This window comes from Moorena sp., assembly GCF_982860115.1.
The window spans coordinates 1-41,087 of the sequence record NZ_CEYLVT010000043.1; the positions used below are offsets into that span (position 1 = coordinate 1).

Here is a 41,087-nt window from a genome sequence, read left to right on the forward strand (position 1 = left end):
AAGCGATGCAGAGGTGCGACCCGTGGCGAATTTAATTCTTAATGCGGAAAACGCACCATTACGGTCTTGGGAAGGCAGCGCCTTCATGCGGGGGTTCCCCCCACTCGCGCTTTGCATGGCTGACAGGGAATTTGGAGTGAGCCATTGGATAACAATCGCTCCGAAACCTGATTTAACCGTCCCGTCGTCACTCCGCCAGCTCAAAATCTTCCCCTCCTGGGAGGGGTTAGGGGTGGGTTACCCGTTCGCCCTCACCCCACACCCCACACCCCGTAAAGCTTTTAAGGCTGTTTGTCACCCCGTCAGCAAGCAGCCTTGTTAGCCTTAGTTACTGGGTGTGGGCGAACCTGTAAGGAAAACGTTTTGGGAACTAAGGCAATCATTACACCCCGCGCCCCCGCCCCACCACACAACCCACACCCTCAAGTGTAGATCTGAGTCTGTATTGTGTTTTTGCGTGTAATTGACGACTTGAGAGTATTATTGGCATAGTTACAAGCATCCGCAAATCCTCTGATTGCTGTCTCTATTTTGACAACTTGTATAGGGTTTGCTTAAATCAAGCAAACTATCGTTAATGCTGTGTTCATCAATGTAAAACTTGAAACTATCATCAACTAGATTAAGACTTGTGGTTATTCCGAAAAACCCTACTGCCCAATTCCTCTAACACTACCTAATTTGTTTCTCACTAATTCTTATAATTACTAGCTGTTATGACTCTCCAACTACGTGTCTATGTCCCACCCCATCCTCTAGTTAAGCACTGGCTAGGGGTTGCCCGTGATGCTTCTACACCACCTCCATTGTTCAAAAGCGCTATGACCGAGTTGGGACGCTGGTTGACCTATGAAGCAATGCGGGATTGGTTGCCGAATGAAGAACTAACAGTGCAAACTCCCCTAGCTCCGTGCAAGGTAACTATGGTGAATCCAGAAGTACCCATCGTAGTTGTGCCAATTTTGCGGGCTGGACTAGCTCTATTAGATGGAGCCCAAACCTTGCTGCCCTTGGCATCGGTTTATCACCTTGGTCTGGTCAGAAATGAGGAAACCTTACAAGCCAGTTTTTACCTGAATACCTTACCCAATCAGTTTGACCCAAATACACGAATCCTAGTTCTCGACCCAATGCTGGCTACTGGTGGCACAATGATGTTAGCAATGTCAGAACTTAAAAAACGAGGAGCAACACCAGACTTAACACGGATTATTAGCGTGGTAGCAGCACCACCAGCCTTACAAAAGTTGGGGGCAGATTATCCTAGTTTGACCATCTACACTGGCATGATTGATGAGGAAGTCAATGCTAAGGGATATATAGTACCAGGCTTGGGTGATGCAGGCGATCGCGCTTTTGGAACTTGACCTGAGCAGCAACTAACCCCTATTACCCTGACAGACTTAGACTGCAAATCCAACTGATAGTATCCAACTGATAGTAGAGGTGTTGCCTGGAACACCTCTAACTAGACTTCCTGATCACGGTTCCAAGGTTCACACTCCCCGCTCGCTCACCAGACGGGGCTTTCAAAGTCTTGTTCAAAAGGCTTCCGATACGATACTATATAATATGATTGAGGGCTGGTACCAAACCCCTTGTCTAATCAGCAAGATCCTCTCAAACTTGATGGGTTAATCTGGATAAAAGCTGCATTTTTAAAATCAAGGGCAACATAGCAACATGAGTCAGCAAGATGGTTTTGCAAGTGGATTCCTGACTGGAGCAGTAGTCGGGGGATTGGTAGGTGGATTAATCGGCGCTTTGGTTACTGCTGGCAAAAGTAATCAAAACGATGAGGAAGATCAGTCTTTGTTAAATTCGGAGCGATCAGACCCTAAGGCAATTAGGGCGAGAAGACGCGAACTAAAGGCAGAAGCAAGCATTGAAGCGGCACGTCAGAGTTTGGAAGACAAAATTGCCCAGCTGAATTCAGCAATTGACGATGTACGTCAACAAGTCAGCACAGTGAAAGGTCAAGCTGAGGCAAATACACAGGAACGGGTGCTTGAGCCGTGAAAAAATTCTGTTGTAGGTATGTTAAAGCTTTACTGACTTGCTATTCAGGCACAGGGTGATCAAATTCGTTAAACTTAACATTAAGATACAAACTTAGTAAGAAAGCTTATTAAATACTATGGCTACAGAACTATTGGCTAGCACTCTCCAGAGCTTTATCCAAATCTATCTAGTTCTATTAATTGTCCGAATTCTGTTAACTTGGTTTCAAACAATGGATTGGGCGAATCAGGTCGCTTCTGTCTTAAGTCCAATTACTGACCCTTACCTGAATATTTTCCGTTCCTTCATTCCACCCCTTGGAGGTATAGATTTTTCTCCCATACTGGCGATATTCCTTCTACAAATTTTAGCTGGGGCGTTTTAGCTTAAACGGGGAGAAGCCCCACGTCTGAAAGGGAAGCGTCAGCGTGGGCTTAATCCCCCTTTAAGCTAATCACCGACCGATTTTGTGCCTAAAACCGGATGCCTTAAACTTCTTAAGGATCAGAGGCGTTTTTACATTAGCAGGAACCGTAACCCGAAACTCAAAATCAATGGTTTTATTTTTTGGCACTTCATCAATTGACCCTACGCGACCCCGGTTTTGGAAGGTATTATTGCCATTGGCATCGTAGATACGACCAAAAACATCAGCATCAAATACGTCTATTTTCTTGGTATTCTTAGCTTTACCCTTGATCAGATAGCAACTAGCCTTCCTAGCCGAACCCCCACCAACGGTCACCATGCCTTGCCCGATTTCTGAGGGACACTCCTGGGAATACAAGTCGAACAGTTTAAGGGGTATCTTAGCAAAAGCAGGGGGCGCAAATGCCCAGCTGATCACCCAAATCAGACAAGCTACAGCAGTAGCAGTTAACCAATTTCGCAATCCCATAAAGCCCACTAAAAATTTACCGATTATAGCTACTTTACATCTAAATTGCATAGGGTTTAGCTTGAAGCAGAGAAAATATCGCTAACGATAGGTAATACTGAATAGATAATACTGAAGTGAATGGCTCCAAAGCTCAGTGTAGAATCAGTAACCATTACTAAGATTTGGGGGGAAGGTAGAACTTTTCTAGGGATAACCCTGACCAAACAATACGCGATCGCACTAGCAAAACTCCTAAGGTAATTATTCCTAAACTCACAGCTCTGAGTTGGTGGTTTCCAGTCCAAGCTAACTGGCCAAGGTAGCTCGAACCAATCATCACGCTATGAATTGCAGCTAGGACTAAAGCAGGGATACTCAATAAATGAATCCGTCGCCAAAGCTTGCCCAAACCCTTCTGTAAGCGGTCAAAACTCGTGAGGGCGGCTGGGGTAATCAACACGAGGGCTAAAATTCCTGCTAACAGTCCCCACTTATGCTGCGGTAGCATATACCCCATAGCATCTAACTTCCAGTTCAAGGCATGGTCTAACCTAAAAAATGTATGAGCGATCGCCAACACAAATGCCCCCACTCCTAAAGCCCGACGATAGCGTAAGAACCCAGCCCACAAACGACTAATCGGACGAGCAATCAAAGCTAACATCAGTAACAGTAGCGCCCCATGACCAGTGTAATCCACCATAGCATCGGTACGCAGAAGGGTTAAAATACCAATCGTGAGGGTAACCCAGCCTCCTAAGCGGAACAGCTGGCTGCGCTTGCTAACACTGAGTCTAGATGCAGATACACCCACTCCTAGCATCATGGGCATCGTTCCCAGTCCAAAGGCCAGCATTGTTGCTGCTCCCCACCAGAGATTCCCCATTTCCGCTGCTTTAATCTGAGCAGCATACAGGAAGCCACAGGGCATCAAACCCCAGACTCCTCCTAAAAGGGCTGGTGTCCACCACTGAGATTCCCCAGACAGTTTACTCATGGCGACCGTCAGCCGTTGATGCCCAATCCCTTTAGATAGGGGATGTAATAGGGGCAGACGGGGAATCCAATCGGGTTTAAGCTGCACACAGCCAAACCAAATCAGCATTAAACCAGTCAGAATTGCCATGGCTTGGCGCAATCCACTGCCAATCCCAGCCAACTGACCACTGGCAATCAAGACTGAACCCATACCCCCAAGTGCAGCTCCGACGAGAGCATAACTAATTGTTCGTCCTAGGTTAAGGAGACTATGAAAACCCAGCTGATGGAGCCACTTTGGAGACTTGTCCTGCTGCTGAGATAGGGAAAACGCCACTGTCAGAGGTCCACACATCGCCACACAGTGACCAAAACTGCCCAGAAACCCTAGGCTCATGACCAGCAGCAAATCTAAAACCATTCCGTGCTTATGTTCATTAACTGTAAACTATGTTGACACTCCCCGCTTGAAAAAGACGGGGATTCCTAGATCTACGACCGGCCTTAAACCTCCGTGTCCAAATGGCAATATCTAAACCGAAATCCCGTCAAGACTAAGATCTTAGTTCAGTTCACGAAAGACCCAGCGGGCTAGTCTCCTTAGGCGTTTAGCTACTTTTTTGAGAAGTGCCTTATAGAGTCGGTTGCTCCTCTGTTTCACTTGGTTTCGGCGTGCCCCGCCGTACCATTATTTTCTGAAGTTGTGATCTTGCTGGGTTCACACACCAATTGGTAGTTGATGATTGGGTTTTTAAGGAGGATTTTCCCTGCCCTCCGGGCATTACTACTTTAAGGTCAAACAATTGCGGGTCTCTCTCCCGGTTGTGCCTCGGTTTTTCAGCCTGTACCCGATATCTCAATTATACTATGGCGCTATAAAAGTTTCAAGTTCTTAATTAGAATTCTATTAGGCGACTTTAGTCGCTAGTCACTTTCATCTCCGCTCTAAAGAGACGGAGCTTTCAGTGTTGGGTTTCGCAGTAAATATTATAATCAGTCATTAATCATTATTGTGAATTTTTAGCAATTTCTAATCAAAAGATTCATTTGTGATCGACGATCGCCTCTCTATTTCGGCCATGTTCTGATTAAGACCTCTAGAAGGATCTTTGAACAAAACTTAGTACTAGGAGTTAACCCCCATGAGCATTCAACTGCGATCCAACATTCCCTCTACTGAAAACTCAGCACCCAGAACTCAGCAGTATTTTCCAATAATTTCTCACAACATTAAAACGTCTGCCGATGTCGGTGCTACCTTCCACATTGAACCCAATCACAATCCTCGCGCTAGAGAACCGGCTTTAGCGTGGTTTGCCCTTACTCGCCAAGGGGGCCAACGAATTCCCCTAGACCAATGTGACTGTCAACTCGTGGTTTACTCTAAATCCTCATCAGACTTAGGGAGTTCCCCCATCCTTGAGCCACAGCTGAAAGCTATATCAGCCGAACAATATCAAGGTATTCCTGGAGCTGATCTAGTCTTTCCTAAAGCGGGAGTCTATGAGTTAGTTTTAAGCGGTACTCCTAAATCAGGAGCTAGTTTTAAGCCATTTGAGATCAAGTACGACGTTACAGTCACTCCTGGGAAAAAAACTGCGACTGTGCCAAGTCCTGACACTGAAACTCAATTTAACCAGCAGTCAGAATCCTTATCAGAATCCTTCGAGGATGCTACACCATCAGAGCCTCAATTATTACAGTGGTGGTTGCCCGTAGGGATTTTTGCCTTAGTCATCCTAGGTATAAGCAGTATGTTGTTATGGAAAAAAGCAACAGGAAAAAGGTAAAGATAACCCCACCCTCTACTAGGCAGTGGCCGGAAAACTCCCACCGATAAAGTGAATATCACTAAAAGTTTCGATCCACAGACGAGCCCCACAATCAAGAGGGTTATCCGGTTGATACACAATCCGACAAGGACCAAGAATTTCCACCTGGTTGCCGTATAGATTGTTGCCGCTTCGTTTTACCGAAATCACTGGCTGACGCTCTTGGGGACGTTTAGTTAGGAATTTTTACTCAATAGAGCTACGAACCGAAAATAGAAAGAAAATCGAAAGATATAATAATTCTTTAATAATTCTTTATTAACTAATAATTATCAAATGAACATTCTAAGTAACCTGTTTGCCGGTGCCACTAATCCGTCCCGTCCCAAGAAAAAACGCCGACGGATTGAAATCAAATCTGACCGTGAAATTGAGATCATGCGGCAGGCGGCAACTATTGTGGCCACAGTACTCAAAGAAATTTCTGAGATGGTTGAGCCAGGAATGAGCACAGCGGATTTAGATGCCTATGCCGAAAAGCGGATCCGTCAGATGGGGGCAACCCCAAGTTTCAAAGGCTACTACGGCTTTCCTGGGTCGATCTGCAGCTGCCTTAATCACGAAGTAGTTCATGGTATTCCTAGTCCTAAGAAAGTAATTTGCAGTGGTGATGTGTTGAAAGTTGATACAGGTGCCTACTATCAGGGATTTCACGGAGACTCATGTATTACTATTCCGATTGAAGAGGTCAAACCAGAAGCGAGTCAATTAATTCGGGTGGCAAATGAAACCCTCTACAAGGGCATCGAACAGGTGAAAGCAGGGAACTACTTGCTAGACATTGCTGGTGCGATTGAAGACCACGCCCAAACTTATGGCTATAGTATCGTGGAGGATTATACGGGTCATGGTGTGGGGCGAAATCTACACGAAGACCCCTCAGTATTCAACTTCCGCACCCGCGAATTGCCCAATGTCAAGCTGCGTGCTGGGATGACTTTGGCGATTGAGCCAATTTTGAATGCTGGTACTAAGTTCACACGCACCCTATCTGACCGTTGGACAGTCGTTACGGTGGATAATTCTCTATCCGCTCAGTTTGAACATACGGTTTTGGTAACAACTGATGGCTACGAAATCTTGACTGACCGTGCCAAGGTCTAACTATAGCCTTACTTATGAACTAGTGAAAGACTTGCTGGCACATGGAACTTATCAGTGGGTAGTCGGTCTATTAAATAGAGGAGCGTCTCCTACTCCAGGGTAAATAGTCTCGCAATCAAACCCCAATAAATAGGGATAAAACGGGCGTTAACCGTACAAATCCGACATTGACATTTCGCTAGCGCTAGAGTATAATCAAGACATAAGACACAGAGTTTTGTCACCATGCCAAGAAAAGTAGGCGCAACTTTGAAGATATCGACTCAAATCGTCCCCGTAGTGGGGATGGCAGAGTCGGTTGAGCTTGAGTTGCTGTCTACCATGAAAAAACTTGCTGTGGTTCGCTCTGAGTCTTATAACAAACTGGGGAGCATTAGCCATTGGGGCCTTGATTGGAAAAAGGCTATTCCGGAAGTAAAAAGCTTCAGGAATCCCGACACCCTGGGGCTGCCTGCCAAAATAATGGACTGGACTATTAATGATGTAGCCAAGGCCATTACAGCTCAGCAGGCAGCCTGTATAGATGCGGTAGCAAAAAAGGTCTACAAAAGGTTCCCTGGAAAGGAAAACCAGAATAAACGGAAGGAGCTTTGCAAACAACTTAAAACTTTAGCCTTCCTGGACAACTCTCTCCTACACAGACTTGTTAGAAAGGATTTTCAGAGAGGACATTCCTGGGTGAAAAACCAGATAGTCTATCAACAAGTGGGTTATAAATGCAAAAGACTTTCCCGTAACACTTACCAGTTAGAACTAGCTGGATTAAGGACAAGGAAGAGGAACAGGATAGTTGTCAGGTCTAATCGAAAAATAAAAGGACAAATCAGATTAATCCATAACCAACTCCTGCAAAGATTTGAAATTCACTTTCTGGTAGACCATGGAACCGTAGGAATTCCATCTGAACGTCGGAGTGTCGGAGTAGATAAGGGGTACACGGAGGCTTTCTATGACTCAGAGGGTCAGGCTCACGGGAAAGGACTAGGAAAAGTAACCACCAAGAAGTCTGATCGTATATGTGAGAAGAATCGCAATAGAGGGAAACTTTGGGCACTTCATAGAAAACTAGAAAAGATAGACCCAGCTAAGTCTGCTCGGATACTCCGCAATAATTTAACCAGAAAGACAGAAAACAAGCGCTACAGACAAGATCAGTCAGTATTAAAGGCTATCATAGGAGCCGCATCTAAATCCCTTTTTAATGGGGAATCGTTGAAAGTTTTTGCTGTTCGCGAAGCGTGGCCTACGGCCTCAGATTTAACACAACCAATAAAGACCAAACGTCAGTCCAAAGCCATGTCCCGCAAGCTTAATAGTTGGATGAAAGGAGTAATGCGGAACTCCCTACAGAAATGGGCTGATTGGACTGGGTCGGTTGTAACAGAAGTCCAGCCTAGTTACACGTCGCAAGTTGACTCCGTGACTGGAACCCTGTTGGGGAAAAGGAGCGGGGACAACTTTACCAGATTTAATGGGGTCGTGTTACAGGCTGACCACAATGCTGCCAAAAATGTCCTTAGCAGAGGTACGGACAAGGATATCACCCGGTATATGAGTAAAACTGAGGTGCAGGCAGTATTGTTGCGCCGTACCGCGCGTTTCTTGGAAGGTATGGGACTGAGTCTGCTAGATGCAGTTGAGCTTGGATGGCTTGACTCAAAACATGAGCTTTGCTCGGGCTTTCAAGCAACTCCTGATCGAGATGTCAGGAACGTCTAAATAGACGAGTGGGAGGCTTGACTCCAATTGCTGTATGACCACTCCTCACTTAGACCACAATAAATTGCACCTTGACCGTTTTGTACGGGTTTATCCCGATTAATGACGGCTTAAGAGTATCTCTAGGTGTGCCATTTTCTCCCAAGCCATAGCTATTGGTTAGCAGATTAGGTATGATATATTGGGTTGGGACTAATTCTAAAAACTACCAAATTTCTGGCTGTTAACAGCTGGGATACTTGATCACAAGTAAGCGCGAAGTTTTAAAACCCAGTCTCGTCAGAGCTGGAATTAAAAACGATTAACGCGCGGATTTACTTGCCAATCACTCTTTTCTGAGTAATCATCAATCCCATCAATGTAGCCTTATAATAAGGATGTTTACTCTAGGCGGTGAGAGCATCCACATTGGAACCCCACTCAGAAAAGTAAATGGGTGAAAAATATTGTTGGACGGTGCTTCTAGTAACTAGTTACATAGATCGCAATTTATCTACTGCTAAAAAACTCCCGATCAGATCTCAGGGGTGTTGATCAGGTTGCATCTAATTTCTTTCTTCTTAGTTACTTCACTAATCTCCGGAACTATGACCAATAAAATAGTCGAAAAAATTGCCGGAATGTCTCTGGTAACTATTAGCTTTGATTGCAATTGGACAGCTGTTCCAAAAGAAAACCCCCAAACCGTTGAGCCTAGGGGTAATTATCAGGGTGCATCTACCATTTATTTCTTCTGATTGATCGGATTGATATCCGGAAGGATTACTATTCGATGGATGACTTTACCTAGGGAGAAATTTGCTCTTAGCCAACAGCCAGCTGAGAAGCTGATGGCAACATCTACAGGTGCGACCCGTGGCGAATTTAATTCTTAACGCGGAAAGCGCACCTAAAAAAAAAACTCCCCTGAACCGTGAGCTTCAGGGGTAATTATTAGGGTGCATCTACCATTTCTTTCTTCTGATTGATGGGAGTTATATCCGGAAGGATTACTAGTCAATTTACTAGTCAATCAGTAACAAAACCCACGGAATAAATTTACTCTTAGCTAACAGCCAGCTGAGAAGCTGATGGCAACATCTACAGGTGCGACCCGTGGCGAATTTAATTCTTAACGCGGAAAGCGCACCTAAAAAAAACTCCCCTGAACCGTGAGCTTCGGGGGAAGTTATTAGGGTGCATCTACCATTTATTTCTTCTGATTGATGGGATTGATATCCGGAAGCTAAGGTATGGCTTACAATTCTATATGATTGCTAAAGCTATAGATGACTTTACTTTTAGCTGACAGCCAAGTTATGGTCTATGGCTCCATCTACCAAAGAAAACCCCCGAACCGTGAGCTTCGGGGGTAATTATTAGGGTGCATCTACCATTTCTTTCTTCTGAGTTACTTCTCCACTATCCGGAAGGTCGTCGATAATCATAGCAAATTTGCTAACTTACGGTGGAATGCAGTGATTGGTTAGACTTTTTCGGTGGTAGCGTTACTGCTTTTCTACCACTTGCAGTCTGTCTGTTGCGCCAATCAACGAACATCGCAGCAACGTCATAGTTAAAAGCCTTGGCATGGTCTTCACGAAATTTGTGAATTTCTTCTAAGATCTCATTGGTCAACATTATTTTACTCTCCCATGAGTTCATAGGGTGTGCAAATTATTGGTAGTTTGTATCCAAAGTCAGAGCATATTTGAGTCAGCTTTTTCTGGATCTGAACATTTGCAATATGTTTACAGTTCCACGTTAGCAGATAGTCCATTCCGTGGACAGTAGCTAGCGCAATATGAGCAGCATCATTTGCAGCTTTGTCTGGCAGGTTACTTTTTGTTAAAAGTTGAATTGTCAATTCTTGAGCGGCTTTGGTTGGTTCTAATAACTCAATGCTATGCAAGATGGTAAGCCGTTTTTTTGCTATTTCACCGATCTCCTAGAGATGCTTCATCCACAACAACGATTGAGGCATATATTTGAAAAATTTTGCGACGCTTTTCCCACCAATCTTTGGTTACTTCAATGTTGGCTGCTAGAATCAGATTTTTGGTCGATCTAGCAGTCAAGTACCCTAAAACGCTGGTTTCAATATAGACGGTTTCCCTCACAGCAGTTTATAACATATAACATCTATTAGTCCTCCATGCTACTGGATTTCATCCTGATTTTGATGGGTTGGGAGGAGTGGTGAATTAATGGGTACCTCACTGGCCAATCCCGAGTATTTATACTTAAAATAACAAATCTAGAATATCGGTACAAAAAAAAACCCCCGAACCGTGAGCTTCGGGGAGTAACTATCAGGGTGCATCTACCATTTCTCTTTTCTGTGTGATTTCACGTATATCCGGAAAAGTGACTCATTAATTGAGTTAGAGGAATCTACAAAACTCTTAGATCCCTCGTAAGGACTGCTCTGTAAACTATAAGCCCATTAGAAAACCCCGGAAACTGGAGCTCCGGGGGTAATTATCAGGGTTCATCTACCATGCTTTTATTCTAAGTGATTTTACTGAGATTTTAACAAATCTCTTTATTGACATATATAACCAGATGTGCTAATGAATAATCAAGTTATAGAACAGTAAGTCAGTTGACGCTCTAGGTAATATAGCCATGACTTGAGCTATAGCACTACGCGCTATATCAGCTTATTGAGGGGTGTTCACGGTAAGTCATGTACTTGCAGCAGTCAGCCCAATGCTTAAGTTTTCCTGGATTGTCGAGCTAACTGCTGAGAGGTTCATAGCTAAATGCTCACATCACGAGATAGGATTATCTACAAGGTGAAGACTATAGACCCACGCAACTATGCCACGCACTCAACGCAACGATAACTTTATCGATAAAACCTTTACGGTGATGGCAGACATCCTCTTAAAGATTCTGCCTACCAATAAGCAAGCCAAGGAAGCTTTTGTCTATTACCGAGATGGTATGTCAGCTCAAGCGGATGGGGAATATGCTGAAGCTATGGATAATTACAAAAAAGCCTTGGAACTGGAGGAAGACCCCAGCGATCGCAGCTTTATTATCTACAACATGGGGCTAATTCAAGCCAGTAATGGTGAGCATGAGCGTGCTTTAGAACTCTATCATCAAGCTCTTGATATCAACCCCCGTATGCCTCAGGCTCTTAATAATGTAGCCGTAATTTACCATTATCAAGGTGAACAGTTGAAGGAAGCTGGAGACAATGAGGCGGCAGAAGCTTTGTATGACAAAGCGGCTGATTATTGGAAACGAGCTATTCGCCTTGCTCCTAATAACTACATTGAAGCCCAAAACTGGCTGAAAACTACAGGTCGTTCTACGATTGATGTTTACTTTTAGCTCCTAGCTTCTAGTTAATAAACTTGATAGTCTTTATAGTCTTTGATTTGGGCTAAGCCTTTACTGTTGACTGTTCAGGAATTCATTAGTAACCAAGAATTATAATATAACCAAATGATGATAGACCGCGAACAAGTCCAAAAAGTTGCCAATCTTGCTCGTTTAGAACTAAAAGCAGAGGAGGAGGAGAAATTTGCAGCTCAGATGAACAGTATTTTTGAATATTTTCAACAGCTGAGTGAATTAGATACTGAGGATGTGCCCCCAACTACACGGGCGATTGATATTAGCAATGTGACTCGACTGGATACTCTCAAACCCTATACTGACAGGGATTGTATGTTCAGGGAAGCTCCTGAGCAGGATGGTGATTTCTTCAGAGTTCCAAAAATTATTACTGAAGGGTAAGCTATCAGCTATCAGCTATCAGTTATCAGCTATCAGTTATCAGCTTATGTGCTATGGGCACGATTATTGAGGAGGAAACCGTTAAGAATAAAATAGGTAAGCATTTGTTTAATCTGAGTTAGGTCACAGCGTCGTTCGCACAGCGTGGCCATTCGCGTAGCGTGGCCAAGGCCAAAGCCTGTGCCACAAAGCTTTTCGCTACGCTGGGTTGATTTTAAGCTGACCGCTGACCGCTGACCGCTGACCGCTGACCACTAAATGCTAACTGGGCGTCAAAGAGTTTGTTGTTGACGGTTGAGGGTTAACTATCAAACCAAACCCTTAATTTTTAAATTAAACTATAAAAAATGAACCATTTTATGGTATAGAATTCCTCACCTTTGATTTCTGATCCTTCCTTAGACCCATGCATTCCCAAGTAGATTTCCAAGATGCCTTTGATGTGATTGTAGTTGGCGCGGGACACGCTGGTTGTGAAGCCGCCCTAGCTTCAGCACGGTTGGGCTGTCGTACTATCCTACTTACCCTCAACCTAGACAAAATTGCTTGGCAACCCTGTAACCCAGCTGTGGGAGCACCGGCCAAGTCTCAACTCACCCATGAGGTAGATGCTTTGGGTGGAGAAATTGGCAAAATGGCTGACCGTACCTACCTGCAAAAGCGGGTACTTAACTGTTCACGGGGACCAGCGGTTTGGGCTTTGCGAGCCCAGACGGATAAGCGAGAATATGCGGCTGTGATGAAGGAGATTGTAGAAAATCAAGAAAACTTGACTCTCCGGGAAGCCATGGTCACGGATTTGGTGCTGGGGGCTAATGATGAGGTGATAGGTGTCCAGACTTACTTCGGTGTGGCTTTGAGAGCATCGGCAGTAATCTTGACAACAGGCACTTTCCTGGGTGGACGGATCTGGGTGGGAAACAAGTCGATGTCAGCAGGACGGGCTGGGGAATTTGCGGCAATTGGCTTAACGGAAACCCTTAACCGCTTAGGCTTTGAAACGGGACGACTCAAGACGGGAACCCCCGCACGGGTAGATAAGCGCTCTGTGGATTACAGCAACTTGGAACCTCAACCAGGGGATGAGAAGGTGCGCTGGTTTAGCTTTGACCCAGATGTGTGGGTGGAACGAGAGCAGATGTATTGTTATCTGACCCGGACGACTTCTGAGACTCACCGCTTGATTAGGGACAATCTCCATCTATCCCCAGTGTATGGAGGCTGGGTGGATGCCAAAGGACCCCGGTACTGTCCTAGTATTGAAGATAAAATTGTGCGCTTTGCTGATAAGGAAAGCCATCAGATTTTTATTGAACCAGAAGGACGAGATATTCCAGAACTCTATATCCAGGGATTTTCTACTGGATTACCAGAGAATTTGCAGTTGCAGCTATTGCAAACGCTTCCGGGATTAGAAAATTGCGCTATGCTGCGTCCTGCTTATGCGGTTGAGTATGATTATTTACCGGCGACTCAGTGTTATCCGACACTGATGACTAAAAAAATTGAGGGATTGTTCTGCGCTGGACAAATTAATGGTACCACTGGCTACGAGGAAGCAGCAGCTCAGGGGATTGTAGCGGGAATTAATGCAGTGCGCTATGTCCGCCATCAGGAAATGGTGGTGTTTCCTAGGGAAGAAAGCTATATAGGCACGTTAATTGACGATTTGTGTACCAAAGACCTGCGGGAACCTTACCGAATGCTGACTAGCCGTTCGGAGTATCGGTTACTATTGCGCTCCGATAACGCTGACCGCCGTATGACTCCTTTAGGACGCAAACTCGGTTTGATTGATGACCGTAGGTGGCAGCTGTATCAACAAAAACAGGCCAACATTACTACAGAAAAAACCCGACTCCAGTCAGTGCGGATTAAGGAACATGATCCAATCGGAATTGCGATCGCATCCGATACCCAGCAAAAGATCAAAAACTCGATTACCTTAGCTGAGTTACTACGTCGTCCTGGTTTCCACTATGTCAATCTAGACCAATATGGACTGGGTGACCCTAAGCTGAATCAGTCGGAACGGGAAGGAGCAGAAATTGATCTAAAATATGATGGTTATCTTAAGCGTCAGCAAAAGCAAATTGACCAAGTTTCTCGGCAAGCTAATCGGCAGTTACCACCAGATCTAGATTATGCTGCTATTGAAACTCTATCCAAGGAGTCTCGTGAAAAGCTTAGCCAGGTCAAACCTATGACTATTGGTCAGGCATCGAGAGTTGGCGGGGTTAATCCAGCAGATATCAATGCCTTGCTGGTATATCTAGAGGTGCGGGAACGAAAGTTCACTGCTGTTGTGACTCCATAATCTCAGGGGCATCTGTTATAAAACCCTAGATAATCTTCTCTTAGATATATTCATAGTCATAGTTACGAGAGCATACCATCGATGTCTCAGCATGTGATTACCAAAGAAAAATCAACAGAGCGGTTGAACCCTCCCCTTCCCATTCAGCCATGGTCGGTAGATGCTGAAGCCGATAGGTTAATGGATGATTTATTTGGGGATCTGTACCAAATGATCGAGAACGGCAGCGAGTTGCCGACAGAACCCGCTGAGCCAGACTATGTCTCCTTGGAACCAATAGCAATCCCGAAAATTCCCATATCAGCGGCAATCATTCCCTTTCTGGAATCGCCACTCCCCTCAACACAGGAGTTAGCCGAAACCACATCAAGTGAGTTGCAAACGACAACGGCAGATACTAACTCTAGTATTGTCGCGGATAACTCTGGTCAGTTTTTAGACAAGCTCCTATGGACTTTAGCCTTACTGTCCCTATCAGCAATCACAATGATGTGGCTGACTAGCCAGGGAAAGCTAACTTGGTCATGGTTGAACAACTTGGTAGCTTTGGTATCAGTACAACAAGGCAAAGTCTCAGAACCTGATGCCCAGTTTATTAACTATATGTTGCGATCGCTAGAAGTGATTGACCGCAAAGCACAAGCGATCAAAAAGCCTGTGATCGCATCATTACCAGACCCCACGCCTGCCAATCCTCCGGTAGCTCCTAACTCAGCAGCAACTGCACCACCAACTGCTATCAAAGAACGTGTCTTAGAACGAGTTTATTATATTCCAATTGAAAAGGTTCCAACCCCTGATCCTGCCATAGCATCCTCAGCGCCAGTTAAACCATCCCCTCCTGCTACCACCCCTGAACCTACACCATCTCCATCACCAATCCCGAAACCTCCGCCAAATGCTGTTCTAGAACCACCGCCACCAACTATTGTAGAATTACCGCCACCACCAATCCCAGACCCCCTGCCCACCGCTACTCTTGACCGACTCCCTACCCCCCCACCTCCCCCACGCACATCACCTGCTATCAAACATACCTTGGTAGGATTACTGGAGCTAGGAGAACAATCTGCTGCTTTGTTTAAAATTGATGGTGTTACCCAACGGGTTAAGCTGGGGGAAGCAATTGCTAATAGCGGTTGGACTCTAGTCTCTGTAGATAATCAGGAAGCAGTGATTCGACGCAATGGTGAAGTTCGTTCAATTTACGTTGGACAACATTTTTAGTTATGTAAGATCATGACTATAATAAATCACCATATCGAATGTAAAAAACAAATTCTAACGCTCTAGGGAAATTAAGAACAGGATGGCTCGGTTGCCAATTGCCAATGGTGTTTTGTCGTGCATTATATTATGTTTGCGATCGCATACCAGATTTGTGCGATCGCACAAAGCCCAATGGCCGGTTTTAAATTAACTATTATCAACTAACTATAGTTAGCCTTCCTGTAGCTATTTCAGATAACCTGAGATATGTTGATAGAACAGAGTGAAAACTATATGATCTAATAGGATATAGGATAGTGGTGCAGTGGGACTATTTGAAGACCTGAATCGATTTCTAGAAAGTCGTCTAGAAGAATTTCTCCGTAACAATCCTCATCTAGAGTTACAGGCACTAGAGGAGCAGTTGCGGGAGCAAGAAAAAGACACACTGCGGCTAATTATTGACTTACAGCAACAGGAAAAGCGGTTGCAAGACCAAATTCTCGCCGTTGCCAAAGACATTCAACGTTGGCATGAGCGTATTGAAAAGGCTAAGTCCCACAACAGATTTGATTGGGCTAAAGCAGCTCAAGAGCGGGAAGCAGCTCTGTTACGTCAAGGCAATCAGCTTTGGGGCCAGATGGAAGGGGTTAAACAGCGCATTACTAAAGCCAAGGAACTCCAAGAACAGATTAAAAACCGTCGCGCTGAAGTGCAGGCTAAAGCTAGAGATACAGCAGCAGCTCGCGCAAGTGCTCAGCAGAAGCAGAACTCCCAGACATTTGCCTGGAATCAGACTACCAACAGTAACCAATACAATATCCCTTCTGGTGTAGACCCTTTAGAGGAACAGTTTAAAAGCTGGGAAATGGATGAAGAGTTGGAGCAAATGAAGCGGAATATGAACAGTTAATGTAAGCTATCAGCTTGTCGCGTATCAGCTATCAGCTTTTGAATGAAAGAGGTAAGCATTCCTTTAATCTGAGTGAAGTCACAGCGCTTGTGGCCTGTGCCACAAAGCTGACGGCTGACAGCTGACTGCTGAATGCTTAGATGAATTCTTCATTCATCCTTTTTTTGAAAAGGACGATTAATAATAAAAGAAATTGATTTCTGTGGGAGAGGCAAGGTAGGAAATAAGGACTGCTTTGTAGCGTTTAATTTAGCAGTATTGGCAATGTCTTGGTCTTGGCTGCTTTGGCTTAGATTAGGAGCAGATGAATCAGATGGAAAGGAAGGCTGGCGAAAAATCCAGCCTGGATGCTTGCCATAGTTAGAAGCGATCGCTAATAAGGCTCCTGCTAAGATAAACACCGGTAGTGGTAGAGTTACGTGTCTAACCCACTGATAGATTTCCACCATCACAAAAAACACCAAAACGCTAGCTATCCAAATTTTTATAACTCTATCCGATACCATGCCAATCTTATGCTCTGATTCGGTTTGTTCCGTCTGAGGAAGCTGATGGAATGTGAGTCAAGCAAACAGTTTTCCCATCAGCTCCTTTAGACCATACTACACCTTGGCTGCTACTTTGGCTGGAGCGGATACCAAGCTTTCATAAGTTGACCGCATCTTCAGACCAACTAGAACCTGGAACAACCCAGAACCGTTGTTAGAGCCAGGATAATCCTTGTGCTTGAGCAATAACTCGGTCATCTCTCCATCGTACTTGGTTGAGGTATTGCTGAGGTGACTTTCGATGTAAATCATCTCGTTGAGGTTATCGAACTGACCATCTACCTCTAGTACAGAGACTTCGTTACCCATGTAGCTGTCTGGCCCATAGTACATTTTCAGACCAGGATAAGCACAGGTTAGCTTGCGACCACAAGGTCTCCAATCGATAGTTGACCCTTCATCAAACAGATAAACTGGGTTAAAGTCTTTCACTCCTTCCTTTTGAACTAGGCGCACCCGCAGTAGATTGCTTTCCTTAGCTGCCTCTCCCTGAAGCAGCTGGGTGGGAAAGATTTGAATGACCACATCAGCGTATTGCTTCTGGACTTCAATGTAAGCTTCAAAGTCTGGACGTCTAGCTTCAATCGACGCTAGAATGTCCTCATAACGATGGCCCCGTTCTGCCATGTCCCGCTGGATTTTCCATTGGATTTTGACTTCATCGCTAATGTCTAGGTAAACCCCGAAGTCAACCAGATCGCGCACCCGCTCATCATAAAGAGGGTGCAGGCCTTCAATCACTACAACTTTATTTGGCTCAATCCGCTCTGGTGGATCAAGTTCACCGGTCTCATGGTTGTAGATAGGTTTGTCTATGCCCCGACCTTCTTTAAGCGCTTTGATTTGCTCGTACATCAAGTCAAAGTTATTTGCCTTAGGATTAAGGGCAGTAACTTTTTTCTCTTTGCGCTGTTTACGATCCAGACTGTGATAGTCATCGAGACAAATCACCGTCATGAACTCCTGGCCAAATAGGTCGGTCAAACGCTTCAGAAACGTTGATTTACCGCATCCTGAGTCTCCAGCAACTCCTATAACTACCACCCTCTCCAGATCTGTGGTCATATCTTCCCTCTAACGTAAAACATATTCTCAAATCAGTTTTCAGTAAGCCAAAGCCCAAGCCTGGGAGCAATCTGACACACGCTTATAGTGGTGCTTGATAACATGCCACCATAAATCCACTCGCTTAAGTACTAACCACTAGGGAAGACCAAAGCCAAGCTCTGCTTAAGTATTTACTACTAGCTGCTCATAGTGGATTCTACCAAAACCAGATTGCTTATACAAGGCTGATTGTCAGTAGCATTACTTCGCTTAGTACTTATGCTAAGGTTTGTTGGGCATTTTTTAAAGAAAAAATTAAACTGACTCAGGATTTACAGTTTTTGAGTTACTCATCATGTAACTTGAGAGTAGTGCCTAGCAGTGCCTCTACACTAATTCTCTCCCTGATAAACCAAAACATTACTGGGCATAGCTTTACAATGTTACGCTAATAAGGCATTATTCGGGGTTATTACTAGCTAGCCACTCACCCATCGGATCGTGAGTCCGTTTGTGGTGCCAAGGCAAGTCTTAGCAATACATAGTTAGCAATACATAGTCAGTTTGGTTTGGAGCAATAGAAGCAATGTCTAGTCCTAGCGAGTCTACTAATTCCAGCACTGCTACAGAATTTGGTAGTCGCACTTATCTTTATGAGGTAGTCGGTCTTCGTCAAAATGGACCGATTCGTCAGAGTGGCACGGTTTTGTTGACGGTGCCCTATAACCGCATGAAGCAGGAAATGCAGCGGATTGCTCGCATGGGAGGGAAAATTGTCAGCATTAAACCTCTATCCAGTAGTGCTGCGAATGGGTCAGTGGCTCAAACACAACCTACCCAGTCAGAAAAAACAACTAAGCCTACCCAGTCAGAAAAGACAACTAAGCCTATGACTCAAGCGAAACCCAAAAAGGCCAAAGATAATATCCCTGTCAATACCTATCGACCCAAAAACCCCTTCATTGGTAAGTGTATATCAAACGAACAACTAGTCCGGGAAGGGGGTATTGGTAATTGCCGTCACCTCAAATTTGACCTTTCTGGAAGTGAGCTGCGCTATCTCGAAGGTCAAAGTATTGGGATTATTCCCGATGGTACTGATGACAAAGGGAAACCCCACAAGCTTCGTCTGTACTCCATTGCTTCTACTCGTCACGGCGATGACCTGGATGATAAGACAGTATCCCTCTGTGTCAGACAGCTGCAGTACAAACATCCCGAAACTGGGGAGACCGTAAACGGTGTCTGCTCTACCTTCCTGTGCACTATGAATCCAGGGGATGATGTCAAAATCACTGGACCGGTGGGTAAGGAGATGTTGCTGCCATCAGACCCCAATGCCAATATCATCATGATGGCAACGGGCACTGGTATTGCACCATTCCGCGCTTTCCTATGGCGGATGTTTAAGGAGCAGCACGAAGATTACAAGTTCAAGGGTTTGGCTTGGCTGATCTTTGGTATTTCTACTACCCCTAACATCCTCTACAAAGATGATTTAGAAGCCATGCAGCAGAAGAACCCAGATAACTTCCGCCTCACCTATGCCATTAGCCGTGAGCAGAAGAATTCTGAAGGGGGCAAGATGTATATCCAGCACAGGGTGGCGGAACATGCTGACGAGTTGTGGAAGCTGATGCAGCAACCAAACACCCATACCTACATCTGCGGATTAAAAGGTATGGAAGGTGGTATTGATGAGGCTTTGACCGCTGCAGCTGGTAAGGAGGATGTAGATTGGACTACATACCGACAGCAAATGAAGAAAGCACATCGCTGGCACGTAGAAACTTACTAGTAAAAACCTAATAGGTTACGGCTGGTATAAAGTAAATCCTCCTTTTGGAGGAGTTAAATCAAACTAGCGCGTCTGTTTCTTTTGGCCATAGGGCTGAGGTAAACAGGCGCGCTACTGGTTTTTTGAGGTTATTCTGGTGGTCTTAGGCATACCCCAAGCCCGTTGGCAGCATTTGGTTGAACAGGCCGAGGGGAAGTTGTCCTACCAAGCTCAAGAGTTGACAAGAAGGCTACAAAGCTTTCTGGATAATGGATAGAGCGTTTAGTCCTCGCTGAAAATCGAGCCGTTTGTGAGGTTTGAGACTCATCAGAGATTTGGCTAAATCCGACAAAATTGTCAGAGATTGAACCCAATCGGGAGCGTGCAATCCCATCCAAAAAAAACTATGTCGCTGGGTTGAACGTTCGGGTTCAGTCGGACGACAAATATACTCACTCCCATATTTTGTAAATATCTCCGAAGTAAAGTAGTGAGAGTATAAGCAATGGAAATGAGTAAAATAATGGCAACCAACCGTCGCTCATTCACTTTGGTATTTTCTGGAGGTGCGCTTGACCCATTAAGAATTAAATTCGCCACGGGTCGCACCTCATTATAGCCTCCTGGTCTTGATGCAAAGCGCGAGTGGGGGAAACCACGGCAGTCGCTCATGGGGGGAACCCCCGCATGAAGGCGCTGCCTCCCCAAGACCGCTGAGGTGCGCTTGACCGATTAAGAATTAAATTCGCCACGGGTCGCACCTCTGCATCGCTTTTTAAATCTCTAAACATAGTTTTGATACCCCATCGAGCCTTATAGCAGGATAAAGTCCGGGGGAGGCTATTAAGAGTTGTTAGAATATACCAAGGTTCTTTACTGCCTACCAAAGCGCTTTGCAAGCTTCATTATCTGTCTGATGCACTGCCCACCCTACATGAACCAAGCTAAATACTTTTGCCACAAATTATATAAATTGTTTGCTAACTATTTGATTATCAATATAGTTAGCAATATAGTTATCAATGTATTTTAGTTGACGGTAAGAGACTGTTTATAAAGTAAATCTATGGTTACCTGTTTTCTTGATGCAAAGCACGATTGAGGGAAACTAATATTATTTCAATGGTGAAACTTTTGATATCATCCAACGTCTATACTAGCCAGTTAGAAGTCAGGGTCTTTGATAATCTTGGCTGTTCAGACTATTGATGTGTTCAGGAAGATTCATCTCCATGAAATATCCGATTCGAGTGTTATTATCACTCTTAACCTTATGTACTATTGGCTTAGGAACTAATAACGTATCTGCTGAATCTAATCAATGTAGCGAGATTCGTGCTGTCCGTCGCTTGGCGATTCGGGAAAACTTAGATAGCGATAATCTAGCTACCCTAGAATATAAATACTGTGGAAATAGTAACTTACCTTCATCAAGTATTGAGTCACTACAAACTTCTTCTCAAGATTGCTTCGACCTGACCGTCATGGCAAAACTAGCCAGTATGACAGAAGAGGCAAAAAGCTTTGTGGGTATGATTGAAGGTTTAAAACAAGTTACCTGCAAACGTCCTAGGCAAGATCAGAGGTCTTCGTTATACTGGCCAAATGGTAAAACAGCCAAATGGGGATCAAATTGGTATTATCCAAACGGTAATAGGCTTAATTATGGATCTATTTTTTACTATCCAAATGTTAAAAGATTTAATTATGAGTCTATTTTTTACTATCCAAATGTCACAAGATTTAATTATGGGTCTATTTTTTACTATCCAAATGGTCAAAGGTTTAATTATGGGTCAATTCTGTATAATCATAAGGGTAGACGTACTTCAGTGGATAGTTTACTGACCCAGGCTTGTAGTATAGTTGGCACCACAGAATGCGATCGCATTCTCACATACATCAACCGCGATGACCGGAACCGCGATGACTCGAACCGCTCTGAAACCGAGAGTAAAGAGGATTTCTTGCGGGATTTGTCAATCATGCAAATTCTTGACAGGCTTACTAGAGTAGCTGATTAAGCCTCAGGGGGTAACAAGCAGCCTTTTTAGCTCCTAAGGGTGTCGGTCCCCAGCTTAGCACTGGGTTTGGGGTGTACAGAATAATTACAGCCGTCATTCAAACCCTAGACTAGATTTATTAACTTGAACTTAGCCTAGGCATTCGTTTATTATTACCTGTCATCATTTACTGATAATTTTTTAGCCAAGTTGGGAGCTCAATAGAACTGGACACCCGTTCGGCCAGTAAGCATTCAGTGGTCAGCGGTCAGCGGTCAGCAGTCAGTGGTCAGCTATCATGGTTATTTTATTCAAAAGCACCTCAACTAGCGTGGCACAGGCTTCTAGCGTGGCACAGGCTTTGGCCTTGGCCAAAAGGCCACGCGGGGCGCGTTTGGCCACGCTGTGCGAACGACGCTGTGACCTAACCCATAAGCTGATAGCTGATAGCTGATAGCTGATGACTGATAGCTGATAGCTGATGACTGATAGCTGATAGCTGATAGCTGATAACTGATAGCTGATGACTGATAGCTGATAGCTAATGACTGATAGCTGATAACTGATAGCTGATCGCAATCTTAATTAGGATGTAATATTGCTATAGGCCCTGTGGCCACCTGTGTGAGGATTTCTCTAAATGCGAGTTTTATTACTGTATCCGCTATTTCCGAAAACGTTTTGGTCTTATGACAAAATCCTTGAATTAGTTAATCGCAAAGTTTTATTGCCACCCTTAGGTCTAATTACTGTTGCTGCCTTATTACCTCAAGACTGGGAATTTAAACTGGTTGACCGCAATATCCGAGACGTAACCGAAGCAGAATTTGAATGGGCAGATCTGGTGATAATCTCAGCCATGATTGTCCAAAAAACCGATGCCCTAAACCAAATTAAGGAAGCCAAACAACGTGGTAAATTAGTAGCATTTGGGGGACCTTATCCTACCTCTTTACCGGAAGAAGGAAAGAAGGCAGGGGTGGATTTTCTAATCCTAGATGAAGGAGAAATCACCCTACCGATGTTTGTAGAAGCTTTACAGCGGGGGGAAACTAGTGGAACGTTTCGCACTACAGAGAAACCCGATGTCACTCAAACCCCGATTCCCCGCTATGATTTGTTAGAGCTTGATGCCTATGATTCAATGTCAGTCCAGTTTTCGCGCGGATGTCCTTTTCAGTGCGAGTTCTGTGACATAATTGTTCTCTATGGCCGCAAATCGAGAACAAAGGAACCAGCCCAGCTTCTCAAGGAATTGGATTATCTCTATGACTTAGGCTGGCGGCGTGGTATCTTTATGGTGGATGATAATTTTATTGGGAATAAGCGTAACGTTAAGCTACTGCTGAAAGAGCTAAAAGTATGGCAAAAAGACCATCACTATCCCTTCCGATTTAATACTGAAGCATCGGTAGACCTAGCTGCGGATTCAGAATTGATGGACTTGATGGTAGAGTCTAACTTTGATGCTGTATTTTTAGGGATTGAAACACCGGACGAAGAAAGCCTTAAACTAACCAAAAAATACCAAAATACTCGCAGCTCTCTAACGGATGGTGTAGATAAAATAATTCGTGCGGGATTGCGACCAATGGCAGGGTTTATTATTGGTTTTGATGGAGAGAAACAAGGAGCAGGTTCCCGGATTATTAGTTTTGTTGAACAGGCTGGTATCCCTACAGCCATGTTTGGCATGTTACAGGCTTTACCCAATACTGCTCTATGGAATCGCTTAGAAAAAGAAGGACGTTTGCGAGATAACACTAAAAAAGATATCAATCAAACCACCCTAATGAACTTTGTTCCTACTCGTCCCATTGAGGAGATTGCTCAAGAATACATCGAAGCATTCTGGACGCTATACGAACCTGAACGCTATATAGACCGAGCCTATCAATGTTTTTTAAAGCTTGGCCCCCCTAAATGCAAAGCCCCATTCAAAATGCCGGATTTGGTAGATTTGAAAGCTCTGGGCACTGTAATTTGGCGTCAAGGGTTTAAGCGCAGTACTCGCTGGAAATTCTGGCATCATTTATTTGGTATTTTCAGGCACAATCCAGCTGTATGGGAACATTACCTTACTCTATGCGCTCACAACGAACACTTTCTTGAATATCGTCAAATTGTCCGGGATGAAATTCAAAGACAGTTAGTTGATACTAAGCCTAAGTTGATGGATAAAGAATTAATAGAGATATAGCAATTATCAGCAACGTTTGAGGGACTTAAGGCAATAGGCAATAGGCATGCTAGCAATAGCAAAGAGGGTTTTAAGCGATGCAGTGCTAAAACCCTCTCCCTCTACTCCCTACTCCCTACTCCCTACTCCCTACTCCCTATTCCCTGTTCCCTGTTCTCTGTTCCCTAAAACACCAAGGGCGAGGTAGATAACCGGATTATAATATCGGCTTGATACTTAAATCTCTCAAGGTGAAGGTGAAGTCGAGTTTTTTGGTTGTGCTAATAAATTCAATGATAACTTCAGTAGCAACTGCTGTAGTCATCAGCACTAAATTTCGAGCTAATGGATAATCACAAATATCATCATTAACTGGGGAAGGGACTCGATAATTTTCATTCCAAATTATCTCACTGTAGTCTTCTGCTAACCCAACATGAAGACAAGGGGTTTGGGAACTATCACAGTAATCTTTTACAGCTTGACGAGCGACACTGTTATCAAAGGTGTCAATGACTAAAGTAGAATTATTCAGTAATTGTTTGGTATTAGCTTTGGTTAATTCCTTGACCTTAGCCTCCAATTTTACCCCAACCGCTTGGTAGAGAGAATGGGCGAGGATTTTGGCTTTATGGGCACCAATATCAGAGCGGTAGTAGGGTTGAGTAGAAAGATTGCGCTCTTCAATGCGATCGCAATCAATAACCTTAAGCTTTCCAAACCCTGAACGAGCCAAATTTTCGGTAATATTGGCTCCAAGTGCTCCCGCACCACACACCGTCACGGGGTAGTCACGTAACTCAGCCATGACTTCGGAGGTACGGTAGAGTTGTTCGTGGAAAAAAATTGACATCATCCTAATACCGATATCGTCCCTCAATCACGCCAACCAAGGACTGTAAATCAAAATCGCGATCGCGTCCACTTAGACAAATCCCGGAACTGATTACAGTCAGATCCTGTTTAGATATCGCTGATGTGTGGTGTTCACCGTTAGCAGTTCTCCACTGCACGTGCCAAAATTCTCCCCGGTCATGGAACTGTTGCAGTGCTCCCCCACCCATTTCCAAAGCTTGTTCCAGTCTTCTGTGATCCCGTTGATGCAGAGCTTTAGCTTTAAAATCTTTACTCTGTTGTGTTACCAAGTCATAAACTATTCTCATTTCTGGTGTCAGCCCCTTTACATCAAGTTCTTCAGGTGGTGTTACTTGCTTTAACTGCTCTCTAAGTTGTTCTGCTAGTAACGGATCTCCCTTACGGTCAAGCTGCTGAAACCACCAAGCCTTACCATCACCACGAGCCACCACTTGTTCAAAAGCTACCCCCCCCTCCACCAGATGGATAGGAATAGGTTTAACCGTGCCAAAACGCTGACGAGCATCGGATTCATTCACCGGATACCCTAGCCAGGTTTTTCCCGACAATTGATAAGCTAGTCGTAAACGCAACGGTTGGAGCAGTTGGCAATATTCCTCAAGTTGAAACAAATCTGGCTCTTCCACCACAGTTGCCACTTTGTCGCTAACTGGCTGAAAAATACCCCATCCTTCAAACTTACGAGGTTTAGGGGAAAATGTATAAATCATTCCAGCTACACGAGTTCTTACCCGTCCCCCACGTACACAGGGAGCAAGGAATTGATTGTCACTCAGTTGCGCTTCCTTTGCAGCAATTTGATTGATAAGGTCAAGGATATTTGCCATGATCCTGCTCTATGGTTATAAATAAAGCACTACCCATTAAAGTTAAAACATTGATACAAGCAGCAAAAGCAGTTTTAATCAACTTTTGCTAGCATGCCTATTGCCTATTGCCTATTGCCCATTGCCTATTGCCTATTGCCTATTGCCTATTGCCTTGCGCATAGCGCTATAATGTGCAAGTCGCCAGAGCGAAAGCGTTCGTCACTTGGAAGGAACTCCGCCGGTGAGTTACTACACACTCTTTAAATGATGGCTACTTCTAAGCCCACATTCCGGGTTCTTTGCGCCTTCCTCGCTTCACGCCCGCTACGTTAAGTAACGGTAATTTTCCTCTCGTACTAATGTATGTAAGCTCTGGCTGTTAGGGCACACAAGTCGTTAAAATTTATTTAGGAAAATTTATTCCAACTCAATAGCTCATAAGCCAAGTTTGATCGCAAGATTAGACTGGGTGACTGGATATACTGCTTCATCAGGAGTTATCAAGTCAGTCCAATTGTTAGACCTTACATTGCGGTATTGCTCCTGCACAAATTCAGAGATGTCTTCAATACTGATAATCCAATCACGAGCGTACTGGGCAAGTACTTCGTTGCGTAGTCCTAACTGAATCGCACGTCGTTCAAGTTTCTTACCTGATGGATCGTGGTCTGGATCCCATTGTAACCGGACAGATGATTGCTTAAGAGCTTGTTTCCAGGCACTTTCACTAGAGTATAAATCTGGTACAAACTGGGAATGAACTGCTGCTGCTAGGATTGTCTCGAAAGCAGTACGCTGAATCGACACAGCTAAGATTACCTCTTGTCCAGCTTTCGTCCCCCAGCCTGAACGATACATCATCCATAGGAAGTTGGGCTTAATCCAGCTCATGCGGTTTAGCCTGAACTCTCCTCCAAAATAGCCATGCTTGCTAGCAAAATGACCAATAGCAGGACAGAAAGCTTGGTAGACCACTATGGATGTATCATCAAACTGAGCTAGGATATGACGACCAGTTTTTGGCCAACCACTAACTTGCTTGAAATAGGGGGTTTTGACTAGCGTCATAGTAATCCTTTCCTGCTCATTGTCTTGATGCAGTCGCTCATGGGGGGAACCCCCAAGACCGCACCGGTAGTCGCTCATGGGGGGGACCCCCAAGACCGCGCTACCTCGCTGCATCGCTTAAAGCCAAGGTCACGACTATTTATGATCACAACTAATTATGGTCACAACTAGTCGTGATCGCGACTATTTATCATTTCGCACCGGTAGCGGTGTATCCAGAATCTCCATCAATAAGTCTAGCCGTGACGGACGAGTCATCAGTGGAACCAGGTTTGGTAGAGAATAGTAATCTCCAGCAAAGGTAAAGGTTTCTACTGGCACCTGTTGCTCCTTTAGTTTACTTTCTACCCAGTCGTAGGAGTAACCAACTCGGACAATAATCACATTGGGCATCAATCCCAATTCACGAGAGTAGCTCTTGTAAACGTCAGCAAAGTAAGGTGCTGTGTTTTCACCTTCATCGGTAACCAAGATAATCTGGTCAACCGCCTGTTTCCGAGAGCGCATTACTTCTAAACCACAACCAACGCTAGTCCCACCCCCTGCCTTGATGTGCCTGAAGGCATGTTCCCAGTCACTCAACTTTTTTCCTTGAGCCTTAACTCGGTAAGGCATGTAATCAAAGGCATAGACAAACAGCTCAGCTTCAGTAATACCAGAGATTAGGGCTGCAAGCCGCTTACCAACTTCAATGGCTTTGTCCATTGAACCGGACTTGTCCACTAGTAGAGCAGTGGGCTTGGTAATGGTACCTTTGCGCTTTACTTGCTCATTGGTAACTTGTTTTAACTTAGCAAGAGTTTGAGTATCTAACTGAGCAGCCTCAGCGGCAACTTGTGCCTTGAACGCAGAAACGCGATCGCTTGTCTGTGCCTGTTCTAGCTTTGCTTCAATCAACTCCTTGACCTGTGGGTGTTCCATCGCACCCCGCCCTTGGAGGGATTTGAGATTATTAATTACCTCTTGGGGTGTCATAGAATTGATTAGGGCTACCAACACCGTAGGAGTGACAGAGCGCACAGCACCAATGGCAATGGTGTAGGGAATTTTATGTTCAACAATCAATTGCGCCTGTTCAGCAGGAGTTTCCGTTTTGGCTAACTGCTTGAGTATCCAAGCTAAAGAACCTTCTGGAGGATGATCCTTAAATAAGACTGCATCTGCTCTAGGGCTAGGCTTAATATGTAAACTAGCATAGAGATGCTTCATCGCCTTTCGACCCCGCAATGCTGCTCGGTCAAACAAGGCTGGAGTTTTTTCCCGTGTCTTAAGGTAGCGCCGCACTGCTGTCCGAGCCGAACGAGGCACCTTATTGCGCTGCTGCTTCATAAAATCCACTACTCGTGCCACCTGGTAGGGTGGGAATTTTTGCAGCATCACAAAGCCAGCATCTCGGTGTTCAGTCAAATTGCTAGTCAACAAATGACCTAGAAACACTTCTTTGTGGTCGCGGACATCCCCGTGATTTTCGTACCAAACGGCTAAGTGACCATAAAAAATTGGGTCAATTTCTACCATCAGTTGGTGCAATTCTGTCACTTGCTCCAGCTGACGATGGGGTGTAGTTAATAAACTGTTTAGTAATTCTAAACGCAGGTCACGCTCTTCAGTTTTCATAGGATTCACCTCCTATGCTCCTATGTAATTTCTGGACAAATCTATAAGTTATTTGGTTATTTGGTTGTTTGGTTGTTAGGTTATTTGGTTGTTTGGTTGAATGTTTAAATAATTAATAAAAACTTTACCTAAAATAAATTAACTAACCCACGATTTATTAGCAGTGTTTTGAATTACCTTTCGCGCAAGTTCAGAAAGCCGTTGTTTCACACACGGGATTTGAACCCGCATATTCTCGATTTTGAGTCAAGTGCCTTTCCATTTGGCGAGTATGAAAGCTTTCCGGGTCAGGGCGCGAAGGTGACCCAGTTTTTCCCTTACACGTTTAATTTTAAAGTTTTTTGGTTATAGCAGTGAAAACCACTAGAATTAGGGTGCCCGCGCAAGTCAGTAAAGCTTTTAATAAAATGATGCTCTATCCATTTGAGCTACAGCGGCAAATAGCGCCGCTGATAGGATTCGAACCTATAACCTTCCGATTCGTAGTCGGTAGTATGTAAGCTTCAGCGGTTAGGGCGCGGGGAGAAATTTAGAACAATTGCTCTTGTGCAAGTTAACAAAAGATTTATAGAAAATTATGACCGTCTTTTAACCGGTACTTTTATTAGTTTTTAGCATAATTTTGTAGTTATTTATAGAAGGTTGAATCAATTCGCGCAAGTTCAGAAAGCTGTTGTATCACACACGGGATTTGAACCCGTATATTCTCGATTATGAGTCAAGTGCCTTTCCATTTGGCGAGTATGAAAGCTTTCCGGGTCAGGGCGCGAAGGTGACCCAGTTTTTCCCTTACACGTTTAATTTTAAAGTTTTTTGGTTATAGCAGTGAAAACCACTAGAATTAGGGTGCCCGCGCAAGTCAGTAAAGCTTTTAATAAAATGATGCTCTATCCATTTGAGCTACAGTGGCAAATAGCGCCACTGATAGGATTCGAACCTATAACCTTCCGATTAGCAGATCGGTAGTATGTAAGCTTCAGCAGTTAGGGCGCGGGGGGAAATTTGTAACAATTGCTCCTGTGCAAGTTAACAAAAGCTTTATAGCAACTTACGACCGTCCTCACCAAGCATGGCTTAGCAGTGGACACGCACGCCAAATATCTGTAAGACAATGGCTGAGTGCTCGCTCTCCTCGGTTACCCGAGTTCGCTACCTTAGGATCGTTATCTGTGTGTAGGCTTCTTGAGATTAGGGCACAGTACAAAAGGTTTAACCTTTTAACACCTTTTAACCATAAACCTTAACCATAAACCGCTTCAGGTCTGATAATCAGATTGCGGTTGGTGCTGCGGTCAATGACATAAGAGGTAAAGCGCTCTGGGGCTACATCAAAGTAATTCGCGAGTTGCTGTTTAACAGCAATATCGTTCATACTTTTGGCTATACCCAGCTGACCTTCAGCAATGTCGTAGGAACGACCTTCAAACCGAACATGAATCATTGGGCATCCCTCCTTGTAGCGCGATGTTTTCTCTTTAACCTTACTTTTATACTACATATATATTACAAATGTGTCAAGTCCTTGGCACAAAATTTTTTAGGACTTAGGCAAAACTCCTATATATAATGGATACCACCGAACTTAATATGATACTCAGTGGCAGCCAAGCTATGGTGATTTGGGAGCGATCCCATCAAAGGTCACCACCGCCCCCTTGAGGGTGAGCAACAACAGCCATAGCGGCACCGCTGTGATGTCATGGGATTTGCGATTAACTTTTTGCTGAGCCAGCACTAGCTCATGGTCACTGCTAATAACACTCACACTTTGCAAGGCTTTGAGTTGACCTTCTTGATCCTAGGAACCTTTGACAGTCTTGCCATCGATATCAATTAGTACAAGACCCAATTTCGTCGTGATGCTGCTCACCCAACTCATCTAACCATGGGCGCGATCGCGTTATCGTAGGTTTAAATGACCACAAACCCATCCATGCCTGAGAGCACAGGCAAAATACCAATCGTGATCATCGCCACCAAGCTATGATTTTTCCTTATCCACACCATTATTTCCATTGGGCGGTGGATTGTAGGTACACAACGAGAATTAATAAGTAATTTATTTTGTTATTAAGTATGGTTCCATTTCAGTGGGTTGATGCAACAGATTTAAATCTATGGGCTAATCGCAGGGATGCTCAAGCCCGATTGCCCCAGTTATTGCGTCGCCTCATTCATGCTACAGTCCAGCAACCTCAACGGGTTGTGTTTCCAGCTGGTGATAGCGTTCAAATGGCGGGATGGGATGGCATTGTGGACGCACCTGAAGGTAATAGTTTTGTTCCTAATGGCTATTCAGTGTGGGAACTTGGAGTTAACAAAAATGTTAAGGGTAAAGCAGATGATGATTATGAGAAGCGTGTTAAGAATCCTCTAGGAGTGCTTCCTGCTGAAACCACTTTTGTTTTTGTTACCCCCCGACGATGGGCTAATAAGGATAAGTGGGAGAAGGAAAAGAAAAGTGAAGGAAGATGGGCTGATGTACGGGCTTATGATGCTGATGACTTAGAACAGTGGTTAGAACAGGCTGATGGTGTTCATGCTTGGTTAGCTCGGTTAATTAAGAAGTGGCCGGAAGAAGCTCAGGATCTTAGGAGCTTCTGGGATGAATGGAAAAACTCTACTTCACCAGCAATGAATACACAGTTACATCTTGCAGGCAGAGAGGAAGAAGTTGAAAACGTTCACAATTGGTTGCAAGGAGAAGCATCAAAACTTACTATCCAAGCAGATACTCCTGAAGAAGCAATTGCATTTTTTGCAGCAGTTATTCATCAAATGCCAGAGGCACAAAATGTAAACTATTTATCTCGGTGTATTATTGTTCAAAATGAGTCTTCATGGCGGTATTTTGCTAGCACCCAAGAATCACTAATTTTAATTCCAGCATTTGAACAACCAAAATTACCAAAAGAGCATCATATTCTTATTGCCATTGGTAGAGATATTAGTCGCGTTAAAGACGGATTAGTGCTTTCACGCCCCAATAAAACAGACTTTAGGCAGGCTTTGGTAGATATGGGGCTATCAGAAAAACGAGCCGATAACTTAATTAAAAATTCCAAGCGAAATCTCAACGTTTTACGGCGACTAATTGCAGTTGCACCAGAAAAACATACTCCCGATTGGGCAAAACCAGAAAATGCCCGATCACTCATTACAGTTTTACTTGCTGGAGCATGGGATGAGTCAAAAGAAGGTGACAAAGAAGTTATAGCTAAACTAGCTCGCAAACCCTATAAAGAAGTTGAAGGAGATATCTTACGTTGGGTCAATAGTTCTGACCCCCCTGTTCGAAAAGTGGGAAGTGTTTGGCAGTTAATTTCCCGCGAAGATTCATGGTATCTTTTATCACGCTTTATTGTCCCTGACGATCTAGAAGCATTTACAAGTATTACACTCTCGGTTTTAGGAACCATTGATGGACGATATGAGTTACCCTTAAACCAAAGATTTGCAGCCAGCATATATGGTAAGGGGTTGCCAAACTCAGGCTTTCTAAGAACGGGACTGGCAGAAACTTTAGCTATTTTGGCAACACGGGGGCTAGAGTTGGAAACTCAAGATATAATGCCTGCCCAGGACAGAGTCTCTGGAATTATACATCAGTTGTTAAATGCCAACGTTGACTGGCATATTTGGGCATCACTGGCATATTTGTTACCCACTTTGGCGGAAGCAGCACCAGAAGCATTCTTGGACACTGTTGACAATGGACTTGCAGAAGATAATCCCATCTTACTGCAATTATTTTTACAAGAAGAATTTTTTGGTTGTAGTCCTCACACGGGCTTGCTTTGGGCTTTGGAAGTGCTTGTTTGGGAACCGCAATATCTGTCACAAGTTACGCTGATTATTGGTAAACTTTCCAGGCTCGATCCAGGTGGAAAAAATGCCAACCGTCCATTTGATCGCTTGCGTGAAATTTTTCTATGCTGGAATCCCCAAACACCAGCTAACTTGGCACAACGCTTGCGAGTTATTGATACACTTATTGCCCGTGAACCGGATATTGCTTGGCAGCTTTTGTGTAACTTGCTTCCAAAAATTACCGGCGATATTTCACATCCAATTTATAAACCTCGTTGGCGAGATTGGAATGAGGATGTTACCCCACAAGTTACTACGTCTGAATACTGGGAGAATATAGATGCTGTTATGCAGCGACTCCTTGATAATATGGTAAATGATAGTAAAAAAATATGTGATCTTCTTAACAAGATAGAGTCTATTCCAGATCAATTACAAGATAAAACTATCAATTTTTTACTTGAAGTAGATACCATAAATATCCAAGCAAAAGACTTAGCCATAATCTGTGATACCCTCAGAGCAATAATTCACAAACACAAAAAAAGATATAATGCTGAGTGGGCATTGCCAGCCGATGTAATTGATAAACTTTACTTGTTATACCAAAAATTTGAACCCGAGGAGATAATATATTGTTATACCTGGTTGTTTTCCTCCAACAAGTATAACTTCCTTTATTGTATTCATAAAGAGGATATTCATAGAGATTGGGAAACAAACTCTAAAAAAATTAAGCAAGCACAAACAGCAGCAGCGAGAAAAATTTACTTTCAATCTAATATAACTAGTATTTTAGAAATGGCAGCATTTGTTAAAGATTCTGGTTTGCTAGGTGCTGCAATCGCCAACATAGAAAAGATTACGGAAGAATCTGAAATAAGTTTACTTTACGAAACTCTTGGAAATGAGAAAAAAGCACTTAATGCTTTTGCAATAGGATTTATAGGTCGCCGTCTCGAAAAATATGGATGGAATTGGGCAGAAAATATTCTTGATTTTGCCAAAAATAACCATTGGTATGAACAGCAAGTGATTAATTTGTTCTATGGGTTGCCTTTTGAAAAACGCACTTGGGATTCGTTAATTAGTTTTGGTGAGGAATTAGAAAAATTATACTGGCAGACCATTAACATAGACCGGTTTAAAAAAGATGACTGTGAAAAAATATGTGTTAAGTTGTTAGAATCCAATCGTCCCTATGCAGCACTAAATCTACTAGTGAGTTTATACGATGATGAGATAACTCAATTACTACCATCAATTCTATTAGTAGATATCCTTGAAAAAGCAGCCTCAGTTGACCCTTACACAGAAAAACCATTACCTGATCCAAATCTTAGTAACTACTACATCGAAAAGATTTTTGATGTTTTAGATAAAGCAGACGACATCGAAGATAACAAACTTGCTTTTTTGGAGTTGATACACTTACCGCTACTAGTTCATTCCATAAGACAGCCTAAACTTCTTTACCAACAACTTTCCAAAGACCCTCTATTTTTTGCAAAAATTCTGAAGTGTGTGTATAAATCAGATTTAAACTGTGCAAAGTTAGGGGATAAGCTACTTGAATCATGGCATCAAGTACCTGGTCTTAAAGAAGATGGGACTGTTGATTTGGAGCAATTAAGAAATTGGGTATCACAGGCAAGGACAGCTAGTCAGGAAAGCGGTAGGGGTAAAAGTGCAGATAGAAAGATTGGTCAGGTGTTAGCATACGCACCGAAATCATCAGATGGTATATGGCCGGATATCGCAGTGCGAGAAATTATTGAAGAAGTTGCAAGTAAAGAGATGGAAGATGCTATAGCAACTGGTCTTTTTAACAAGCGTGGAGTTGTCACAAGAGCAATAGGTGAAGGTGGAATTCAGGAAAGACAATTAGTAGAAACCTATTCTTCTTCTGCAAGATTACTAGGAGATACTTATCCTAGAACAGCGGCTATGTTACGCAGAATTGCTAATAAGTATAAGTCTTATGCTCACCGAGAAGATATTCGGGCAGAGTTAGAAGATTAGGTGTAGATAAACGCGAAGTAAATTGCTCAAAACCTGGTTGTGGTATCAGGGTAAACGCATCTTATTTTGAAATTCTTAGTGGGTATGAGCTGACTGACTGACAAAAGGCGGTCACTGTTTTGTCAAACTGTTTGTCAGATGGATGTTTGAGGGATTAAAAAAAGCTGAGTGGGAGCCAGCGTTCTAAGATTTAGATGCCACTCAAAACCATAGGAACCCACTCGAAAAAAAACTGGCGTTGCTGAATTAAGGAATAAATGCGCGATTATCTGATTTTATTACAGCCCCCTAAATCCGTCGCTTGGGGGGCTAGGGTGGCGAAAGCATACCCAAAATCAGCAACGCCTTTTCCAGACAGTTGTCTCCGACTACCTGTTGCATGCACTTAGCCATACCTTTAGTAACCTGAGACTAACTACTAGATCCCTTTTTCTTGCCATAAAAAACTGTTTTAAACTCTAGAAAATCGCTATTTGGACTATAAAGCGTATAAGTAGCCTTTCCTGGTTCTTTGCCTACATTTCCTACACCAACAACTCTTCTTTTGGGTGTAGTAATAGTTTGCACGGGTTCCTGGCGATCTAAAGTCATCACCGAACTATTTACCGAACCTCCTTGTAGTTGATATTCAAATACTTGACCCGAACGACCACAAAAGAGATGATTTGCCTGGACTCTTTGCAAGCGGTCTAGCATTTGCCAGGGTGGGGTTTCGGGGGTTAACTCATCGCTGACGCTAACAGTGCTACCGTGAATTAACAAACAATCTAATTCAAAGAAGCCAAAATGACAGTTGCGTAACCACTGTACCGTTTCGCGAGATACCGAATCCCAAAGAAGTTTAGCGGTTTCTTTACCAAAGCGCTCGATTAATTCTGTCGGTTCTGGTGTCGAACCCAAACCGTGTAAAGTAAAGCATTGTTCTTCCCACCAGCCGACGCATACTTGGGGTTCTAATTCTCCTGGTATTGGATTCTGAATTCGTTTAATTACTTGTTCGCTATCTTGGTTAGCTGCTACGATATCGCCCAGAACATACAATGCTTCCACCTTAAAGCGCTGGCGTTTGATATCTGCCAACACTGCTTCGTAAGCTGCGATATTTCCTTCAATTCCGCTTAAAATTGCCCACATTGATTTTCAATTTAAATATTTAAGTAATTTAATTTACCTCTCACACACATGAGTCGGATCGTCGGCTTTTTCGGCAAATTCCAAACCTCTAGCCAAACGCCAAGCGAAAATCGGTGGTAAACCAGCATCTAAGATGGCAGCGCAGGTTGTTTGATAGTCATACTCCACTTCCCGCATGTTTACTGCTTGTGTTTCCGTGTCATAGATAACATAGGTAGCATTGGGACGACCATGACGGGGTTCGCCTACCGAACCGACATTGATAATTTGCTTGAGGGGAGTATTAAAACTTATGGTTGGTTGTTCGTTTCTACTGGGTTGACGAACTTTAACCTGTAATTGTCCAGAATCTAGGGTGCGGACATAGGGAAAGTGGGTATGTCCGCAAAATAATATATCTGCATCGCTGGAGAGAACTCTTTCTAAAGCAGTGAAAGCATCCATTTCGGGTAACAAATATTCGTGGTTGCTATTAGGACTACCATGTACGAAACAGAGATTATCTTCTTTGTAGGTATGGGGTAGTTGGGCTAAATATTCCCTAACTTCGGGATTGACGTGCTTATTTGTCCATTCGTGGGCGATTTTACCTCTTTTTTCCGCCAACAGGGAAGGATAACTACATTCACAAGCATTTAGTCCTTCTACAATATCTTCATCCCAACAACCCTGTACAGTGGGAATATCTAAAGAACGAATTTGTTCCACCACTGCATTAGGATAGGGACCATAACCCACTAAATCCCCCAGACAATAAATCTTTTCTGCTTTTTGTTCGTCAATATCCAGTAAAACTGCATCTAAAGCTGCATAATTACCATGGATACAAGATATCACTGCTATTTTCATACCACTTCTACCTCTGGTTCACTTTCTTCTGGTTCACTTTCTAAAGACTCTTTTACTTGTTGTTGGTAATAATTAATTGCCGATTCGGGAAGACAGCAATCTCGGACAGTTTGAGCAATTTCAGCTTGATCTAAATTACTACCTACTATTTCAAAACCACTAAAACGATCTGGTTTCCCATTTAACCAACGGGGTAATTTTAAAGGTTTAAATGCTAATTCCGATTCCCCTAGTATGAAGTCACCATAATAAATTTGTCCATCCACTAGGTCGAAAAGTCCTTTTACCCGAGCTACCTCACCGTAAGCACCTTGAGTAAGTTCCAGCCAAAAAGTAGCTAAACTATCAAAATCTAAAATTTCCCCCGTCAAAACCCCCCGATGAATCTGCAAAGCTGTGGTTGGCTTAGTGAAGTTATTTCTTGGAATAACTTCATCCGCCCAAGTATTTAACTCTGTACTATCTGTATCGCCGGGGATTATAGCTACTCGATGGGGGTTAAAAGTTTGCAGTAAAGGTTCAATTCCGGCTAAATCCAAATACCAGGGAATCTCTAGATAAGTAATGGTTTTGTCTAATTCCGCTTCTTCCCCTGTCTGATAAAGTTTTAGTTGAGGGTATTCACTTTGGAGATATATTGCATCAATGGGTACGGAATCGGTTTGAGGACTGAAATAACCTACAGGTTTATTGGTTTGGGCTATTTGTTGACGAATCCAGTGGGTTTTACCGCCACCGGTCGGACTGGCGACAGCAATAATCATAAGCAGTTTTTTTTGATGACGATAATCATTGTATCAAAAAAAGAGATGAGCTTTATACCCATCTCTCACGCTGACACGCGAATAAATTAATGCATTGAAGGGTTGTGGTGAATTAAACTCATAAACTCCTGACGGGTTTTTGGATCATTTGCAAATACACCTCTAACCGCACTAGTGGCAGTCCAAGAACCAGGTTTTTGGACTCCTCGCATTACCATACACATATGGCTTGCTTCCACTACTACCGCTACCCCTTTTGGTTTTAATAATCCTTGAAGGGCATCGGCAATTTGGGCAGTTAATCTTTCCTGTACCTGCAAACGTCGTCCGTACATTTCACAAATACGAGCAATTTTTGACAGTCCGATTACCTTACCGTCGGGAATATAAGCGACGTGAGCGTGACCGAGAATAGGTAAGATATGGTGCTCGCAGGAGCTAAATAGGTCAATGTCCCGAACTAAGACCATTTCCTTGGTATTTTCGTGAAATACTGCCCCGTTGAGGAGTTCGTCTAAAGATTGATGATAGCCAGAAGTCAGAAATTTTAAGGCTTTGACCACTCTTTTAGGAGTATCTTTCAATCCTTCGCGGTCTGGGTCTTCTCCCAATCCTAACAGTAAAGTCCGTACCGCTTGACGCATCTCTTCTTCAGAAACGAGAGGTTGTTGGATGGTATTTAGTTTTGGTAATTTGCGATTAATTTTATCAATCTGGTTGGGTTCGGACTTACCTAAGGTCATGTATTTGAATTAGATGAAATTAAACAGTAACAGAAGTAGCCAAGCAGTTATTTAACTTTTGGCGAAGTTTATCGGTATCTATAATGATAACCGATAAAGACTAGCTGATTCGTAAATTCGCACTAAACCTTGTAGGATAAGGCTTGCGCTACAATAGCAAAACTGAACTATTTAATAACCAAAAGACAATCATACCAAGGCTTTCAGACTTCTTAAGATTTACGTTACGAATCAGCTCTTAATTGCGATGCGGCTTTGCCGACGCTATGAGAAAGCAACGACTTCTGTTTGTCTTGCTCAAAGCAAACCAAAATATCGGAATCAATAGGACTAATGTACTGGTTTTGACCTGAGTTTTTCCAAACTTCACTGTCAGCCATGCAAAGCGCGAGTGGGGGAAACCACGGCAGTCGCTCATGGTTTGTTCGCGTTCGCCTTTGGCGTGGCCTACGGCCAAGCGTCGCCAAAGGCGATAGTTACCGTAAGACAGTTGAGCCTTGTCAGCCATGCAAAGCGCGAGTGGGGGAAACCCCCGCATGAAGGCGCTGCATCGCTAATCAATGGAGGCGCGCTTGACCTTTGAAGAATTAAATTCCCCTAGGGTCGCGCCTCAAGTTTTAACCATGCATCTGCATAGCATACCAACCATAAAGGCTCAACGTAATCAGGTTTCGTCTCCGGGGGTAACCCCCGCATGAAGGCGCTGCCTTCCCAAGACCGCGCTGCCTTCCCAAGACCGTAATGGTGCGTTTGACCCGTAATTAAATTCGCCACGGGTCGCACCTCTGCATCGCTAAAAATACATCGCTAAAAATACGTTGACTGCTTTTTTTCAGTTACAATTTATACCAAATTAATGAGTTTAGGCTGGACGATTGTCCCGGATGATTCCAATGAATGTTATGATTTTCTCGATTTTCTGAATTCTGAGCCTGAAGGGTTTCAAAAGCTTTGGTGAAACGAGTTTGGTAAAATTCCTGGCTGGTTGGAGAAGTCAGGAATCTCAACTCTAGTTGCAATCGCATTTCTCTAGTTTGCTCTGCCAGAGACAAGTGACAGGATCCCCAATTTTAGGCATTTTTGGAAATCTGTAAGTATTTAATTTAGCGGTTCTCATATTAATGAGATAAACAGGATTTTTGGCGTATTCCCTATGGCGTATTCCCTATGGCGTATTACCGGCCCATCCCAAGAAGTGCCCTGATCCGAAGTTACTTATGGCTTGTCTTGATGGATAAATAGCTCATTAGACCATGATAGATTGTTTCATAAAGGCTCTGAGTATTAAAAATATTAAATTAGTATTAAAAATATTAAACAAGTTTGTCAAACCGTCCAGCCGTTTTTATAAGATGAAGTTATAATAGAAATATTAGAAATAAATACTCATAATTAGATCTCAAAAAATAGATCTCAAAAATAGATAGATCTCAAAAAAGTAGATCTCAAAAGAGTAACATCTGCTCAGGGCAGCCCAAACAGTAAAATCAGATACTAACGTCAGCACCCCCCTTGTGCATAGACGGGGCTTCCAAACATCCTAAGATTTTCTGTGAATCAATTCCTGCCAGTCTCGAATTTTCTTCTATCTAGAGTGTGGCTAGTTGGGCAACAATAAACTGGGCGGAAATTAGAAGTGAAGGTTAAAAAAACTGGATAGTTGGAGATAACCATAATGGCTATTACTCGTTCGGAAAATCTGCCAGATCTAGAAAGTGTGCATCGGGAACTCAACCGCCGACTCACCCATTTCATGAATAGTGGCGAGGGAGGATTTCCAGGGATGACGTTTATGCCCTATGCAGAGATCGAGGAAACTCCTAAAGCCGTTTACCTGAGACTAGAAATTCCAGGCATGGAAGCCAAAGACCTTGATGTTGAACTCACGGAAGACTCTATTTGCATCAGTGGCGAGCGCCAGTCAGCAGCTAGGACTAAAGCTATAGGTATGGTACGCTCGGAACTACGCTATGGCAAATTCAAACGGGTTATTCCAATACCAGCCAAGATTAAGAGAAATCAGGTTGAAGCTGAATATCATAACGGCATGCTCAAACTCACCCTGCCTAAAGGGTAAGCTTGAATCTTCAACCTTTTCAGAGAGTGAAAGTCATTGACCTGAGGGGGTGACAACAAGGCGCTTCAAGGCGTGCTTGTCACCCCTTCAGGTTGCTTACTGACTGCCTTGCTTGTTTGATCATGTCAATTAAGGTGTAGTGAGCATCTTCAGAATCTTTAAGTACATGATCAAACGTAATGCGCACAGGGGAAGACTCCCCCTTGACTTTTGTGATGATAGTCATACCTTGAGGATCAATGGAAACCATTTCTGCTTCTTCTGTATCAGGGGAATTACCGAAAGTCTGAGCATACAGTGCCACAGCATCAGCATGATCATCGTTCATGTGCTTACAAATGCGATCGCTTACCTCAGGAGACAATGGGTCAGACATGATTAACTCAACAAGTATAGTGCTCAAAACAAGTATCTTTATCAAGATATCAGGTTTCCCTTCTCAAAACAGTCAGGACTTACCCAGCTGAAACGAAAAATTAAGGTTTTGGCCAATAGGTAACCGCCAACGGCGAACGGGGATATCAGAATTACAGACCTTTGATAGGTCTTGGTGGATATACTGTCTATGGGGAACTCCTGATTTTCCTATTAGCAGTTGACTAGCTTGGAGGAGAAAATTCATAGGCACAGCGGTAATTACCCCATGAGTAAAATTGCGAGGGTGCTTGTTTCAGCCATCTTTTTAGCTGATAGGATGGGCATTTTCTGATATATTCATTCTTAGGTATAAGCATTTCCTTTCATTCAAGAAGGTATGTTAAATAGTAATCCCTAAAGTAAAGAGCTACCGGGATATCGGGTGTACTCAGCTAAATCATCAGGGTTAGATTATCAGGGTAGACGACTCAGTTAAACACCTTTAGACGAAAAGCCTGATAAATATTTGTGAAGATACTGTGACGGTATCTCAATTGGCTGCTATCAGCATAATTCATGTCATTCTCAGTGATATCTAAATAGTAAATAGTGGTGCTTACCCTAGTTTACGAAGGTAAAACTTGCTGGGTGTCCCAGAAGTCTAGTCTTGATGCAGTCGCTCATGGGGGAAACCACGGCAGTCGCTCATGGGGGAGACCCCC

General features: G+C 43.5%; 35 protein-coding genes, 3 tRNA genes, 2 pseudogenes and 1 other annotated feature. Of the genes and pseudogenes, 18 read left to right on the plus strand and 22 right to left on the minus strand.

The genetic code is table 11. From position 1 onward, the window contains the following. Nucleotides 1–716 precede the first annotated feature (716 nt). The 3 genes from upp to AC4II3_RS09990 all read left to right on the plus strand — a co-directional run bounded on the left by upp (nt 717) and on the right by AC4II3_RS09990 (nt 2,386). Nucleotides 717–1,367 (plus strand): uracil phosphoribosyltransferase, encoded by a 651-nt coding sequence (gene upp, locus AC4II3_RS09980; protein ID WP_070393008.1) that lies wholly within the window; start codon nt 717–719, stop codon nt 1,365–1,367. Between the two features lie 316 nt (nt 1,368–1,683). After that, nucleotides 1,684–2,019, plus strand: a complete 336-nt coding sequence (locus AC4II3_RS09985; RefSeq protein WP_293081221.1) for a ssl2009 family thylakoid membrane protein — start codon at nt 1,684–1,686, stop codon at nt 2,017–2,019. A gap of 118 nt (nt 2,020–2,137) precedes the next feature. Next, on the plus strand, nt 2,138–2,386 hold the full coding sequence (locus AC4II3_RS09990; RefSeq protein WP_070393010.1) for a YggT family protein: 249 nt from the start codon (nt 2,138–2,140) through the stop codon (nt 2,384–2,386). A gap of 69 nt (nt 2,387–2,455) precedes the next feature. Here the strand turns inward: AC4II3_RS09990 and AC4II3_RS09995 are convergent, their stop codons facing one another. Beyond that, entirely contained in the window at nt 2,456–2,950 is a 495-nt protein-coding gene (locus AC4II3_RS09995) for a hypothetical protein (RefSeq protein ID WP_488016640.1), read from the minus strand. Nucleotides 2,951–3,056: 106 nt separating this feature from the next. Beyond that, a complete protein-coding gene (locus AC4II3_RS10000; protein ID WP_488016642.1) occupies nt 3,057–4,280 on the minus strand; it encodes an urease accessory protein UreH domain-containing protein in 1,224 nt (407 codons plus the stop codon). Between the two features lie 721 nt (nt 4,281–5,001). Here AC4II3_RS10000 and AC4II3_RS10005 point away from each other — a divergent pair. Beyond that, on the plus strand, nt 5,002–5,649 hold the full coding sequence (locus tag AC4II3_RS10005; protein ID WP_488008762.1) for a hypothetical protein: 648 nt from the start codon (nt 5,002–5,004) through the stop codon (nt 5,647–5,649). Nucleotides 5,650–5,667: 18 nt separating this feature from the next. Here the strand turns inward: AC4II3_RS10005 and AC4II3_RS10010 are convergent. After that, a pseudogene (locus tag AC4II3_RS10010) lies at nt 5,668–5,865 on the minus strand (DNA-binding protein); the annotation flags it as partial. A 102-nt stretch (nt 5,866–5,967) separates the two neighbouring features. Between AC4II3_RS10010 and map the strand changes: the two are divergent. The 3 genes from map to AC4II3_RS10025 all read left to right on the plus strand — a co-directional run bounded on the left by map (nt 5,968) and on the right by AC4II3_RS10025 (nt 9,251). Next, entirely contained in the window at nt 5,968–6,795 is an 828-nt protein-coding gene (gene map, locus AC4II3_RS10015) for a type I methionyl aminopeptidase (protein WP_488008760.1), read from the plus strand. Nucleotides 6,796–7,020: 225 nt separating this feature from the next. Then, on the plus strand, nt 7,021–8,514 hold the full coding sequence (locus AC4II3_RS10020; RefSeq protein ID WP_488008758.1) for a zinc ribbon domain-containing protein: 1,494 nt from the start codon (nt 7,021–7,023) through the stop codon (nt 8,512–8,514). A 587-nt stretch (nt 8,515–9,101) separates the two neighbouring features. Continuing rightward, entirely contained in the window at nt 9,102–9,251 is a 150-nt protein-coding gene (locus AC4II3_RS10025) for a hypothetical protein (protein WP_488008756.1), read from the plus strand. 700 nt (nt 9,252–9,951) lie between these two features. Here the strand turns inward: AC4II3_RS10025 and AC4II3_RS10030 are convergent. Further along, nucleotides 9,952–10,134: a hypothetical protein gene (locus AC4II3_RS10030; protein ID WP_488008754.1), complete on the minus strand. Its 183-nt coding sequence runs from the start codon at nt 10,132–10,134 to the stop codon at nt 9,952–9,954. 4 nt (nt 10,135–10,138) lie between these two features. Further along, nucleotides 10,139–10,613: pseudogene (locus AC4II3_RS10035) on the minus strand (type II toxin-antitoxin system VapC family toxin). 703 nt (nt 10,614–11,316) lie between these two features. Here AC4II3_RS10035 and AC4II3_RS10040 point away from each other — a divergent pair. The 5 genes from AC4II3_RS10040 to AC4II3_RS10060 all read left to right on the plus strand — a co-directional run bounded on the left by AC4II3_RS10040 (nt 11,317) and on the right by AC4II3_RS10060 (nt 16,685). Next, a complete protein-coding gene (locus AC4II3_RS10040) occupies nt 11,317–11,838 on the plus strand; it encodes a photosystem I assembly protein Ycf3 (protein WP_488008752.1) in 522 nt (173 codons plus the stop codon). A gap of 117 nt (nt 11,839–11,955) precedes the next feature. Next, on the plus strand, nt 11,956–12,246 hold the full coding sequence (gene gatC, locus AC4II3_RS10045; RefSeq protein WP_488008768.1) for an Asp-tRNA(Asn)/Glu-tRNA(Gln) amidotransferase subunit GatC: 291 nt from the start codon (nt 11,956–11,958) through the stop codon (nt 12,244–12,246). Between the two features lie 406 nt (nt 12,247–12,652). Beyond that, nucleotides 12,653–14,563, plus strand: a complete 1,911-nt coding sequence (mnmG, locus tag AC4II3_RS10050) for a tRNA uridine-5-carboxymethylaminomethyl(34) synthesis enzyme MnmG (protein ID WP_488008750.1) — start codon at nt 12,653–12,655, stop codon at nt 14,561–14,563. Between the two features lie 81 nt (nt 14,564–14,644). Beyond that, the gene (locus AC4II3_RS10055; RefSeq protein ID WP_488008748.1) at nt 14,645–15,790 is read left to right on the plus strand and encodes a hypothetical protein; all 1,146 of its coding nucleotides are present in this window, start codon (nt 14,645–14,647) and stop codon (nt 15,788–15,790) included. A 307-nt stretch (nt 15,791–16,097) separates the two neighbouring features. Then, nucleotides 16,098–16,685 (plus strand): TIGR04376 family protein, encoded by a 588-nt coding sequence (locus AC4II3_RS10060; RefSeq protein WP_488008746.1) that lies wholly within the window; start codon nt 16,098–16,100, stop codon nt 16,683–16,685. A 149-nt stretch (nt 16,686–16,834) separates the two neighbouring features. Here AC4II3_RS10060 and AC4II3_RS10065 read toward each other — a convergent pair whose 3' ends face one another. Then, nucleotides 16,835–17,191, minus strand: a complete 357-nt coding sequence (locus tag AC4II3_RS10065; protein WP_488008744.1) for a hypothetical protein — start codon at nt 17,189–17,191, stop codon at nt 16,835–16,837. A 96-nt stretch (nt 17,192–17,287) separates the two neighbouring features. Continuing rightward, complete coding sequence (locus AC4II3_RS10070) at nt 17,288–18,298, minus strand: phosphoribulokinase (RefSeq protein ID WP_488008742.1); 1,011 nt, start codon at nt 18,296–18,298, stop codon at nt 17,288–17,290. Between the two features lie 568 nt (nt 18,299–18,866). On the opposite strand from AC4II3_RS10070, the gene cpcD/petH reads away from it, so the two are divergent. After that, nucleotides 18,867–20,078 (plus strand): bifunctional rod-capping linker CpcD/ferredoxin--NADP reductase PetH, encoded by a 1,212-nt coding sequence (cpcD/petH, locus tag AC4II3_RS10075; protein ID WP_488008740.1) that lies wholly within the window; start codon nt 18,867–18,869, stop codon nt 20,076–20,078. A 229-nt stretch (nt 20,079–20,307) separates the two neighbouring features. Here cpcD/petH and AC4II3_RS10080 read toward each other — a convergent pair whose 3' ends face one another. Further along, the gene (locus tag AC4II3_RS10080; RefSeq protein WP_488008738.1) at nt 20,308–20,451 is read right to left on the minus strand and encodes a hypothetical protein; all 144 of its coding nucleotides are present in this window, start codon (nt 20,449–20,451) and stop codon (nt 20,308–20,310) included. 838 nt (nt 20,452–21,289) lie between these two features. On the opposite strand from AC4II3_RS10080, the gene AC4II3_RS10085 reads away from it, so the two are divergent. The 3 genes from AC4II3_RS10085 (at nt 21,290) to AC4II3_RS10095 (ending at nt 24,447) form a co-directional block, all read left to right on the plus strand. Further along, nucleotides 21,290–22,081 carry a hypothetical protein gene (locus tag AC4II3_RS10085; RefSeq protein ID WP_488008736.1) on the plus strand — a complete coding sequence of 264 codons (792 nt, stop codon included), beginning with the start codon at nt 21,290–21,292 and terminating at the stop codon, nt 22,079–22,081. Between the two features lie 619 nt (nt 22,082–22,700). Next, on the plus strand, nt 22,701–24,260 hold the full coding sequence (locus AC4II3_RS10090) for a B12-binding domain-containing radical SAM protein (protein ID WP_488008734.1): 1,560 nt from the start codon (nt 22,701–22,703) through the stop codon (nt 24,258–24,260). Between the two features lie 46 nt (nt 24,261–24,306). After that, nucleotides 24,307–24,447: a hypothetical protein gene (locus AC4II3_RS10095; protein ID WP_488008732.1), complete on the plus strand. Its 141-nt coding sequence runs from the start codon at nt 24,307–24,309 to the stop codon at nt 24,445–24,447. Nucleotides 24,448–24,456: 9 nt separating this feature from the next. Here the strand turns inward: AC4II3_RS10095 and AC4II3_RS10100 are convergent, their stop codons facing one another. From AC4II3_RS10100 to AC4II3_RS10140, 9 genes are all read right to left on the minus strand, one after another. Continuing rightward, on the minus strand, nt 24,457–25,092 hold the full coding sequence (locus tag AC4II3_RS10100; protein WP_488008766.1) for a ThiF family adenylyltransferase: 636 nt from the start codon (nt 25,090–25,092) through the stop codon (nt 24,457–24,459). Nucleotides 25,093–25,096: 4 nt separating this feature from the next. Next, nucleotides 25,097–25,942 (minus strand): hypothetical protein, encoded by an 846-nt coding sequence (locus AC4II3_RS10105; protein WP_488008730.1) that lies wholly within the window; start codon nt 25,940–25,942, stop codon nt 25,097–25,099. 207 nt (nt 25,943–26,149) lie between these two features. Further along, nucleotides 26,150–26,234: a sequence feature (23S ribosomal RNA rRNA prediction is too short), on the minus strand. A 125-nt stretch (nt 26,235–26,359) separates the two neighbouring features. After that, nucleotides 26,360–26,992 (minus strand): DUF4291 domain-containing protein, encoded by a 633-nt coding sequence (locus tag AC4II3_RS10110; RefSeq protein ID WP_488008764.1) that lies wholly within the window; start codon nt 26,990–26,992, stop codon nt 26,360–26,362. A gap of 183 nt (nt 26,993–27,175) precedes the next feature. Next, on the minus strand, nt 27,176–28,609 hold the full coding sequence (locus AC4II3_RS10115) for a hypothetical protein (protein ID WP_488008728.1): 1,434 nt from the start codon (nt 28,607–28,609) through the stop codon (nt 27,176–27,178). A 204-nt stretch (nt 28,610–28,813) separates the two neighbouring features. Next, nucleotides 28,814–28,885: transfer RNA gene (locus AC4II3_RS10120), tRNA-Leu, on the minus strand. Between the two features lie 168 nt (nt 28,886–29,053). Beyond that, nucleotides 29,054–29,119 (minus strand) — tRNA-OTHER (locus AC4II3_RS10125). Nucleotides 29,120–29,285: 166 nt separating this feature from the next. Next, nucleotides 29,286–29,356: transfer RNA gene (locus tag AC4II3_RS10130), tRNA-Met, on the minus strand. Between the two features lie 493 nt (nt 29,357–29,849). Further along, complete coding sequence (locus AC4II3_RS10135) at nt 29,850–30,050, minus strand: hypothetical protein (RefSeq protein WP_488008726.1); 201 nt, start codon at nt 30,048–30,050, stop codon at nt 29,850–29,852. Nucleotides 30,051–30,218: 168 nt separating this feature from the next. Next, nucleotides 30,219–30,374, minus strand: a complete 156-nt coding sequence (locus AC4II3_RS10140) for a hypothetical protein (RefSeq protein WP_490722811.1) — start codon at nt 30,372–30,374, stop codon at nt 30,219–30,221. A gap of 311 nt (nt 30,375–30,685) precedes the next feature. Here AC4II3_RS10140 and AC4II3_RS10145 point away from each other — a divergent pair, with 311 nt between their 5' ends. Further along, a complete protein-coding gene (locus tag AC4II3_RS10145) occupies nt 30,686–34,441 on the plus strand; it encodes a hypothetical protein (protein WP_488008722.1) in 3,756 nt (1,251 codons plus the stop codon). 411 nt (nt 34,442–34,852) lie between these two features. Here the strand turns inward: AC4II3_RS10145 and AC4II3_RS10150 are convergent, their stop codons facing one another. The 4 genes from AC4II3_RS10150 to folE all read right to left on the minus strand — a co-directional run bounded on the left by AC4II3_RS10150 (nt 34,853) and on the right by folE (nt 37,931). Beyond that, nucleotides 34,853–35,575: a metallophosphatase gene (locus AC4II3_RS10150; protein ID WP_488029204.1), complete on the minus strand. Its 723-nt coding sequence runs from the start codon at nt 35,573–35,575 to the stop codon at nt 34,853–34,855. 33 nt (nt 35,576–35,608) lie between these two features. Continuing rightward, nucleotides 35,609–36,424, minus strand: coding sequence for a metallophosphoesterase family protein (locus tag AC4II3_RS10155; protein ID WP_488016984.1), 816 nt, complete (start codon nt 36,422–36,424; stop codon nt 35,609–35,611). Next, the gene (locus AC4II3_RS10160; protein WP_488016982.1) at nt 36,421–37,188 is read right to left on the minus strand and encodes a GTP-binding protein; all 768 of its coding nucleotides are present in this window, start codon (nt 37,186–37,188) and stop codon (nt 36,421–36,423) included. The genes AC4II3_RS10155 and AC4II3_RS10160 overlap by 4 nt, the downstream gene beginning before the upstream one ends. An 86-nt stretch (nt 37,189–37,274) precedes the next feature. After that, entirely contained in the window at nt 37,275–37,931 is a 657-nt protein-coding gene (folE, locus tag AC4II3_RS10165; RefSeq protein ID WP_488016980.1) for a GTP cyclohydrolase I FolE, read from the minus strand. 1,675 nt (nt 37,932–39,606) lie between these two features. Here folE and AC4II3_RS10170 point away from each other — a divergent pair. Further along, entirely contained in the window at nt 39,607–40,008 is a 402-nt protein-coding gene (locus AC4II3_RS10170; protein WP_488015477.1) for an Hsp20/alpha crystallin family protein, read from the plus strand. Between the two features lie 79 nt (nt 40,009–40,087). Here the strand turns inward: AC4II3_RS10170 and AC4II3_RS10175 are convergent, their stop codons facing one another. After that, a complete protein-coding gene (locus tag AC4II3_RS10175; protein ID WP_488015475.1) occupies nt 40,088–40,384 on the minus strand; it encodes a DUF2470 domain-containing protein in 297 nt (98 codons plus the stop codon). Nucleotides 40,385–41,087 lie beyond the last annotated feature (703 nt).

What these genes read in the sequence shown, in the direction of transcription:
- AC4II3_RS10055 (WP_488008748.1), top strand. Translation starts at nt 14,645, where the DNA reads ATGTCTCAGCATGTGATTACCAAAGAAAAATCAACAGAGCGGTTGAAC.
- mnmG (WP_488008750.1), top strand. Translation starts at nt 12,653, where the DNA reads ATGCATTCCCAAGTAGATTTCCAAGATGCCTTTGATGTGATTGTAGTT.
- AC4II3_RS10030 (WP_488008754.1), bottom strand. Translation starts at nt 10,134, where the DNA reads ATGTTGACCAATGAGATCTTAGAAGAAATTCACAAATTTCGTGAAGAC.
- AC4II3_RS10070 (WP_488008742.1), bottom strand. Translation starts at nt 18,298, where the DNA reads ATGACCACAGATCTGGAGAGGGTGGTAGTTATAGGAGTTGCTGGAGAC.
- gatC (WP_488008768.1), top strand. Translation starts at nt 11,956, where the DNA reads ATGATAGACCGCGAACAAGTCCAAAAAGTTGCCAATCTTGCTCGTTTA.
- map (WP_488008760.1), top strand. Translation starts at nt 5,968, where the DNA reads ATGAACATTCTAAGTAACCTGTTTGCCGGTGCCACTAATCCGTCCCGT.
- AC4II3_RS10065 (WP_488008744.1), bottom strand. Translation starts at nt 17,191, where the DNA reads ATGGTATCGGATAGAGTTATAAAAATTTGGATAGCTAGCGTTTTGGTG.
- AC4II3_RS10115 (WP_488008728.1), bottom strand. Translation starts at nt 28,609, where the DNA reads ATGAAAACTGAAGAGCGTGACCTGCGTTTAGAATTACTAAACAGTTTA.
- AC4II3_RS10100 (WP_488008766.1), bottom strand. Translation starts at nt 25,092, where the DNA reads ATGTCAATTTTTTTCCACGAACAACTCTACCGTACCTCCGAAGTCATG.
- AC4II3_RS10110 (WP_488008764.1), bottom strand. Translation starts at nt 26,992, where the DNA reads ATGACGCTAGTCAAAACCCCCTATTTCAAGCAAGTTAGTGGTTGGCCA.
- upp (WP_070393008.1), top strand. Translation starts at nt 717, where the DNA reads ATGACTCTCCAACTACGTGTCTATGTCCCACCCCATCCTCTAGTTAAG.
- AC4II3_RS10040 (WP_488008752.1), top strand. Translation starts at nt 11,317, where the DNA reads ATGCCACGCACTCAACGCAACGATAACTTTATCGATAAAACCTTTACG.
- AC4II3_RS09990 (WP_070393010.1), top strand. Translation starts at nt 2,138, where the DNA reads ATGGCTACAGAACTATTGGCTAGCACTCTCCAGAGCTTTATCCAAATC.
- AC4II3_RS10000 (WP_488016642.1), bottom strand. Translation starts at nt 4,280, where the DNA reads ATGGTTTTAGATTTGCTGCTGGTCATGAGCCTAGGGTTTCTGGGCAGT.
- AC4II3_RS10135 (WP_488008726.1), bottom strand. Translation starts at nt 30,050, where the DNA reads ATGATTCATGTTCGGTTTGAAGGTCGTTCCTACGACATTGCTGAAGGT.
- AC4II3_RS09985 (WP_293081221.1), top strand. Translation starts at nt 1,684, where the DNA reads ATGAGTCAGCAAGATGGTTTTGCAAGTGGATTCCTGACTGGAGCAGTA.
- AC4II3_RS10095 (WP_488008732.1), top strand. Translation starts at nt 24,307, where the DNA reads ATGCTAGCAATAGCAAAGAGGGTTTTAAGCGATGCAGTGCTAAAACCC.
- AC4II3_RS10105 (WP_488008730.1), bottom strand. Translation starts at nt 25,942, where the DNA reads ATGGCAAATATCCTTGACCTTATCAATCAAATTGCTGCAAAGGAAGCG.
- AC4II3_RS10020 (WP_488008758.1), top strand. Translation starts at nt 7,021, where the DNA reads ATGCCAAGAAAAGTAGGCGCAACTTTGAAGATATCGACTCAAATCGTC.
- AC4II3_RS10170 (WP_488015477.1), top strand. Translation starts at nt 39,607, where the DNA reads ATGGCTATTACTCGTTCGGAAAATCTGCCAGATCTAGAAAGTGTGCAT.
- folE (WP_488016980.1), bottom strand. Translation starts at nt 37,931, where the DNA reads ATGACCTTAGGTAAGTCCGAACCCAACCAGATTGATAAAATTAATCGC.
- AC4II3_RS10160 (WP_488016982.1), bottom strand. Translation starts at nt 37,188, where the DNA reads ATGATTATTGCTGTCGCCAGTCCGACCGGTGGCGGTAAAACCCACTGG.
- AC4II3_RS10150 (WP_488029204.1), bottom strand. Translation starts at nt 35,575, where the DNA reads ATGTGGGCAATTTTAAGCGGAATTGAAGGAAATATCGCAGCTTACGAA.
- AC4II3_RS09995 (WP_488016640.1), bottom strand. Translation starts at nt 2,950, where the DNA reads ATGCAATTTAGATGTAAAGTAGCTATAATCGGTAAATTTTTAGTGGGC.
- AC4II3_RS10005 (WP_488008762.1), top strand. Translation starts at nt 5,002, where the DNA reads ATGAGCATTCAACTGCGATCCAACATTCCCTCTACTGAAAACTCAGCA.
- AC4II3_RS10175 (WP_488015475.1), bottom strand. Translation starts at nt 40,384, where the DNA reads ATGTCTGACCCATTGTCTCCTGAGGTAAGCGATCGCATTTGTAAGCAC.
- AC4II3_RS10090 (WP_488008734.1), top strand. Translation starts at nt 22,701, where the DNA reads ATGCGAGTTTTATTACTGTATCCGCTATTTCCGAAAACGTTTTGGTCT.
- AC4II3_RS10145 (WP_488008722.1), top strand. Translation starts at nt 30,686, where the DNA reads ATGGTTCCATTTCAGTGGGTTGATGCAACAGATTTAAATCTATGGGCT.
- cpcD/petH (WP_488008740.1), top strand. Translation starts at nt 18,867, where the DNA reads ATGTCTAGTCCTAGCGAGTCTACTAATTCCAGCACTGCTACAGAATTT.
- AC4II3_RS10025 (WP_488008756.1), top strand. Translation starts at nt 9,102, where the DNA reads ATGACCAATAAAATAGTCGAAAAAATTGCCGGAATGTCTCTGGTAACT.
- AC4II3_RS10080 (WP_488008738.1), bottom strand. Translation starts at nt 20,451, where the DNA reads ATGGGATTGCACGCTCCCGATTGGGTTCAATCTCTGACAATTTTGTCG.
- AC4II3_RS10085 (WP_488008736.1), top strand. Translation starts at nt 21,290, where the DNA reads ATGAAATATCCGATTCGAGTGTTATTATCACTCTTAACCTTATGTACT.
- AC4II3_RS10155 (WP_488016984.1), bottom strand. Translation starts at nt 36,424, where the DNA reads ATGAAAATAGCAGTGATATCTTGTATCCATGGTAATTATGCAGCTTTA.